The organism is Pseudomonas sp. 8 R 14, assembly GCF_900005955.1.
GTDB classification, from domain to species: domain Bacteria; phylum Pseudomonadota; class Gammaproteobacteria; order Pseudomonadales; family Pseudomonadaceae; genus Aquipseudomonas; species Aquipseudomonas marginalis.
The window spans coordinates 1-56,213 of sequence record NZ_CVTH01000058.1; the positions used below are offsets into that span (position 1 = coordinate 1).

52 protein-coding genes and 1 pseudogene (1 of these 53 running past the window's edge) are annotated in these 56,213 nt (G+C 62.4%); 30 read left to right on the top strand and 23 right to left on the bottom strand.

Going from position 1 to position 56,213, the window contains the following annotated elements; genetic code table 11:
* Positions 1-194: hypothetical protein (locus tag BFQ01_RS32705; RefSeq protein ID WP_218061334.1), on the top strand; the 194-nt coding region annotated here is incomplete at its 5' end.
* Here the strand turns inward: BFQ01_RS32705 and BFQ01_RS12505 are convergent.
* Positions 184-1,677, bottom strand: coding sequence for a CoA-acylating methylmalonate-semialdehyde dehydrogenase (locus BFQ01_RS12505; RefSeq protein WP_065925519.1), 1,494 nt, complete (start codon positions 1,675-1,677; stop codon positions 184-186). The two genes, BFQ01_RS32705 and BFQ01_RS12505, sit on opposite strands and share 11 nt — an antisense overlap.
* A 39-nt stretch (positions 1,678-1,716) precedes the next feature.
* The gene (locus BFQ01_RS12510) at positions 1,717-3,066 is read right to left on the bottom strand and encodes an aspartate aminotransferase family protein (protein ID WP_065925520.1); all 1,350 of its coding nucleotides are present in this window, start codon (positions 3,064-3,066) and stop codon (positions 1,717-1,719) included.
* 126 nt (positions 3,067-3,192) lie between these two features.
* Here BFQ01_RS12510 and BFQ01_RS12515 point away from each other — a divergent pair, with 126 nt between their 5' ends.
* The 6 genes from BFQ01_RS12515 (at position 3,193) to BFQ01_RS12540 (ending at position 9,184) form a co-directional block, all read left to right on the top strand.
* Complete coding sequence (locus tag BFQ01_RS12515; protein ID WP_027607943.1) at positions 3,193-4,113, top strand: LysR family transcriptional regulator; 921 nt, start codon at positions 3,193-3,195, stop codon at positions 4,111-4,113.
* An 88-nt stretch (positions 4,114-4,201) separates the two neighbouring features.
* Positions 4,202-5,596: a uracil-xanthine permease family protein gene (locus BFQ01_RS12520; protein ID WP_065925521.1), complete on the top strand. Its 1,395-nt coding sequence runs from the start codon at positions 4,202-4,204 to the stop codon at positions 5,594-5,596.
* Positions 5,597-5,683: 87 nt separating this feature from the next.
* A complete protein-coding gene (locus tag BFQ01_RS12525; protein ID WP_027607945.1) occupies positions 5,684-6,343 on the top strand; it encodes a TetR/AcrR family transcriptional regulator in 660 nt (219 codons plus the stop codon).
* Between the two features lie 12 nt (positions 6,344-6,355).
* Complete coding sequence (locus tag BFQ01_RS12530; RefSeq protein ID WP_065925522.1) at positions 6,356-6,937, top strand: IMPACT family protein; 582 nt, start codon at positions 6,356-6,358, stop codon at positions 6,935-6,937.
* A gap of 55 nt (positions 6,938-6,992) precedes the next feature.
* On the top strand, positions 6,993-7,679 hold the full coding sequence (locus tag BFQ01_RS12535; RefSeq protein WP_065925523.1) for an SDR family oxidoreductase: 687 nt from the start codon (positions 6,993-6,995) through the stop codon (positions 7,677-7,679).
* Between the two features lie 146 nt (positions 7,680-7,825).
* Complete coding sequence (locus tag BFQ01_RS12540) at positions 7,826-9,184, top strand: 8-oxoguanine deaminase (RefSeq protein ID WP_065925524.1); 1,359 nt, start codon at positions 7,826-7,828, stop codon at positions 9,182-9,184.
* 104 nt (positions 9,185-9,288) lie between these two features.
* Here BFQ01_RS12540 and BFQ01_RS12545 read toward each other — a convergent pair whose 3' ends face one another.
* Positions 9,289-10,380 carry a calcium:proton antiporter gene (locus tag BFQ01_RS12545; protein ID WP_065925525.1) on the bottom strand — a complete coding sequence of 364 codons (1,092 nt, stop codon included), beginning with the start codon at positions 10,378-10,380 and terminating at the stop codon, positions 9,289-9,291.
* A gap of 194 nt (positions 10,381-10,574) precedes the next feature.
* On the opposite strand from BFQ01_RS12545, the gene BFQ01_RS12550 reads away from it, so the two are divergent.
* Positions 10,575-11,528 carry an adenosine deaminase gene (locus BFQ01_RS12550; protein ID WP_065925526.1) on the top strand — a complete coding sequence of 318 codons (954 nt, stop codon included), beginning with the start codon at positions 10,575-10,577 and terminating at the stop codon, positions 11,526-11,528.
* A gap of 72 nt (positions 11,529-11,600) precedes the next feature.
* Here the strand turns inward: BFQ01_RS12550 and BFQ01_RS12555 are convergent, their stop codons facing one another.
* Complete coding sequence (locus BFQ01_RS12555; protein WP_065925527.1) at positions 11,601-12,296, bottom strand: ArsR/SmtB family transcription factor; 696 nt, start codon at positions 12,294-12,296, stop codon at positions 11,601-11,603.
* Positions 12,297-12,430: 134 nt separating this feature from the next.
* Positions 12,431-13,360: a LysR family transcriptional regulator gene (locus tag BFQ01_RS12560; protein WP_065925528.1), complete on the bottom strand. Its 930-nt coding sequence runs from the start codon at positions 13,358-13,360 to the stop codon at positions 12,431-12,433.
* A gap of 115 nt (positions 13,361-13,475) precedes the next feature.
* On the opposite strand from BFQ01_RS12560, the gene BFQ01_RS12565 reads away from it, so the two are divergent.
* From BFQ01_RS12565 to BFQ01_RS12575, 3 genes are all read left to right on the top strand, one after another.
* Positions 13,476-13,769, top strand: a complete 294-nt coding sequence (locus tag BFQ01_RS12565) for a putative quinol monooxygenase (RefSeq protein ID WP_065925529.1) — start codon at positions 13,476-13,478, stop codon at positions 13,767-13,769.
* A 24-nt stretch (positions 13,770-13,793) separates the two neighbouring features.
* A complete protein-coding gene (locus BFQ01_RS12570) occupies positions 13,794-14,807 on the top strand; it encodes a zinc-binding alcohol dehydrogenase family protein (protein ID WP_065925530.1) in 1,014 nt (337 codons plus the stop codon).
* A gap of 147 nt (positions 14,808-14,954) precedes the next feature.
* Positions 14,955-15,137 (top strand): hypothetical protein, encoded by a 183-nt coding sequence (locus tag BFQ01_RS12575; RefSeq protein ID WP_027607955.1) that lies wholly within the window; start codon positions 14,955-14,957, stop codon positions 15,135-15,137.
* Positions 15,138-15,145: 8 nt separating this feature from the next.
* On the opposite strand, the gene BFQ01_RS12580 is transcribed toward BFQ01_RS12575, so the two are convergent.
* Both BFQ01_RS12580 and BFQ01_RS12585 read right to left on the bottom strand, forming a co-directional pair.
* Positions 15,146-16,339, bottom strand: coding sequence for a multidrug effflux MFS transporter (locus BFQ01_RS12580; RefSeq protein WP_065925531.1), 1,194 nt, complete (start codon positions 16,337-16,339; stop codon positions 15,146-15,148).
* Positions 16,340-16,424: 85 nt separating this feature from the next.
* A complete protein-coding gene (locus tag BFQ01_RS12585) occupies positions 16,425-16,622 on the bottom strand; it encodes a heavy-metal-associated domain-containing protein (protein ID WP_027607957.1) in 198 nt (65 codons plus the stop codon).
* A 147-nt stretch (positions 16,623-16,769) separates the two neighbouring features.
* On the opposite strand from BFQ01_RS12585, the gene BFQ01_RS12590 reads away from it, so the two are divergent.
* The 3 genes from BFQ01_RS12590 to cueR all read left to right on the top strand — a co-directional run bounded on the left by BFQ01_RS12590 (position 16,770) and on the right by cueR (position 19,830).
* Positions 16,770-17,150 carry a hypothetical protein gene (locus BFQ01_RS12590; RefSeq protein WP_027607958.1) on the top strand — a complete coding sequence of 127 codons (381 nt, stop codon included), beginning with the start codon at positions 16,770-16,772 and terminating at the stop codon, positions 17,148-17,150.
* Between the two features lie 65 nt (positions 17,151-17,215).
* Positions 17,216-19,432, top strand: coding sequence for a heavy metal translocating P-type ATPase (locus tag BFQ01_RS12595; protein ID WP_065925532.1), 2,217 nt, complete (start codon positions 17,216-17,218; stop codon positions 19,430-19,432).
* Positions 19,429-19,830, top strand: coding sequence for a Cu(I)-responsive transcriptional regulator (cueR, locus tag BFQ01_RS12600; RefSeq protein ID WP_065925533.1), 402 nt, complete (start codon positions 19,429-19,431; stop codon positions 19,828-19,830). Before BFQ01_RS12595 ends, cueR begins: the two co-directional genes overlap by 4 nt.
* 97 nt (positions 19,831-19,927) lie before the next feature.
* Here cueR and BFQ01_RS12605 read toward each other — a convergent pair whose 3' ends face one another.
* The gene (locus BFQ01_RS12605; protein ID WP_027607961.1) at positions 19,928-20,827 is read right to left on the bottom strand and encodes a PA4780 family RIO1-like protein kinase; all 900 of its coding nucleotides are present in this window, start codon (positions 20,825-20,827) and stop codon (positions 19,928-19,930) included.
* A gap of 133 nt (positions 20,828-20,960) precedes the next feature.
* Complete coding sequence (locus BFQ01_RS12610) at positions 20,961-22,238, bottom strand: acetyl-CoA C-acetyltransferase (RefSeq protein ID WP_065925534.1); 1,278 nt, start codon at positions 22,236-22,238, stop codon at positions 20,961-20,963.
* 103 nt (positions 22,239-22,341) lie between these two features.
* Here BFQ01_RS12610 and BFQ01_RS12615 point away from each other — a divergent pair, with 103 nt between their 5' ends.
* Together BFQ01_RS12615 and BFQ01_RS12620 are read left to right on the top strand one after the other, a co-directional pair.
* Positions 22,342-23,685 (top strand): 3-oxoacyl-ACP reductase, encoded by a 1,344-nt coding sequence (locus BFQ01_RS12615; protein ID WP_065925535.1) that lies wholly within the window; start codon positions 22,342-22,344, stop codon positions 23,683-23,685.
* Between the two features lie 2 nt (positions 23,686-23,687).
* Positions 23,688-24,536 (top strand): MaoC family dehydratase, encoded by an 849-nt coding sequence (locus tag BFQ01_RS12620; RefSeq protein ID WP_065925536.1) that lies wholly within the window; start codon positions 23,688-23,690, stop codon positions 24,534-24,536.
* Between the two features lie 128 nt (positions 24,537-24,664).
* Here the strand turns inward: BFQ01_RS12620 and BFQ01_RS32560 are convergent, their stop codons facing one another.
* Positions 24,665-24,838, bottom strand: coding sequence for a hypothetical protein (locus tag BFQ01_RS32560; RefSeq protein WP_155954386.1), 174 nt, complete (start codon positions 24,836-24,838; stop codon positions 24,665-24,667).
* Between BFQ01_RS32560 and BFQ01_RS12625 the strand changes: the two genes are divergently transcribed.
* Positions 24,837-26,306: a collagen-like triple helix repeat-containing protein gene (locus BFQ01_RS12625; protein WP_065925537.1), complete on the top strand. Its 1,470-nt coding sequence runs from the start codon at positions 24,837-24,839 to the stop codon at positions 26,304-26,306. The two genes, BFQ01_RS32560 and BFQ01_RS12625, sit on opposite strands and share 2 nt — an antisense overlap.
* 185 nt (positions 26,307-26,491) lie before the next feature.
* Entirely contained in the window at positions 26,492-28,174 is a 1,683-nt protein-coding gene (locus BFQ01_RS12630; RefSeq protein WP_065925538.1) for a ShlB/FhaC/HecB family hemolysin secretion/activation protein, read from the top strand.
* Between the two features lie 8 nt (positions 28,175-28,182).
* Here BFQ01_RS12630 and BFQ01_RS12635 read toward each other — a convergent pair whose 3' ends face one another.
* A complete protein-coding gene (locus BFQ01_RS12635; protein WP_027607967.1) occupies positions 28,183-28,587 on the bottom strand; it encodes a response regulator in 405 nt (134 codons plus the stop codon).
* A 53-nt stretch (positions 28,588-28,640) separates the two neighbouring features.
* Positions 28,641-28,838: a Flp family type IVb pilin gene (locus tag BFQ01_RS12640; protein WP_027607968.1), complete on the bottom strand. Its 198-nt coding sequence runs from the start codon at positions 28,836-28,838 to the stop codon at positions 28,641-28,643.
* A 319-nt stretch (positions 28,839-29,157) separates the two neighbouring features.
* Here BFQ01_RS12640 and cpaB point away from each other — a divergent pair, with 319 nt between their 5' ends.
* Genes cpaB through BFQ01_RS12680 form a run of 8 tightly spaced genes read left to right on the top strand, consistent with a single transcriptional unit; the run spans position 29,158 to position 36,556 of the window.
* Positions 29,158-30,090 (top strand): Flp pilus assembly protein CpaB, encoded by a 933-nt coding sequence (cpaB, locus tag BFQ01_RS12645; protein WP_065925539.1) that lies wholly within the window; start codon positions 29,158-29,160, stop codon positions 30,088-30,090.
* Positions 30,091-30,109: 19 nt separating this feature from the next.
* Positions 30,110-31,327 carry a type II and III secretion system protein family protein gene (locus BFQ01_RS12650; RefSeq protein WP_065925540.1) on the top strand — a complete coding sequence of 406 codons (1,218 nt, stop codon included), beginning with the start codon at positions 30,110-30,112 and terminating at the stop codon, positions 31,325-31,327.
* A complete protein-coding gene (locus tag BFQ01_RS12655; protein ID WP_065925541.1) occupies positions 31,324-32,517 on the top strand; it encodes a pilus assembly protein in 1,194 nt (397 codons plus the stop codon). Before BFQ01_RS12650 ends, BFQ01_RS12655 begins: the two co-directional genes overlap by 4 nt.
* The gene (locus tag BFQ01_RS12660; RefSeq protein ID WP_065925542.1) at positions 32,514-33,782 is read left to right on the top strand and encodes a CpaF family protein; all 1,269 of its coding nucleotides are present in this window, start codon (positions 32,514-32,516) and stop codon (positions 33,780-33,782) included. Before BFQ01_RS12655 ends, BFQ01_RS12660 begins: the two co-directional genes overlap by 4 nt.
* Before the next feature lie 10 nt (positions 33,783-33,792).
* Positions 33,793-34,674 carry a type II secretion system F family protein gene (locus BFQ01_RS12665; RefSeq protein WP_065925543.1) on the top strand — a complete coding sequence of 294 codons (882 nt, stop codon included), beginning with the start codon at positions 33,793-33,795 and terminating at the stop codon, positions 34,672-34,674.
* Between the two features lies 1 nt (position 34,675).
* Positions 34,676-35,563 carry a type II secretion system F family protein gene (locus BFQ01_RS12670; RefSeq protein ID WP_065925544.1) on the top strand — a complete coding sequence of 296 codons (888 nt, stop codon included), beginning with the start codon at positions 34,676-34,678 and terminating at the stop codon, positions 35,561-35,563.
* An 11-nt stretch (positions 35,564-35,574) separates the two neighbouring features.
* Entirely contained in the window at positions 35,575-36,285 is a 711-nt protein-coding gene (locus tag BFQ01_RS12675; RefSeq protein WP_027607975.1) for a tetratricopeptide repeat protein, read from the top strand.
* 10 nt (positions 36,286-36,295) lie between these two features.
* Positions 36,296-36,556 (top strand): DUF3613 domain-containing protein, encoded by a 261-nt coding sequence (locus BFQ01_RS12680; RefSeq protein ID WP_027607976.1) that lies wholly within the window; start codon positions 36,296-36,298, stop codon positions 36,554-36,556.
* A gap of 10 nt (positions 36,557-36,566) precedes the next feature.
* Here BFQ01_RS12680 and BFQ01_RS12685 read toward each other — a convergent pair whose 3' ends face one another.
* Complete coding sequence (locus BFQ01_RS12685) at positions 36,567-37,346, bottom strand: response regulator transcription factor (RefSeq protein WP_065925545.1); 780 nt, start codon at positions 37,344-37,346, stop codon at positions 36,567-36,569.
* 126 nt (positions 37,347-37,472) lie between these two features.
* Positions 37,473-37,922 (bottom strand): prepilin peptidase, encoded by a 450-nt coding sequence (locus BFQ01_RS12690; RefSeq protein WP_065925546.1) that lies wholly within the window; start codon positions 37,920-37,922, stop codon positions 37,473-37,475.
* 72 nt (positions 37,923-37,994) lie between these two features.
* Between BFQ01_RS12690 and BFQ01_RS12695 the strand changes: the two genes are divergently transcribed.
* The gene (locus BFQ01_RS12695) at positions 37,995-38,438 is read left to right on the top strand and encodes a TadE/TadG family type IV pilus assembly protein (protein ID WP_065925547.1); all 444 of its coding nucleotides are present in this window, start codon (positions 37,995-37,997) and stop codon (positions 38,436-38,438) included.
* Positions 38,435-41,173, top strand: coding sequence for a PAS domain-containing sensor histidine kinase (locus BFQ01_RS12700; RefSeq protein ID WP_065925548.1), 2,739 nt, complete (start codon positions 38,435-38,437; stop codon positions 41,171-41,173). Before BFQ01_RS12695 ends, BFQ01_RS12700 begins: the two co-directional genes overlap by 4 nt.
* Here the strand turns inward: BFQ01_RS12700 and BFQ01_RS12705 are convergent.
* The 6 genes from BFQ01_RS12705 to pbpC form a co-directional block, all read right to left on the bottom strand.
* Positions 41,158-43,107 (bottom strand): pilus assembly protein TadG-related protein, encoded by a 1,950-nt coding sequence (locus BFQ01_RS12705; RefSeq protein WP_065925549.1) that lies wholly within the window; start codon positions 43,105-43,107, stop codon positions 41,158-41,160. The two genes, BFQ01_RS12700 and BFQ01_RS12705, sit on opposite strands and share 16 nt — an antisense overlap.
* Before the next feature lie 85 nt (positions 43,108-43,192).
* A complete protein-coding gene (locus BFQ01_RS12710) occupies positions 43,193-43,750 on the bottom strand; it encodes a DUF4136 domain-containing protein (RefSeq protein WP_065925550.1) in 558 nt (185 codons plus the stop codon).
* Between the two features lie 44 nt (positions 43,751-43,794).
* Positions 43,795-44,397 carry a DUF4136 domain-containing protein gene (locus BFQ01_RS12715; RefSeq protein WP_065925551.1) on the bottom strand — a complete coding sequence of 201 codons (603 nt, stop codon included), beginning with the start codon at positions 44,395-44,397 and terminating at the stop codon, positions 43,795-43,797.
* Positions 44,398-44,421: 24 nt separating this feature from the next.
* Positions 44,422-45,171 (bottom strand): methyltransferase domain-containing protein, encoded by a 750-nt coding sequence (locus BFQ01_RS12720; RefSeq protein WP_065925552.1) that lies wholly within the window; start codon positions 45,169-45,171, stop codon positions 44,422-44,424.
* On the bottom strand, positions 45,164-45,472 hold the full coding sequence (locus BFQ01_RS12725; RefSeq protein WP_058423592.1) for a MazG-like family protein: 309 nt from the start codon (positions 45,470-45,472) through the stop codon (positions 45,164-45,166). Before BFQ01_RS12725 ends, BFQ01_RS12720 begins: the two co-directional genes overlap by 8 nt.
* 95 nt (positions 45,473-45,567) lie before the next feature.
* Positions 45,568-47,898 (bottom strand): peptidoglycan glycosyltransferase PbpC, encoded by a 2,331-nt coding sequence (pbpC, locus tag BFQ01_RS12730; RefSeq protein WP_083244880.1) that lies wholly within the window; start codon positions 47,896-47,898, stop codon positions 45,568-45,570.
* Positions 47,899-47,988: 90 nt separating this feature from the next.
* On the opposite strand from pbpC, the gene BFQ01_RS12735 reads away from it, so the two are divergent.
* Positions 47,989-48,282, top strand: a complete 294-nt coding sequence (locus tag BFQ01_RS12735; RefSeq protein ID WP_027607987.1) for a hypothetical protein — start codon at positions 47,989-47,991, stop codon at positions 48,280-48,282.
* A 138-nt stretch (positions 48,283-48,420) separates the two neighbouring features.
* Here BFQ01_RS12735 and BFQ01_RS12740 read toward each other — a convergent pair whose 3' ends face one another.
* Positions 48,421-53,316, bottom strand: a complete 4,896-nt coding sequence (locus tag BFQ01_RS12740; RefSeq protein ID WP_065925553.1) for an alpha-2-macroglobulin — start codon at positions 53,314-53,316, stop codon at positions 48,421-48,423.
* Positions 53,317-53,529: 213 nt separating this feature from the next.
* Between BFQ01_RS12740 and BFQ01_RS12745 the strand changes: the two genes are divergently transcribed.
* Positions 53,530-54,867, top strand: a complete 1,338-nt coding sequence (locus BFQ01_RS12745; RefSeq protein ID WP_065925554.1) for an MATE family efflux transporter — start codon at positions 53,530-53,532, stop codon at positions 54,865-54,867.
* Positions 54,868-55,291: 424 nt separating this feature from the next.
* On the opposite strand, the pseudogene BFQ01_RS12755 reads toward BFQ01_RS12745, so the two are convergent.
* Both BFQ01_RS12755 and speA read right to left on the bottom strand, forming a co-directional pair.
* Positions 55,292-55,881 (bottom strand): annotated as a pseudogene (locus BFQ01_RS12755) (alpha/beta hydrolase); the annotation flags it as partial.
* A 298-nt stretch (positions 55,882-56,179) separates the two neighbouring features.
* Positions 56,180-56,213: the 3' portion of an arginine decarboxylase gene (speA, locus tag BFQ01_RS12760; protein WP_065925556.1), read on the bottom strand. 1,880 nt of this gene lie beyond the right edge of the window; the window shows 34 of its 1,914 coding nt (coding positions 1,881-1,914); the start codon falls outside the window, past its right edge — the gene reads right to left on this strand; it ends in the stop codon at positions 56,180-56,182.

The following is a 56,213-nucleotide window of genomic DNA, read 5'->3' on the forward strand; positions in this document are numbered from 1 at the left end:
TTATTCTGCATAACTCTTTGTTTACCAAGGAGTTTTGCGTTTCGACTGCGCCGGAAGTGGGGCGAATTATAGACTTCCAGGATCTGCCGTCAACCTTCTTTTTCATCTTTCTGTCATATAAGTCAAAAACGCCCAAAAACGCAAAAGCCGGCCCCAAGGGGCCGGCTTTCTGCTTGCTGAGCCTTATAGGCTAGGGAACGCGAATTGCGACGCTTCATGGCTGGCCCGCTGCGGCCAACGCTGGGTGATCGCCTTGCGGCGGGTGTAGAAACGCACCCCATCCGGCCCATAGGCGTGCAAGTCGCCAAACAACGAACGCTTCCAGCCACCAAAGCTGTGATACGCCACCGGTACTGGCAATGGAACATTCACACCGACCATACCCACTTCAATTTCGTCACAGAACAGACGCGCCGCTTCCCCGTCACGGGTGAAGATGCACGTACCGTTGCCATACTCGTGATCGTTGATCAGTTGCATCGCCGCTTCCAGGCTGCTCACCCGGACCACGCACAATACCGGCCCGAAGATCTCTTCCTTATAGATGCGCATCTCAGGCGTCACACGGTCAAACAGACTGCCCCCCAGGAAGAAGCCGTCTTCATTCCCGGCAATACTCAGTCCACGACCATCAACCACCAACTCCGCACCAGACGCAACACCGTCCTCTATATAGCCGCTGACCTTATCCCGCGCCTGGCCCGTCACCAGTGGCCCCATATCCAGCCCACAGGTAGTGCCCGCACCGATCTTCAGCGCCTTGATCTGCGGCACCAGCTTGGCGATCAACGCATCCGCCACCTGGTCACCGACACACACCGCCACCGAGATCGCCATGCAGCGTTCGCCGCAGGAACCATAGGCCGCGCCCATCAAAGCACTGACCGCGTTATCCAGGTCAGCATCCGGCATCAGCACCGCATGGTTCTTCGCCCCACCGAGCGCCTGTACGCGCTTACCGCGCTTGGTCGCTTCGGAATAGATGTACTCGGCAATCGGCGTCGACCCCACAAAACTCAACGCCTTGACTTCCGGCGCCTCGATCAACGCATCCACCGCGCCCTTGTCGCCATGTACAACACTGAGCACACCTTTGGGAAGACCGGCTTCCTGCAGCAGTTGCGCGATCAACAACGTCGAACTCGGATCACGCTCCGAAGGCTTGAGGATGAAGCAGTTACCGCAAACAATCGCCAGCGGATACATCCACAGCGGCACCATCGCCGGGAAGTTGAACGGGGTAATACCCGCCACCACACCCAACGGCTGGAAATCAGACCAGGCATCGATATTCGGCCCAACATTACGGCTGTACTCGCCCTTGAGAATCTCCGGCGCCGAACACGCGTACTCCACGTTCTCGATCCCGCGCTTGAGTTCGCCTGCGGCATCTTCCAGCGTCTTGCCATGCTCCTCACTGATCAGCTGCGAGATGCGCGCTTCGTTCTGCTCCAGCAATTGCTTGAACCGGAACATGACCTGGGCGCGCTTGGCTGCCGGTGTGTTACGCCAAGCCGGAAAGGCCGCCTTGGCCGAGTCGATAGCACGTTGAATGGTTTCGCGGCTGGCCAGTGGCACCTGGTGAATCACCAGGCCGGTGGACGGGTTATACACATCGGCAGTACGGCCGGATTCACTGACCAACTCCCCGTTGATCAAATGCTGGATAAGGCTCATGCAGGGCTCCTGAAAAGTTGTTCTATATAGAAGGAGAAATCAGTCGATCTTGCTCAGCACTTCGCCGACCGCATCGAACAGACGATCCAGGTCCTGCGGTTTGCTGTTGAAGGTTGGCCCGAACTGCAGAGTGTCACCACCAAAGCGCACATAGAAGCCGGCTTTCCACAGAGCCATGCCGGCCTCGAATGGACGCACGATGGCATCACCGTCACGCGGCGCAATCTGAATCGCACCGGCCAGGCCGTAGTTACGGATGTCGATCACGTTCTTGCTGCCCTTCAGGCCGTGCAGCGCATTCTCAAAGTGCGGGGCGACTTCGGCCACGCTCTGCACCAGGTTTTCCTTCTGCAGCAGGTCCAACGCCGCCAGGCCGGCCGCGCAGGCAACCGGGTGCGCCGAGTAGGTGTAGCCGTGGGGGAATTCCACAGCGTACTCAGGCGTCGCCTGGTTCATGAAGGTCTGATAGATCTCGCTGCTGGCAATCACCGCGCCCATGGGGATCGCGCCGTTGGTGACTTGCTTGGCGATGCACATCAGGTCCGGGGTCACGCCAAAGCTGTCAGCGCCAAACATCGAACCGGTACGACCAAAGCCCGTGATCACTTCGTCGAATACCAACAGAATGTTGTGCTGGTCGCAGATCTCACGCAGGCGCTTGAGGTAACCCTGTGGCGGCACCAGCACGCCAGCGGAGCCGGCCATTGGCTCGACAAACACCGCGGCAATGTTCGACGCGTCGTGCAGTTCGATCAGTTTGAGCAACTCATCGGCCAAGGCGATACCGCCCTGCTCCGGCATGCCCCGGGAGAACGCATTGCTCGCCAGCAGGGTATGCGGAAGATGATCAACATCCATCATCGCCTGACCAAACATCTTGCGGTTGCCGTTGACGCCGCCCAGGCTGGTACCGGCGATGTTCACACCGTGATAACCACGGGCGCGACCGATCATCTTGGTCTTGGTGGCCTGGCCCTTCAGACGCCAGTAGGCACGCACCATCTTCACCGCGGTATCGGCGCACTCGGAACCGGAGTCGGTGAAGAACACGTGATTCAGGTTGCCTGGGGTCAAATCGGTAATTTTTTCCGCCAGCTGGAAGGACAGTGGATGGCCGTACTGGAAGCCTGGGGAGTAGTCCAGCGTGCCCAGTTGCTTGGCGACCGCCTCCTGGATTTCCTTGCGCGTATGCCCGGCGCCACAGGTCCACAGGCCCGACAACGAGTCGTACACCTTGCGCCCCTTGTCATCGGTCAACCAGCTGCCTTCGGCGGCCACGATCAGGCGCGGGTCACGCTGAAAGTTACGGTTGGCGGTGTAAGGCATCCAGTGAGCGTCCAACTTCAATTGGCTGGCCAGGGACGATGGGGCGTTTTCGGGCATGTTCATCAGCAAAACCTCGCAGGGCAAAAGGCAGCGTCGGGATTGAAAAAGCGTTGTTGCAGCTAAATTGCCACGGGGATAAAGTCGGTGAAATCCAACTCTTCTAACCTTCAGTCAGGCCTTCACTAAACTATGAGCAGCCGTCGACCCGACCCCCTGGCCCAAGTCAGCGACTTCGATATTCGTCTGTTGCGCATCTTTCGCAGCGTCGTGGAGTGCGGCGGCTTCTCGGCAGCGGAAACCGTGCTCGGCATCGGCCGTTCCGCCATCAGCCAGCAAATGAGTGATCTTGAGCAGCGGCTCGGATTAAGGCTTTGCCAACGCGGCCGTGCCGGTTTCTCGCTGACCGAAGAAGGCCGCGAGGTCTACCAATCGGCCCTGCAACTATTAAGCGCCCTGGAAAGTTTCCGCACAGAGGTGAACGGCCTGCACCAGCATTTGCGCGGCGAGTTGATCATCGGCCTCACCGACAACCTGGTGACCCTGCCCCACATGCGCATCACCCACGCCCTGGCACAGTTGAAGGAACGTGGACCGGACGTACAGATCCAGATCCGCATGATCGCCCCCAACGAAGTCGAACAAGGCGTACTCGACGGCCGCCTGCATGTCGGTGTGGTGCCCCAGGCCAGCGCCCTGTCCGGCCTGGAGTACCAGGCGCTGTACAGCGAACGCTCACTGCTTTACTGCGCGGTTGGCCACCCCCTGTTTTATGCCGACGACAAGCAACTGGGCGACGAGCGCATCGACGCCCAGGACGCCATCGCCCCCACCTTCCGCCTGCCCGCCGAGATCCAGGCCCACTACCAGGCGCTCAACTGCACCGCCAGCGCCTCGGACCGCGAAGGCATGGCATTCCTGATTCTCACCGGTCGCTACATCGGTTACCTGCCCGACCACTACGCCAGCCTATGGGTACAACAAGGCCGACTGCGCGCGCTGAAACCGGCTACGCGCTTTTACGATTTAAGCCTCGCATCGGTCACGCGCAAAGGCCGTCGCCCTCATTTGGTGCTGGAAAGCTTCCTGGAAAGCCTGGCAGCAACGCGCTAACTGGGGCTTCGCGCAAAAAGCTGAGCACCTGGACAGCTTTTTGCAAGGACACAGGGACCTAGAACCGTCCGCCTCGAGTTTGCTTGCCATGCCACCAGAATCCTCCAGCCCCAGCGACCTGATCTACGGTCTCAATGACCGCCCCAAACCCGCCCCTGCATTGCTGGCCGCACTGCAACATGTGCTGGCCGCCTTTGTCGGCATCATCACGCCACCGCTGATCATCGGCTCCACATTGGGCCTGACCGCACACTTGCCCTACCTGATCAGCATGGCGTTGATGGTGTCCGGTGTCGGCACATTTATTCAAGCGCGCAGGCCATTCGGGATCGGCGCCGGAATGATCTGCCTGCAAGGCACCAGCTTTGCGTTTCTCGGCGCGGTGCTGTCGGCCGGGTTTCTGGTCAAGCAACGCGGCGGCAGCCCGGAAGACATCATGGCAATGATCTTCGGCGTGTGCTTTTTCGGCGCTGCCGTGCAGATCATTCTCAGCCGCTTTATTGGTCAACTGCGCCGAGTGATCACCCCGCTGGTGACCGGGATTGTCATTACCCTGATCGGCATCAGCCTGATCAAGGTCGGTATCACCGACCTGGGCGGCGGTTTCAACGCACCGGACTTCGGCGCACCGGCCAATCTTGCGTTGGGCCTGTTCGTGGTGCTGACCATCATCTTGCTCAACCGCTCCAACACACCCTGGGTGCGCCTCTCGGCGATCATCATCGGCCTGGCCCTCGGCAGCCTCGCCGCCTGGTTCAGCGGCAAGCTGGTGCCCCAGGCCCTGGGCGACTTGCCTTTGGTCAGCCTGCCGATCCCGTTTCGATTCGGCTTCAACTTCGACTGGAGCGCCTTCCTGCCGATCGCGCTGATTTATCTGATCAGCAGCATCGAAACCGTCGGCGACCTCACCGCCAACTGCATGATCGCGCGCCAGCCCATCAGCGGCCCTTCTTATATAAGCCGGCTCAAAGGCGGCGTCCTCGGCGATGGCGTCAGTTGCATGATCGCCGCCACGTTCAGCGCCTTCCCCAACACCACTTTTGCCCAGAACAACGGCGTGATCCAACTGACCGGCGTGGCCAGCCGCTACGTCGGCCTGTACATCGGCGTGGTGCTGTTCTGCCTGGGTTTGTTCCCGCTGATCGGTGCCGTGCTGCAACAAATCCCCAAGCCCGTATTGGGCGGCGCAACCCTGGTGATGTTCGGCAGTGTGGCTGCCGCCGGCGTACGCATCCTCGCCCAGGCACCACTGGACCGTCGCAGCATGCTGATCATCGCCACCTCGTTCGGCGTCGGCCTGGGCATCGCCGCCCAACCGAACCTGCTGCACCTGATGCCAACCCTGGTGCAGAACCTGTTCGACTCAGCCATCACCAGCGGCGGCCTGACCGCCATCGTGTTGTGCCTGTTACTGCCGGAATCCAAGGTGCCCGCTCCTGACGCAAACCACGCGCAGGAAAGCGACACCCTGGAACCGCTTTGACGGTTTTATTGCATCGGGACTTGTCTGAGGCTTGAGGGTGGGTTATCTGTGCACACGTCGTCTCTATCGATCAGCACGGAAACCTCCATGAGCCTCGAAGTTCCTGCCCACAGCAACCACGCCGGTAAGCCCGCCAGCCGCATTCGGCAAAAGAACGAACAAGCGATTCTCCAGGCTGCTGAAGATGAGTTCGCGCGCCATGGCTACAAGGGCACCAGCATGAACACCATTGCTGCCAGCGCCGGGCTGCCCAAGGCCAACTTGCACTACTACTTCACTAACAAGCTGGGCCTGTATATCGCAGTGCTCAGCAATATCCTCGAACTGTGGGACAGCACCTTCAACACGCTGACCGCCGAGGACGACCCGGCCGTGGCCCTCTCCCGCTATATCCGCACCAAGATGGAGTTTTCGCGGCGCCAGCCCCAGGCCTCGCGGATCTTCGCCATGGAAATCATCAGCGGCGGCGAATGCCTGACCGAATACTTCAGCCAGGACTATCGCGCCTGGTTCAGTGGTCGGGCGGCGGTGTTCCAGGCCTGGATCGACGCCGGCAAGATGGACCCCATCGACCCCGTGCACCTGATCTTCCTGTTGTGGGGCAGCACTCAGCACTATGCCGACTTCGCCACCCAGATCTGCCGCGTCACCGGTCGCACCAAGCTGACCAAGCAGGATATGGAAGACGCCGGCACCAACCTGATCCACATCATTCTCAAGGGCTGCGGCATCAAGCCGGCCCTCTAGACGAAGCCACTTATGTCTTTCACGCTCACCGGCCTTTGCGAGTTCCGCGAAGAAATTCGCAAAAGCCGCTTCATCACCCTGGCCGCACCGATCACCAGCCCGCAAGAAGCCCAGGCATTTTTCGAGCAGCACAGCGACCTTAACGCCACGCACAACTGCTGGGCCTGGAAGCTGGCCGCTCAATACCGCAGCAGTGACGACGGCGAACCCGGCGGCACCGCAGGACGGCCCATCCTGGCGGCCATCGAGGCCCAAGGCTTCGATCAGGTCGCGGTGCTGGTGATTCGCTGGTATGGCGGCATACAACTCGGTACCGGCGGCCTGGCCCGCGCCTATGGCGGCGGTGCGAACAAGTGCCTGCAAAATGCCGAGCGCATCGAACTGATCAGCCGCGTGCCGCTGAGTTGCGCCTGCGGATTCTCCGAGCTGAACCTGGTCAAATTGCGCGTCGCCGAGTTGGGCGGGCTGGTGCTGGAGGAAACCTTCACCGCCAATGGCGTGGAGTTACAACTGGCCCTGGGCGATGCCCACATCGACACCCTGCAAACCCAGCTCGCCGACCTGAGCCGTGGGCGCATCCTGCTGCAACGCTGAAACTGCTAATGTTGTCCGCTGAACACCCTGAACCGCGACTCTAAAGGAAGCCTTCATGCCTACGCCAAAAACCGCACTGATCATCGGCGCCTCACGCGGGCTGGGCCTCGGCCTGGTCAAGCAATTGCTCCAGGACGGCTGGGACGTGACCGCCACCGTGCGTGACCCGAACAAGGCCGATGCCCTGAAAGCCGTGGGCCCGGTGCAGATCGAGAAACTCGACATGGACGATCAGCAAGCCGTGATCGCCCTGAACCAACGCCTCAAGGACCGCACCTTCGACCTGTTGTTCGTCAACGCAGGCGTCAAGGGCCCCGCCAATCAAGAACCTGGCCATGCCACCCTGGCGGAAGTCGGCCAGCTGTTCTTCACCAACGCCGTGGCGCCGATCAACCTGGCCCAGCGCTTCGTCGGGCAGATCCGCAAGGACAGCGGCGTGCTGGCGTTCATGAGTTCAGTGCTGGGCAGCGTGACCATCCCCGACGGCTCGGACCTGGCGCTGTACAAGGCCAGCAAGGCCGCACTCAACTCCATGACCAACAGCTTCATTACCCAACTGGGCGGTCACAAACTCACCGTGCTGTCGCTGCACCCTGGCTGGGTGAAGACCGACATGGGCGGCGAAAACGCGCACATCGATGTCGACACCAGCGTGCGCGGCCTGGTAGACCAAGTGAACGCCTACACCGGCAAGGGCGGCCATCACTTCGTGGACTACAAAGGCGACACCATCGCCTGGTAAGCCGCACAGGGTCGTTATCGAGCGATTGCCGTCGATAACGATCCGCGCGTAGACTGCCCACCTCGCCCTCACCGGCGACCCTGGATCAGCAGACAGGGCATCACTGAGCTGGCAAACCTGAACCCATCATTCAGAGGAGCCGGCCAATGCCTGCGACCCGTATCTGGTTAAAAACCCCCCTCGCGATTTTCACCGCCAACGGCCTCGACGCCCGTGGCGGCCTGGTGCTGCAAGACGGTGTGATCGCCGAAGTGCTGGCACAGGGTCAGGAACCCGCACAGCCCTGCGCCCAAGTGTTCGATGCGCGTGAGCATGTGGTCCTGCCCGGGCTGATCAACACCCACCATCACTTCTATCAAACCCTGACCCGCGCCTGGGCGCCGGTGGTCAATCAGCCCTTGTTTCCCTGGTTGAAAACCCTGTACCCGGTCTGGGCACGACTGACTCCGGAAAAACTCGCCCTGGCATCGAAGGTGGCGCTCGCGGAGTTGCTGCTCTCGGGCTGCACCACGGCGGCAGACCACCACTATCTGTTCCCCGACGGCCTGGAAAACGCCATCGATGTGCAAGTCGACAGCGTGCGCGAATTGGGCATGCGCGCCATGCTCACCCGCGGTTCCATGAGCCTGGGTGAAGCCGACGGCGGCCTGCCACCGCAACAGACTGTGCAACAGGGCCAGGTCATCCTTGACGACAGCCAGCGCCTGATCCGCGAATATCATCAGCGCGGCGACGGCGCGTACATCCAGATTGCCCTGGCGCCCTGCTCACCGTTTTCCGTCACCCCGCAAATCATGCAAGCCAGCGCCGAACTGGCCAACAGCCTGGATGTGCGCCTGCACACCCACCTGGCCGAAACCCTCGACGAAGAAGATTTCTGCCTGCAGCGCTTCGGACTGCGCACGGTGGATTACCTGGACAGCGTCGGCTGGCTCGGCCCGCGTACCTGGCTGGCCCATGGCATTCACTTCAACCCGGATGAAATTGCGCGCCTGGGCGCCGCCGGTACGGGCATCTGTCATTGCCCAAGCTCAAATATGCGCCTGGCCTCCGGCATCTGCCCGACCCTGGACCTGATGGCTGCCGGCGCGCCCATCGGCCTGGGTGTGGACGGTTCTGCCTCCAACGATGCGTCGAACATGATCCTCGAAACCCGTCAGGCCCTGTACATCCAGCGCCTGCGTTACGGTGCCGAAAAGATCACCCCTGAAGGCGTGCTGGGTTGGGCGACCAAGGGGTCGGCGCAGCTACTGGGGCGTACGGACATTGGTGAATTGGCCGTAGGCAAACAGGCCGACCTGGCGCTGTTCAAACTGGATGAACTGCGTTTCTCCGGCAGCCATGATCCGATCTCCGCACTGCTGCTGTGCGGCGCGGATCGGGCGGACCGGGTGATGATCGGCGGCAAATGGCGGGTTATCGACGGACAGGTGGAAGGCCTGGACCTGAAAGGCTTGATCGCCGATCACAGCCAGGCGGCACGTAACCTGATCCATCCCCTGTAGGAGCGAGGGGGACGCCTAGTTCTTGCTCGTGAAAAACGTCAACGATAACGCGGGTTTTCTGGTTTAACGCGGCGCTCTCAGGTTCTTCGCGAGCAAGCTCGCTCCTACAGGCCCAACAGCGACAACATGATAAAGGTCGCAAACAACACAAAATGGGTCATCCCTTCGATGGCATTGGTTTCGCCATCGTTGAGGTTGATCGCACTGACGATCAGCGTGATCAACACCATCACCGTTTGCACCGGCGTCATCGCCATCTGGAACGGCTGGCCGGTATAGAGCGCCATGGCTTCCATCACCGGCACCGTCAGGATCACCGTCGACAACGACGCACCCAGCGCGATGTTCACCACCGACTGCATGCGGTTGGCCAGCGCAGCGCGCAAGGCCGTCAGAATCTCCGGTGCCGCCGAAATAGCCGCCACCACAATCGCCGTGATCACCGGCGGTGCACCCGTACCTTCCAGGCCCAGGTCGAGGGTCTTGGACATCACCTCGGCCAGCGCGCCAATCACAATTACGCCAAACACCAGGGTACCGATGGAGAACGCCAGGTTCACCGGCGGCGACTCTTGTTCCTCCGGCAGCTTCTTGCGACGCTTTTCCGGGTAGCTGTAGCTGAAGAAATAACTGTGGGGCCCTACCTGCATGCGCAGGAACAAGGTGTAGAGCACCACCATCGCGCCGATGGTGAAGGCCGAGTAAATTTTCCAGTCGGCTTCTGGGATAAATTCCGGCACCACCATCGACACGCCCATGGCGGTCAGGATCATTACGCTGTAGGTCCGCGCCGAATCATCATTGTAGGACTGTTCGCCATGCTTGATGCCGCCCATCAACGCTGCCAAACCGAGGATGCCGTTGATATCGAGCATCACCGCCGAATAGATGGTGTCGCGCACCAGAGTGGGTGACGGCTCATTGCTCATCATGATCGCCAGGATCACCACCTCCACCAGCACTGCGGCAAGGGTCAGGATCATGGTGCCGTAGGGATCGCCGACTTTTTCTGCCAGTTGCTCGGCGTGGTGGGCCACGCGCATCGACGCCACGACGATAAAACCGATCAACACCACGCCGGCCAACAGTGCCACCATTTGCCCGCTGTGCAGCATCCAGTGCTCCAGCGGGTAGGCGGCGATGGCGGCAATCAGCGCCAGCAGCATGAATTTTTCTTGCTTGAGGGATGTGAGCATTCCGGGCCTTTTAGTACGGCAAATCAGTCATTGATGGGGTACAGACTGCGCCAAGCCGCTAACGTTTCGTTACACCTTAGTTCACACAGCCCTTGCGTGAATAAATCGAATACTCTCCTGCTGGTCAGGTTTTGCCGATTATTTAAGCCACGGCCTGTAGAATGCCGCCATTGCACCTGATGAGAATTTAGAAAATGTACGATTGGCTCAACGCCCTGCCCAAGGCTGAATTGCACCTGCACCTGGAGGGCTCGCTGGAGCCTGAGCTGCTGTTCGCCCTGGCCGAGCGCAACAAGATCGCGCTGCCGTGGAACGACGTCGAAACCCTGCGCAAGGCCTATGCCTTCAACAACCTGCAAGAGTTTCTCGACCTGTATTACAAGGGCGCCGATGTGCTGCGCACCTCCCAGGATTTCTACGACCTCACCTGGGCTTACCTGCTGCGCTGCAAAGCCCAGAACGTGATCCACACCGAGCCCTTCTTCGACCCCCAAACCCACACCGACCGTGGCGTACCGTTCGAAGTGGTGCTCAACGGCATCGCCGCTGCGCTCAAAGATGGCGAACAGCAACTGGGCATCACCAGCGGTTTGATCCTCAGTTTCCTGCGCCACCTGAGCGAAGCCGAAGCCGAGAAAACCCTCGACCAGGCACTGCCGTTCCGTGACGCGTTCGTGGCCGTGGGCCTGGACAGTTCAGAAATGGGTCACCCGCCGAGCAAGTTCCAGCGTGTGTTCGACCGTGCCCGTCAAGAAGGCTTCCTCACCGTCGCCCACGCCGGCGAAGAAGGCCCGCCCGAGTACATCTGGGAAGCCATCGACCTGCTGAAAATCCAGCGTATCGACCATGGCGTACGTGCCATCGAAGACGAGCGCCTGATGCAGCGCATCATCGATGAGCAGATCCCGTTGACCGTCTGCCCGCTGTCCAACACCAAGCTCTGTGTGTTCGACGACATGGCCCAGCACAACATCCTCGACATGCTCGAGCGTGGCGTGAAGGTCACGGTGAACTCCGATGACCCGGCGTACTTCGGCGGCTATGTCACCGAGAACTTCCACGCGCTGTACACCTCGCTGGGCATGACCCAGGACCAGGCCAAACGCCTGGCGCAGAACAGCCTGGATGCGCGCCTGGTAAAACCCTGACCGGACGCAAAGCCATCATCGCCAGGTCCATGGAATCAAAAAGGCCAGGGCGATGATGGCAAACCCTCAAGGCTAAGATTGTTCGGACATGGCCAATCGGGCGATTTCTGCCAGCCCGTTGTCGTTGAGCTGCACCGCCTGGGACTCATTGACCAGGCTGATCCAGTTCGATTGCAGGAACAACTGCAACAGCCCCGCACCCAGCGCGCCGCCCAGGTGCGGTTGCCGCTGGCTCCAATCGAAGCAGTCGCACACCAGTGGCGACGCCAGCGCCTGGGTGTAAATACCCAGGCCCGCCAGGTGCTGTGCGCCCTTGATCGTCACCTCAATGCGTTGCTCATGACGCTCGATCCACCCCGCCACCAACATCCGCTCACGCAGCTGCGCCGCCACTTCGCCGCCGAGGTGGCCCTGGCACAGCCGTGCATGTCGCAACAATGGCGGCGCCACCAACACCGGCGGTGAAGCATGCGGCGCACTACGTGCAGCGCTGGCCAGGGTCGTACTGGCCAAGGCATCGATGGCGACGCTGACATCGGCCGCCGCCACGCGGAACAGTCGCTTGCCACGCCGGCCCTCGGTACGCAGCAAGCCACTCCCCGTCAGCCGTGCCAGATGCGCATTCGCCGAGGCCGGTGACAGCCCGGCAAGCAGCGCCAATTCCTCCGAGGACTTGGCCGAGCCGTCCATCAGGGACCAGAGCATGGCGGTGCGTTTGGGTTCGGCGAGCAAGCTGGCGATCTGACTGATGCATGGTGCCTGTTCCATCGATTCACTCCCTGTCGAATTATTTTTCTGCTGTGGTGGGCGCCAAAGTATAGGTGCGTAAACCAGCGGTTCCGCGGCGTCTGACAGCATGAATAGGGACATGAGCTGAGTGAAATTTCCTTGTGTGATGGAGGCTAATACGTCGTACCCAATCGCTCCGGCAATTGAGCGGTCAATGTCGCACAGCGCGACACGAGCATTTCCCGCAGCAGGTTGATGGGTTTGCTCAACTGGGCCCGATGGGCGCACAACAAATTGAGCGGTGTGCGCTCGCCACGCAATTCAGGCAAGACCAGGCGCAAGCGCCCGGCCAGTACATCGGTGCTCACATCCAGCCAGGATTTGTAGGCAATGCCCACGCCCGCCACCGCCCAGCGGCGCACCACATCGGCATCGTCGCTGAAGCGATCACCACCGACCGTGAGGCTGACTTCGCGTTTGCCATCGTGGAAGCTCCAGTGGTCATGCACTCGGCTGCCAAGCATGTAAAGCAAGCAATTGTGCTGGGCCAATTGCTCCAGCTGTCGCGGCTCGCCATAACGCGCGAGATAGCTGGGGGCTGCGCACAACACGCGAACGTTGTGCGGCGCGACGGGCAGGGCAACCAGGCTGGAGTCTTCGGGCTCGCCATAGCGCAGGGCAATGTCCACCGGCTGGCGGAACAGGTCGGCAATCCGATCGCCCAGCAGCAGGCGCACGGTGAGTTGCGGGTACTCGTGCTGAAATTCGTCCAGCCAGGGCAGTAGTTGGTTGCGGCCGAAATCCGAGGGGGCCGAGAGTTGCAACACCCCACTGACATGGTCCTGGCCACTGGCCAACAATCGCCGTCCTTCGTCCAGGGCGCTCAACGCAGTCCGGGCATATTCCAGGAAGCCTTCACCTTCGGCGGTCAGGCGCAGGCTGCGGGTGGAGCGCGCCAGCAAACGCGTGCCCAGTTGCTGTTCGATACGCTTGAGCGCCGCGCTGGCCACGGCGGGCGAAAGGTCCATCACCCGCGCCGCCGCCGACAAACTGCCCAGGTCCGCGGCGCGTACAAACAACTGCAAATCATCAAAACGCAGCATTCAACCACCCATTATCAAAATATTATTGAAACAGAGTGCTGTTTTAGCCGCTTTTATCTTGCAGGGAAATGGCCAATCATCTGCCCATCCCGTTATCACGTGTATGGAGTTGAATATGTCCACAGCCTTTAACGTCATCGCCACGCTGATCGCCAAACCTGGCCAACAGGCCACCCTGGAGCCGCTGCTGCGCGACCTGCTGGAACCCACCCGTCTTGAAGCCGGCTGCGAGCAATACGACCTGCACCAGGACCTGCAACACCCTGAGACCTTCTACATGCTCGAACGCTGGAGCGATGACGCCGCACTGGCCGACCACGACCAGAGTGCGCATATCCAACATTTTCGCGCCAAAGCCGCTGATGTCATCGAACACTTCGAACTCAAGCGCCTGAAGTTTCTCGCCTGATCACCGCCTTTTTCCGGAGCCCCCATGAAAGCCATTGCCTACTACGCATCACTGCCGATCAACGATGAAAAATCCCTGCAAGACATCCAGCTGCCGGAGCCCGTCGCCGGCCCCCGTGACCTGCTGGTAGAAGTCAAAGCCATCTCGGTCAACCCGGTGGACACCAAGGTGCGCCAGAACGTCGCCCCTGAGAACGGCGCGGCCAAAGTGCTGGGCTGGGACGTGGCCGGTGTGGTCAAGGCCGTCGGCAGTGAAGTGAGCCTGTTCAAAGTCGGCGACAAGGTGTTCTACGCCGGTTCCCTGGTCCGCCCGGGCGCTAACAGCGAACTGCACACCGTCGATGAGCGCATCGTCGGCCATATGCCCAAGAGCCTGGGCTTTGCCGAAGCCGCCGCGCTGCCGCTGACCGCCATCACCGCCTGGGAGCTGCTATTCGAACGCCTGCAAGTGCGTGAAGGTAAAGAGGCGCAAGGCCAGAGCCTGCTCATCGTCGGTGCCGCCGGTGGTGTGGGTTCGATCCTGACCCAACTGGCCAGCCAGCTCACCGCCTTGACGGTGATCGGCACCGCGTCGCGCCCGGAAACCCAGGAATGGACCAAGGCACTCGGCGCCGACCTGGTGATCGACCACAGCCAACCGCTGAGCGAAGCGCTGAAACAAGCCGGCCACCCGCAGGTGACCCACGTCGCCAGCCTGACCCAGACCGAGCATCACCTGGACCAACTGGTCGAAGCGCTGCAACCCCAAGGCAAGCTGGCGCTGATCGACGACCCCAAGGCGCTGGACGTGAGCAGACTCAAGCGCAAGAGCCTGTCGCTGCATTGGGAGTTCATGTACACGCGCTCGATGTTCGAGACCCCGGACATGATCGAGCAGCACAACCTGCTTAATCGCGTGGCCGAACTGATCGACGCCGGCACCTTGAAAACGACGGTGGGCGAGCACTTCGGCGTGATCAATGCGGCGAACCTGCGCCGTGCCCATGCCCTGCTGGAAAGCGGCAAGGCCAAGGGCAAGATCGTGCTGGAAGGGTTCTGAAGATAACGTCTGTCAGTGTCGTCCGTTATTCGTGTAAGTGAGGGACGACACCGCTAGTCAGAGAGTTGATCTTTGTCATATTTGTGAGCGTATTCGGGTTTATATTGGCCGCCTTTGCCACGATTCTTTTACGTGAGGAAGTCAGCAATGAAAATCCTGATAAAAGCGTTAGCAAAATCCCCAGGCAATAAATGGCAGGTTCGTCTCGACGGCGACGCGTTCACCTTCCGCAGCGAGGCCGAGGCCCGCGCCTTCGCCGATACCCTGCAAGCCCGCATCCAGGCTCCCCACCGCTTCCCGCTCAGCCAGCAACGCTCCGCCGCTGGCTGACCTGCATTTCAGCCCTGCGCCTGCGCGGCCCTTGCCCGTTGCAGGCGCTGGGTCGACATCGCAATCGTCACCGCCAACACCCCGCACAAGCTGATGACCATCGCCATCGGCATCGCCGTGCCGTCGTGCAGCACGCCCACCAACGAAGCAGCCCCTGCCGCCACACCAAACTGAATGCAACCGAGCAAGGCCGACGCGCTGCCGGCCCGGGCGCCCTGCCCGCTCATGGCACAGGCCGAGGTGTTGGGCAAGATGCAGCCCAGGCTGGCGATACAGATGAACAGCGGTACCAGCAACGGCCATAACGCTTCGGTGCGCAAGGCCGCGATGCCCAACAGTGACAGCGCCGCCAGCAGATAGACCCACACCGTGCGCGACAGCAGAAACGCCGGGCCACGCTTGGCCAGCAGCCGCGCGTTAACCTGTGCAACCAGGATGAACCCCGCGGCGTTGGAACCGAACAGCCAGCCGTAATGCTCGGCGGGCACGCCATAGAGTTTGATAAATACGAACGGGGAGCCGGCGATGTAGGCAAACATCCCGGCAATCGAAATGCCCCCGGTCAGGGCGTAACCGAGGTAGACCCGGTCTGACAACAGCGCGCCATAGCGGCGCAGCGATCCGGACAAGGGTTGACGCGGCTGATGGGCCGGAAAGGTTTCCGGCAAACCGACCGCCACGGCGATCGCCGCCATCACGCTGAAGATCGACAGTGCGAGGAAAATCGACTGCCAGCCCCACAACCCGACCATCACACCACCCGCCAATGGCGCAAGGATCGGCGCCAGGCCGGTCACCAGCATCAGTTGCGAATACACCTTGGCCGAGCCCACCGCATCACATTTGTCACTGACCACGGCGCGGGAAATCACCATGCCCGCGCAACCGCCGAGGGCCTGCACGAAACGTGCGCCAATCAGCCATTCCAGGGACGGCGCGTACGCGCAGGCAAAGGACGCCAGGGTAAACAGGGTTACGCCGCTGAGCAGCGGGCCGCGTCGACCAAAGCGGTCTGCCAGTGGGCCGTAGATCAGTTGGCCGATGGCCAGGCCGGCGAAATACACCGCCAGGGTCAACTGGATATGTTTTTCGTCGGTCCCGAAGGCCGTCGCCATGGCAGGAAAGCCAGGCAGGTAGAAATCGATCGCCAGCGGCGCGAAGGCGCTCAAGGCGCCCAGAATCAGGATTATGCGGAGGTTCATCAGGCACCCAAGTGTGTCGGCAGCCCGACAGTTTAGCCGCGCTTGGGTGCATTGAATACGATAGCTCGCTAACTATTTGAATGGGTCAGGCGAGCTTGGCGCTGTAGCCCTCTTCGCTGATCAGGCTGATCACTTCCTCGGCAGACAGGCGGCTTTCGACGCCCACCTCTTTCGCCGCCAGGTCGACCTTCACGCTGGCCGCCGGATCCTGGCTCTGCACCGCCTGGGTCACGGCCCGAACGCAGTGGCCGCAGGTCATTCCTTCAACGCTGAATATTTGCATGACATGACTCCTTTGATGAGGTTGAACCCAGTCTTGACCTTGCCACGATGGCAAGGTCAAGTTCTGAAACTTTCGGCCGGGCTGGTATTACACCGCGGCGTCGGCCAAGCTTCACCCATCTTCGATTCAAACCACGGAGCATTCGCTATGCGCTGGTCGTTTTTTGGCCTTGTCGGCCTGATGAGCTTGTCTGCCGCTGCGCCCCAGGCCCTCGCCGCAGAAGACTATGCGGTGCTGATCATTTCCCGCGAACGCCTGGAAGTACCGACCAATTGCGAGATCGGCCTGTACATCCAGGACCAGTTGGCCGGGCGCCTGTTCCAGGAACAGTCCACCTCGTTCAACCTGCCCGCCGGCAATGTGTCGCTGCGCCTGAAACTGCTGCCGGGCCAGTCACCGGGTTGCTTGCCGGGCCTGCTCGCGCCGCCGGCGCAGAACATCACGCTCAAGGCCGGTGACGTACGCAAGTTGCGCATTGCCCAGGGCCCGGAAGGCATGTACCTCAAGCCTGCCGCACTGGAATACTGAAGACGCTTGACCTTCCCCACAGGTCAAGGTTGATCCTAGGGGCAACTTCTCTGGAGGACTGCCCCATGAATGGATCCACCACCTTTGACCTGCCCATCGGCGGCATGACCTGCGCCAGTTGCGCCGGGCGTGTCGAGCGCGCGCTGGGCAAAGTCCCGGGGGTGCAAAGCGTCAGCGTCAACCTGGCCAACGAGCGCGCCCACGTCGAAGTGCTGGGCCAGATCGACCCGGCCGTGCTGATCGCCGCCGTCGACAAAGCCGGCTACACCGCCAGCCTGCCGCAAAGCGAAACCAGGACCGAGGCCGATCAGGCCCAACGCCTGCACCGCGAGCGCTGGTCGCTGCTGCTGGCGATTGTGCTGGCATTGCCCCTGGTGCTGCCGATGCTGGTGCAACCCTTCGGCCTGCACTGGATGCTGCCGGCCTGGGTGCAGTTCCTCCTGGCGACCCCGGTGCAATTCATCTTCGGTGCACGCTTCTATATCGCAGCCTGGAAGGCCGTGCGGGCCGGCGCCGGCAATATGGACCTGCTGGTGGCCATCGGCACCAGCGCCGGTTACGGCCTGAGCCTCTATGAATGGCTGACCGCCCCCTCGGGCACCATGCCCCATCTGTACTTCGAAGCGTCGGCCGTGGTGATCGCCCTGGTGCTGCTCGGTAAATACCTGGAGAGCCGCGCCAAACGCCAGACCGCCAGCGCCATCCGCGCCCTGGAAGCCCTGCGCCCTGAACGCGCCATGCGTATACAGGCTGGCCGCGAGGAGGATGTGGCCATCAGCGCGCTCAAGCTTAATGACCTGGTGCTGGTCAAACCCGGCGAGCGCTTCCCGGTGGACGGTGAAGTGGTAGAAGGCCAGAGCCATGCCGATGAGGCACTGATCAGCGGCGAAAGCCTGCCGGTGCCGAAACAGCCCGGCGACGCCGTCACCGGCGGTGCCATCAATGGCGAAGGTCGCCTGCTGGTGCGCACCACCGCGCTCGGTGCCGAAAGCGTACTGGCGCGCATCATCCGCCTGGTGGAAGACGCCCAGGCCGCCAAGGCACCGATCCAGAAGCTGGTGGATAAGGTCAGCCAGGTATTCGTGCCGACCGTGCTGGTGCTGGCGTTGATCACACTGGTGGGGTGGTGGCTGTACGGTGCGCCGCTGGAGACCGCGATCATCAACGCCGTGGCGGTGCTGGTGATCGCCTGCCCGTGCGCACTCGGGCTGGCTACACCGACCGCCATCATGGCCGGCACCGGCGTCGCCGCACGCTATGGCATCCTGATCAAGGACGCCGAAGCGCTGGAGCGCGCCCATGAAGTGAGCACCGTGGTGTTCGACAAAACCGGCACTTTAACTTCCGGCACCCCAAAAATTGCCCATTTGGCGGCAGTGGATGGCGATGAAGCCACATTGCTGCAACAGGCCGGTGCGCTGCAACGCGGCAGCGAACACCCGTTGGCAAAGGCCGTGCTGGATGCGTGCAGCGAGCAAGGCCTGACGGTGGCGGACGTAAGCACCAGCCAATCCCTGACCGGACGTGGCATTGCCGGCACCCTCGGCGGGCGCCAACTGGCCCTGGGAAATCGGCGCCTGCTGGAAGAAAGCGGCCTGGACGCGGGTGGGCTGGCCGACTCTGCCACGGCCTGGGAGGCCGAGGGCCGTACCTTGTCCTGGCTGATCGAGCAAGGCGCACAACCCCGTGTACTCGGGCTGTTTGCCTTTGGTGACACGCTCAAGCCTGGCGCGCTGGAAGCGGTGGCACAACTCAAGGCCCGGCACATCAGCAGCCACTTGCTCACCGGCGACAATCGCGGCAGCGCCCGTGTCGTTGCCCAAGCGCTGGGCATCGATGACGTACACGCCGAAGTCCTGCCCGCCGATAAAGCCGCCACCGTCGCCGAACTGAAAAAAACCGGCGTAGTGGCCATGGTCGGCGACGGCATCAACGACGCCCCGGCCCTGGCCGCCGCCGACATCGGCATCGCCATGGGCGGCGGCACCGACGTGGCCATGCATGCCGCCGGCATCACCTTGATGCGCGGCGACCCACGCCTGGTCCCGGCCGCCCTGGAGATCAGCCGCAAGACCTACGCCAAGATCCGCCAGAACCTGTTCTGGGCCTTTGTGTATAACTTGATCGGCATTCCCCTGGCCGCATTCGGCCTGCTCAACCCGGTGCTCGCGGGCGCGGCCATGGCCTTGTCCAGCGTCAGTGTCGTGAGCAACGCCTTGCTGTTGAAAACTTGGAAACCAAGCACTTGGAAACAGTCGCACTTGGAGGATCAACGCCCATGAACATCGGCCAAGCCGCCCGGCAAAGCGGGCTGAGCGCGAAGATGATTCGCTACTACGAATCCATCGGCCTGCTCAAGGCGGCCCATCGCACCGACAGCGGCTACCGCATCTACGGCACCGACGACCTGCACACCCTGGCGTTTATCAAACGCTCGCGGGACCTGGGGTTTTCATTGGAAGAGGTGGGCAAACTGCTGACCCTGTGGCAGGACCGGCAACGGGCCAGCGCCGATGTGAAAGCCCTGGCGCGCCAACATATCGATGAATTGAACCAGAAGATCCTGGAGTTGGGGCAATTGCGCGATACGTTGCAGGACCTGGTGGAGCACTGCCAGGGCGATCACCGGCCGGATTGTCCGATTCTCAAGGAACTGGCATCGGGAAGCTGCTGCGCGTGACGGAATCTATCTGAATGCATGCAAAACCAAATGTGGGAGGGGCGGTGCGACGATTCGACTTGCCCCTCCCACATTTTGATCCTCATCCAGCCAGGGATCACTGCATCCAGGGCGGCGGCGGTGGCTCTTCCGACGCTTTGCTCGGCGGCGCATCATCCGCCGCCCGAATGGCCTGGCGCCGTTCTTCGTCCAGCCTTGCCGCTTCGATCTCGCGGATCACACCGCCTACGTCTGCCAGTTCTTCCGGCTCGTCGAACTCGCCGGTCAAGACACTGGCCGGGTGCAAGGTGCCGGCTTCGTAGAGTGCCCACATTTCCTTGGCGTACTTGGTCTTCTTCAACTCCGGGGCAAAACGCCCGAAATAGGAAGCCATGTTGCCCACATCCCGCTCCAGCATGTTGAACGCGTGGTTGTTGCCCGCCGCATCCACCGCCTGGGGCAGGTCGATGATGACCGGACCGGTCGGCGTGAGCAGCACGTTGAACTCGGACAGGTCACCGTGCACCAGGCCGGTACACAGCATCAGCACGATCTGGGAAATCAGGAAGGCGTGGTATTCACGCGCCTGATCCGGCTCCAACGTCACGTCATTCAGACGTGGCGCGGCATCACCGTACTCGTCGGCCACCAGCTCCATCAACAACACGCCTTCGAGGAAGTCGTACGGCTTGGGCACGCGAACGCCCGCACCGGCCAGGCGGAACAACGCCGCTACTTCGGCGTTCTGCCAGGCATCTTCGGTTTCTTTCTTGCCGAATTTCGAGCCCTTGGCCATGGCCCGGGCCTGCCGGCTGTTACGGACCTTACGGCCTTCCTGGTATTCGGACGCTTGACGAAAACTTCGTTTGTTCGCCTCCTTGTAAACCTTGGCGCAACGCAATTCGTTGCCGCAGCGCACCACATAAACAGCTGCTTCTTTACCACTCATGAGTGGGCGCAGCACTTCGTCGACCAGACCGTCTTCGATCAGGGGTTCAATGCGTTTAGGAGTCTTCATCAGCTTTTATTGTGGGTCCTTTATTACCAAATACGCGTATGGCACTCGTTATACGGCAATCGGCTCGCCGGTGGGAGGGGCTACCGACCTCTGACCACTCAAGAATGCATCCAATATGCCAATTTCGACGAATTCAACGTTCGATGATCGCCGTCACGCCCTGGCCGCCGGCGGCGCAGATCGAAATCAGCCCGCGCCCCTTGCCCGCCGCGTCGAGCAACTTGGCCAGGTTGGCGACGATGCGCCCACCGGTGGCGGCAAACGGATGACCGGCCGCCAGCGAGCTGCCCTTCACATTGAGCCGGCTGCGATCAATGGCCCCCAATGGCGCGTCCAGCCCGAGGCGCGTCTGGCAGTAATCCGCATCCTCCCACGCCTTGAGCGTGCACAACACCTGGGCCGCGAAGGCTTCGTGGATCTCGTAGTAATCAAAGTCCTGCAGCGTCAGGCCATTCCTCGCCAGCAAACGTGGCACCGCATACACCGGCGCCATCAGCAGGCCTTCGGCGCCGTTGACGAAATCCACCGCCGCCGCTTCGCCATCTCGCAGGTAGGCCAGGATCGGCAAACCACGCGCCTGGGCCCACGCCTCGCTGCCCAACAACACCAGGGATGCGCCATCGGTGAGCGGTGTGGAATTGCCGGCCGTCAGCGTGCCTTTTTCGCTGCGCTCAAACGCAGGCTTGAGCGCGGCAAGTTTCTCCAGGCTCAGGTCGGGGCGCAGGTTGTTGTCGCGGGTCAGGCCCAAAAACGGCGTGAGCAGATCGTTATGCCAGCCTTCGGCATAGGCAGCGGCCATTTTCTGATGGCTCTCGAGGGCGAGTTGATCCTGCTCGGCACGGGGAATCTGCCAGGTCTGTGCCATCAATTCGCAATGCTGGCCCATGGACAAACCGGTGCGCGGCTCGCCGTTACGCGGCAGCTCAGGCTTGAGGTGCTGGGGACGAAGTTGTAACAGGACTTTTAATTTATCCGCCATGGACTTGCTGCGATTGGCTTGCAGCAGGATCTTTCGCAGCCCTTCATTCACGCCGATAGGTGCGTCGGAGGTGGTATCCACCCCACCGGCAATCCCGCATTCAATCTGGCCCAGGGCGATCTTGTTGGCCACCAGCAACGCCGCCTCGAGCCCCGTGCCGCACGCCTGCTGAATGTCATAGGCCGGGGTTTGCGGCGACAGGCGTGAACCCAGCACGCATTCACGGGTGAGGTTGAAGTCGCGGGAATGCTTGAGCACCGCGCCGGCGGCCACCTCGCCCATGCGCAGACCGTGCAGGTTGTAGCGTTCGATCAGGCCCTCCAGGGCCGCGGTCAGCATCGCCTGGTTGCTCGCCGTGGCGTAGGGGCCATTGGAGCGGGCGAAAGGAATGCGGTTACCGCCAATGATCGCTACACGGCGCAATTGAGTCATGGAAAGCTCCCTGTCGGTTGTGGTCTGGATAACTGAGCCTAGTCGAACGACTGCTACCCTGGGATGGTCAACCCTTTGAACCCCAGCCTTCGGAGAGCGTTCCATGTCTGACCGTTATATCGACTTCGCCAACTCAAGCCTCGGCCATCGCCTGGTCGCCGCCCTTGGCCTGCCGTCACCGGTACGCCTGGAACGCTGGCAAGCCGGGCGCCTGCGCCCGGTGGAAGGTGCGCTGTTACTGGGTGGTGGCGCGCTGGCAACGAACGTGAAAGCGTTTGCCAACCGGCTCACCGACGCCATTTACACCTACGGCGCCGACACTTCGACCTGGATTCCCGGCCATGGCCCCAAGCTCAAGGCCGTGGTATTCGATGCCAGCGACCTGCTACACACCGACCAGCTCAAGCAACTGCGTGAGTTTTTCCAACCGTTGCTGAAAAACCTGGATCACAGTGCACACCTGGTGATCCTCGGCCGCGCGCCGGAAAGCCTCAGCGACCCGTTCGCCGCCAGCGCCCAGCGCGCCCTCGAAGGTTTCAGCCGGTCACTGGCCAAGGAACTGCGCAACGGCGGCGTGCTGCAATTGCTCTACGTCAGCGACGGTGCCGAAGACCAACTGGAAGGCGCGCTGCGCTTCTTCCTCTCACCGAAAAGCGCCTATATCTCCGGCCAGGTGATTCGCCTCAAGGCCTGTGCCACGCCCGTCGAAGACTGGACTCGCCCCCTCGCCGGGCGCAAGGCATTGGTCACCGGCGCAGCCCGTGGCATTGGCGCGTCCATCGCTGAAACCCTGGCCCGCGACGGCGCCGAAGTGATCCTGCTCGACGTGCCCCAGGCCAAGGCCGACCTCGAGGCCCTGGCCGCACGCCTGGGTGCGCGCACCGTGGTGCTGGATATCTGCGCCGAAGACGCCGCCGGCCAGTTGATCGAACACCTGCCCGACGGCCTCGACATCCTGGTGCACAACGCCGGGATCACCCGTGACAAGACCCTGGCCAACATGACCCCGGAATACTGGGACGCGGTGCTGGCGGTCAACCTCAATGCCCCGCAAGTGCTGACCAAGGCACTGCTGGACAGCGGCACCCTGCACGACAACGCCCGCGTGGTGGTGCTGGCCTCCATCAGCGGCATCGCCGGCAACCGTGGGCAGACCAACTATGCCGCGAGCAAGGCCGGCTTGATCGGCCTGGTACAGGCATGGGCGCCGTTATTGGAAGAACGCGGGATCAGTATCAACGCCGTAGCCCCAGGCTTTATCGAAACCCAGATGACCGCGCATATTCCCTTTGCCCTGCGTGAAGCCGGGCGGCGCATGAGCTCGCTGGGCCAGGGCGGCTTGCCGCAGGACGTCGCCGAAGCAGTGGCCTGGCTGGGCCAGCCGGGTTCCGGTGCGGTCAGCGGGCAAGCGCTGCGGGTGTGTGGGCAAAGTCTATTGGGAGCGTAAGCATGGATTGGCAAACCTTAGGCAGTACGCCGTTTCTGCCACCGTTGTATTGGCGGGCAGCGCTCAAGCGCAAGATCACCGGCAACACGCTGCCCGAGCAAGGCTTGCGCTGTCGGGTAAGCGTCGACCCCAAGCAGGTGGCGGCGTACCGCCAGGTCTGCGGGTTTACCGAGAGCCCCATGCTGCCGGCGACCTATCCGCACATCCTGGCATTCGGTCTTCAGATGCAGTTGCTCACCGATAAGAAGTTTCCCTTCCCTCTGCTGGGATTGATTCACCTGAGTAACCGTATCCGCATCCATCGCCCACTGGGCGGAGTCAGCGAATTGTCCATCGGCGTGCACACGCAGAACCTCAGGCCCCACCCCAAGGGCGCGACCTTTGAAGTGGTCACCACAGTTGAAGACTCTCTCGGCCTGCTGTGGGAAGCCGAGAGCCGAATGCTGTGCCGGGGTGTAAAGCTCGAAGGCGAAGCGACCGATGATGCCCGTCCCAGCCCTGCCGAGATCAGCGAATTGACTCGCTGGAAGGCCCCAGCCGATATCGGCCGCCGCTACGCGAGAGTGTCCGGCGACTACAACCCGATCCACCTCAGCGCGCCGACCGCCAGACTGTTCGGTTTCCCCCAAGCCATCGCCCACGGGCTGTGGAACAAGGCGCACACCCTCGCCGCCCTGGGTGAACACCTGCCTGCGGCCAATATCGAGATAGACGTGGAGTTCAGGAAGCCCGTGCGCCTGCCCAGTGAAGTCAGGTTACTGGCCAGCGCCGCCGGTTCCAGCGGCGAATTCTTATTGAAAGGCGCGGGTGACATCGAGCATATGCTGGGTAAATGGCAGCCCATTGCATAAAAGCGACTGATAAATTGTATATATACACCCTAAGTGATAGCGGGCCTTTTCAGGCTCGCTTTTTATATGCAGGTTTTTGATTTTAAACATATATACATCCAGAAACATCATGCCCTATACCTTTGGCATTAGTCGCTTAAACGGTACAACCCAGCCGTATATAAATCATTAATACCAAGTTGAGCATTGAGAGAAAGAGCGCCCGGGCCTGTTATAGCCACACGGACAAACGCATCGCTATCCGCAGAAATAGCCAGCGTTTGAGACAACTCAGGTTGTACAGGTGCAAGGAACTCAATCATGAAGACTCAAGTCATGTTCTGGAAAGCAAGTACCACGCTGGCACTGGCAATCGCACTCACACTCGGCGGTTGCAGCAGCGGTGGCGGCGGACATCACAGTGGGGGCTCTACTTCCTCGGATACTGCTGCTGGCGGTGGCGGCAGCGGTGGTGGCGGTACAGACGGTGGCGGTACCGGCACAACCAGCACCCTGGTAACGGCCAGCGTGGCCGACACCCTCGGCGATACCGTGACCGACCTCGGCGGCACCGTCAGCAGCCTGGGCACTACCCTTGGCAGCCTGCCTATCGTGGGTGCAACTACGCGCAGCCTGGTGCGTGCTACCGGCAACGCCGTCAGCAGCATCGGCGAAGGCCTGTCGGATGGCCTCGGTTCACTGGGTACCGACAGCAATGCACTGGGCAACACCGTCGCGGGTGTGGCCGACGGTGTCTCCGACCTCGGTGCAGGCGTGACCGCCACCGGCCAGAACGTCGCCACCTTGCTGGGGCACGTGCCGGTGGTCAGCAGCGCGGCACCGGTGGCAGGCAACGTCGTCGGCAAGCTCGGCAATGCCGTGACCATGCTCGGCGACACCCTCAGCACCGCCAGTACCACCGGCCCGCTGGGCTCGGCCACCCATACGCTTGGCGCAAAGGTATTGGTCCCGGTGGTGTCGCTGGTGGAAAGCACCACCGCTAAAGTCGGCAGCACGACCGGCCTGGACAGCCCCGTGGGCGGCCTGCTGCAAAAGCTCGGCGATACCGTCGATAGCCTGGGCAATCAAGTCGCCGACACCGGTGGCAGCGGCAACCCGGCGACCGGCGCCGTGGGCGGCGTGCTCAATGGCGTGGGTACCGTGGTCGGCAAGGCCAGCGGCTATGTCGACGCCACGGGTAACAGTGGCGGCAGCAACCGCAGACCGGGCCTGGCGGAACTCATCGGCGGCGTGATAGCGGGCGCCGGCAGCGGCCTCAATGCCGGCAGTAGCAACGGTCTGGTCAGCGCCACCGGCGTCACCGGTGTGAAGGCGGGCACTACCGTGGCATCCCTGGGCACCCTTCTGGGCGGCAGTGGCGTCCCCAACACCGCCGCAGGCACCCCCATTGCCACGTTGACCAGCCAGGTCGGCGGCGCGTTGAACCCCGTCACCAGTGGCGTCACCCGCCTCACTCAAAACGTCGGCAATGCCACCGGCCTGGGCACTCCAATCAACGGCCTGGCCACCAACGCCGGCGGCGCCGTCAGCAGGCTGGGCAGCCAAATCACCAGCACCAACGCCAACCCGGTCATCAACGCCTTGGGGGGTACCGTCAACGCAGTGGGTGGCACCGTGGCCTCGGTCGGAGGATTGGTCAGCGGCGGCCCCAACACCGGTGGTGGTTTGCTCGGCGGCGGCCTGGCCGTGACGACCTCCGCGGGTGCCAGCACCAGTACGAATGGCGGTGCCCTGGGCGGGCTGCTGGGTGGCCTGACCGGCAGGAAATGATTGCACCTGGCCGATTAGACGGCCTCACCTGCAGCGCCTACGCTTGGTTGAGACGAGAGACCAGCTAAGTCTCTCGTCTTTTTTTCATGGGTCAATGATCGACCCCTGAAAACACCCAGACCGCGCTCCCCGAGCCCGACGGGAACCTGCAAAACGCTGCAGCAGTTCTGACCATGGAGTGTCCTATGCGCGCTTTGACACCGTTGTTACTGCTCACCCTCAGTGCTTCCGTCCACGCCGACCCCCTGCCCAGTTTCCTGAATAGCAACGACACCGTCCGCAACCTGCCCGTGCCTAACCTGCCCGCCGACGCGTATCGACCGGCGCCCCCGCAGACCCGACTGCCCGCCCCTGCTGCCAGCGCGGAGCAGCCGTTGCTGATGGACACCAAGGTGACCATTCGAAAGCTGCAGATCGACGGCGGCACGGTCTACCCGCTCAAGGACGTCGCCCAGGCATTCGAACCGCTGATCGGCCATGAAACCAACCTGGCGCAATTGATCGAAGCCACCCGCAGCATCACCCGCCGCTACCAGGAAGATGGCTACCTGCTGTCCTACGCCTTCCTGCCGGAACAGCGCTTCGACGGCGGCCTGGTGCATGTGGTGCTGGTCGAAGGCTATATCCGCGATTACCAGTTGCAAGGCGACATCGGCCCGGTTTCGTCATACGTCGACAAACTCGCCGAAAAACTCAAGGCCGAACGTCCACTCACCCGTAAGACGTTCGAGCGTTACACGACACTGATGAGCGCCATCCCGGGCGTAACCTTGCAGGCCCAGGTACCGCCGCCCGCCACCACCGACGGCGGCACGCCGATGCACATCACCGCCAGCCGCAAACCCTTCACCACCAGCATGAGCCTCAACGAGGCCAGCCGAGGCGGCACGCAGGCGCTGCTCACCGGCACCGGCAACTCCTGGACCTCCATGGGCGAACAACTGAGCCTCAGCGGCCTGTTCCCGCCCGGCGACGACAAAGAACATTACTACCGCGCAGCCTACAGCCAATTCATCAATGCCGAGGGCACCCAGCTCACGCTGTCGGGTGAACGCTACCGCGCCGATCCACGCACCAGCCTGCAACTGGGCGAAGGCCTGGAGCTCAAGCCACACCAGGAAATCGACCGCTACGCCATCGGCTTCAGCCACCCGCTGATCGCGTCGCCCAACGAGTCATTGAACCTCGGCGCCCGCTACTATGCCGTCGACCAGACTACGCGCTACAAGCTCGAAGGTTTCCCGCAACGCCTGGCGCTGCAAACAGACCTGCGCGCACTGGCGTTCGAAGGCGATTGGCGCAAGGCCGACACGACCCAGTTGCGCATCCTCAGCGCCGGTGTGTACCAAGGCATCAACGGCATGGGCGCCAAGACCCGCACAGACTTCGGCGGGCTCAAGCCGGACCTCGACTTCTTCCGTCTGCGCCTCTCCGGCGTGCAGAGCAACAGGCTCTTCGATAACTGGCAAGGTGTGCTCTCCGGCGCACTCTACTGGAGCCACGACGACCTGCCCGACAGCGAGCGCGCCACCTTCGGCGGGCAGAATTTCGGCCGTGGCTACCCCGATGACCAGGGCTCCGGCGACAAAGGCTGGGGCGTGGCGTATGAGATCAACTACAGCTACAACCGTACCAGCGAGTGGGTGCGCATCCTGCAGCCCTATATGGTGTTCGACCGCGCCAGGGCCTGGTTCAACGACCTGCCGGTCAAGGGCAGCGATATGTCATCGGCGGCCCTGGGCCTGCGTTTTGGCGACGCCAGGTACTACAACATTTCCGTGGAAGCGGCCAAGCCGATGGCAGATGTGGCGCGGGATAACTTCGACCGGCGGCCGCGGTATACGCTGAGCTTCACTTATCAGCTGTGAATGAGCGCTTAATACCTGGAGTGAGAGAGAGGAAACAGGTTGTTGAGCGTATCGATCAGGCGCACCAGATAGATCGGCTTGCGGAACAGGTCCAGCACCTGCAGGCGCAGCATGTCGCTGACGTCATCCATCTCGGCATGGCCGGACATCACGATCACCGGCAGGTGCGAGCGCGAGGTGTGTTCGCGCAGGCGCTTGATCAAGGAAATGCCGCTTTCCTCAGGCATGCGCAGGTCGGTAATGACCAGGGCGATATCCGGATGCAGTGTCAATTCTTGCAAGGCGAAGGTCACGGAGGTGGCGGTAAAACAGACAAAGCCCTCGTGTTCGAGGGATTCGGCCAGCTCAACCAGAGCATCCTCTTCGTCGTCCACCAATAGTATTTGTTGGCGAGACAAAGAAGATGTGCTCATGGCCGTACCTGGAAGAATGGGGTAATTGAAGAATAGCTGCTGCAACTTGGCAGTCAGGTCGCCGTTGGCAGCTTGGTAGCGATCGACGTGAAAATTCCACTTATCTTGGTGCCCAGGCCGGTTCCGGCACCCACAATGACAAGGGCCACCAGCGCCACGATAATGGCGTATTCAATACCTGAAGCAGCCTCTTTGCGTTTGAAGAACAGTTGTGTTTGAACATATAACTTCAACATCAGGTCAAGGAACATACGACTTCTCCCTAATACGCCACTAAAAGCCAGTACGGCTCTAGCACGATGTTTGCGACGTGCAATTAGAGCATTGCCAACAAACCTCAGCCTCACAACTGTAAGAACTCATTAATCACAAAGTATTAGTCGTCGGCCCATGCCTGACTACCCGGCTGCAAATAGCGTTCAAATAAAATTTTATCCGTGACAAATGGCGTTTCGTCCTGGCTGAGCTACCTTCAAATAGCCAAATCGTTAGATGTTCATCACAGCCAGGTTGCGAATTAGTTCGTTTGGATTGACGAACAGGTAGTGCAACGGGAAAGGGAGAGCCGTCATGAACAGTCGCATCAGCATGGCCCTGGCCGCTGTGCTGCTAATCGGGGCATTGATTGCAGGGTACTGGGGGCTGGTGTTGAGCCGCCAACCGGAGCCCGTCGCAACACCTGTCATTTCTGCCGAAAAGCCCACTGCTGTCGTCGAAGACCAGACCCGCCAACCAGTGGTCGTACTGGCGCATGACGTCCCTGCCTTCGTTGCACTTACCGCTGCCGACCTGGTCGTGGAAAAACTCCGCACGGTGCCGGCCGGCAGCCTGACGCGGCTGGACCAGGCCATCGGCCGCCAACCACTGCGCGCACTGGGAGCAGGTACCTGGCTCAGCGAAGAAAGCTTCAGCGCCGGCGGCCCGCTTGCCCGCATGATTCATCCCGATGAGCGCGCATTGGCCGTGGCCGTCGACGAGGTGATCGGCGCGGCAGGCCAACTGAGCCCCGGCGACTATGTGGATGTGCTGCTGTTCCTGCGCCAGGATGCTGGCAACGCGGAGCAGTCGGCACAAATCGTCCTTCCAGCCCTGCGCCTGCTCAGCGTCGGTGACCAATTGGGCCTGGCCAACGATGGCTTGCCGGCCGTGCCGCCCGCCGCCACGCCCGAGGAGCGCGCCCAGGCTGCCCAGCGTCGCGCTGCTGCACGCACCGTGGTGTTGGCCGTGCCGGAGCCTCTATTGAGCCGCCTGATGCTGGCGTCGCAAGCCGGTACCTTGCGCCTGGCCGTGCGCAGTGCCGAGGAGCAACTGCTCAGCCAGTACTGGGCCGGGGAAAACGACGCTTCGGACAAACTGGCCAATGCCAATCGTGACCTCTACCAATTCACCCAGCTTGCCCTTGTGGGACCGCCCAAAAGCGTCGCGCAAATCAGCGGCGCACCCGCTGTACGCCGGGGCGTCGAGGTGATTCGCGGCGCGCAGGCCACTGAACAAACCCCGTGATTGAGCAAGGATGCCTTGAATGAGCCATCGCTACGCCCTCATGTTCACGCCAATTGCCTGGGCCTTGATGCTGACAGGCCTGCCAGCCGCCATGACCCTGGCGGCACCCGGCAATTGCAGCGCCCTGGGCCAGTTGCCTGCCGTGGTCGAGGTGGGCGAAGGCTTGCAACAGGAGCTGCAATCGCCGGTGCCAATCACCCGCCTGGCGATTGGCGACCCGAAGATCGCGGATGTGCGCGTCAATGGTGACCGTCATTTCCTGCTGACCGGCGTCGCCAGCGGCGCTACCAGCCTGATGGTGTGGACTGCCTGTACCAAGGCGCCGCGCCAGAGCATGGTGTTCGTCAAGGGCAAGGCCACGTCGGCACTGACCAGTTTGTCGCGGCCACCCTCCGAAGACCCATTGCTGCCCAGCCAGGTGCAGACGGATATACGCTTTGTAGAAGTCAGCCGCACCAAGCTCAAGGAAGCCAGCACCCAGTTCCTGGGGCTGGGCAACAATTTTTTCCTCGGTAGCCCCAACCTTCTCTCCCCGGCAGAAGGCGTGTTCAAACTGCCGGTGAGTGCCGAGTCTTTCAATGTCGGCTTTGGCGGCGGTCGTGTCAAAGCGATGATCAACGCCCTCGAGAGCAGCGGTTTTGCCTACACCCTGGCGCGTCCCAGCCTGGTAGCGCTGAGCGGCCAGAGCGCGACCTTCCTGGCCGGCGGTGAAGTACCTATACCCGTACCCAGCGCCGGCAGTGACACCATCTCCATCGAATACAAGGAATTCGGCATTCGCCTGACCCTCACGCCGACGGTGATTGATCGCAACCGCATCACCCTCAAGGTAGCGCCGGAGGTCAGCGAGCTGGACTACAGCAACGCCGTACAGATCCAGGGCATCCAGGTGCCGGCCCTGACCGTACGCCGCACCGACACCAGCGTGTCCCTGGCCGATGGCGAAAGCTTTGTGATCAGCGGCCTGATCAGCACCAACAACCGCTCCAGCATCAGCAAGTTTCCGGGGTTGGGGGATATCCCGGTCCTGGGTGCGTTTTTCCGCGACACCAATATCCGCCGCGAAGAAAAGGAGCTGCTGATGATCGTCACGCCGCACCTGGTGCAACCGCTGGCGGCCAACGCTCAGTTGCCTTCCTTGCCCGGCGAAAAACTGCGCAACTATGACCCCAACTGGTACCGCCTGTTTTTCCTCGAAAACGGTAATTTCGACCGCCGCAGTGGACTTTCCCAATGAGCGATAGCTTGAGCCAGACGTTCCTCGCCATCACTCGCAACACCATCGACCTGGAGTGGCTGCAGGGTGCCCTGGCGCCCCTTGGCCAAGTCGTGAGCGCTGGCACCGGCAGCCTGGACGAGCTGCTGGCGCTGGTCGACGTGACCTTTGCCAACCTGGTCTTCATCGGCCTGGACCGTGAAAACCTGGTGGCCCAGAGTGCGCTGATCGAAGGCGCCCTGGAGGCCAAGCCGATGCTCGCCGTGGTCGCCCTGGGCGACGGCATGGACAACCAGTTGGTACTCAACGCCATGCGGGCGGGCGCCCGGGATTTCGTCGCCTACGGCTCACGCTCCAGCGAAGTGGCCGGCCTGGTGCGCCGCTTGAGCAAGCGCCTGCCGACCATCACCCCCAGTGCACACTTGGGCGGCCTGACCGTTCTGTTTGGCACCCAAAGCAACGCCGACGGCGCGATGCTGGCGACCCACCTGGCCCTGGTGGTGCAAAAAAGCGGCCAGCAGACCCTGCTGCTGGATCTGGGCCTGCCACGCAGCGACAGCCTGGCGCTGCTGGGGCTGGAGAGCACTTTCAACTTCGGTGACGCGTTGCGGCATTTGCGCCGCCTCGATACCACGCTGATCAACAGCGCCTTTACCACAACCGTGGATGGCCTGCGCATCCTGGCGTATGCCACCGGCGACGAACCGCTGAAACTGACCAGCGCCGCCGAGCTGTACATGCTGCTCAGTGCATTGCGCCAGCACTTCCAGCACATCGTCGTGAACCTTACCGGTCAACCGGATAGCGACGCACTGCGCACCTTTGTCGGCCACTGCGACAAACTGCTGTGGTGCACCGACCAGAACGTACTGGACTGTCGCCGCAACCTCGCGGTGCTCAACCGCTGGCGCGACAAAGGCATGAAACTCGACCACGCCAGGCTGGTGGTCGACCGTTATATCAAGTCCTGCGTACCAGACACCGACACCCTGGAAAAAAGCTACGGCCTTGAGTGCATCGCCGTGCTGCCGCTGAGCGCCGAACTGCGCCTGAACGTAAAGAACCAGGGCCAGACCCTGTTTGCCCTGGCCCCACGTGAAGCGTTGAGCCTGGCCGTGCGCACCTTGGGCGAACGCCTGGCGAAACGCTCCGAGGGCTTGGAAAAACCATCAATGCGTTGGTTCGAACGCATCCTGGGGACAGTGCGATGAACGGCGAGAAACTCTTCGGCGGCCCGGCCCGCAGCGGCGGCAACACGGATCACGATGGCTTGAAGCTGGTGTTGCATCGCTACATCATCGACGCTATCGAGGAGTCGGGTAAGAACCTGCTTGAAGACACGCGCCAATCCCTGGCGCAATTTGTCGTCGACAAGGTGTCCGAGTACATCACGCGCATGCGCCTGGCGATCTCGCGCTATGAGATGGAACGCCTGGCCGAAGAGATCGTCGATGAACTTACCGGTTTCGGCCCGCTGGAGGTGCTGCTGCGCGACCCATCGGTCACCGAAATCCTGGTCAATGGGCCGCACCGGGTGTTTATCGAACGTGAGGGCCTGCTGCATCAGAGTGACCTGCGTTTTATCGACGACCACCACGTGGAGCGCGTGATGCAACGCATCCTCGCGCCGTTGGGCCGGCGCCTGGACGAATCCTCGCCGATGGTCGATGCACGCCTGCCTGACGGTAGCCGGGTCAACGCGATCATCCCGCCGATTGCCCTGGATGGGCCATGCCTGTCAATCCGCAAGTTCCGCAAGGACATGCTCAAGAGCAGCGACCTGGTTGCCATGCAGACCATCGACCAGAGCATCTTCGAGTTTTTCCAGGAAGCCGTCGGCAGGCGCTGCAATATCCTCATCAGCGGCGGCACCGGCACCGGCAAGACCACGTTGCTCAATATCCTCAGCCAGTTGATCAATCCCCACGAGCGTCTGGTGACCATCGAAGACGTTGCCGAATTGCAACTGGGGCATCCCCATGTGGTGCGCCTGGAAACCCGTCCGCCCAATGCCGAGGGCCACGGTGAGGTCAGGTCCAGCGACCTGATTCGCAACGCCCTGCGGATGCGCCCGGACCGTATCATCCTGGGGGAAATCCGTGGCGTGGAAGTGCTCGACGTAATGACGGCCATGAACACCGGCCACGACGGTTCCATGAGCACCGTGCACGCCAACAATGCCCAGGATGCGTTGCTGCGCCTGGAAACCCTGGTGGGCCTGACCGGCCGCGTGATCGCGGAAAAAACCCTGCGCCAGATGATCTGCGCCGCGCTGGATGTGGTGATCCAGCTGACGCGCATGCCCGATGGCCGTCGTTGCGTGAGCGAGGTGGTGGAAGTGGTCGGTGTGCGCGATGACGTGTATGTCACCAATACCCTGTTCCGGCTGGACCGGCGCACCGGCGTCGGTTTCCTGCGCGAAGCCATCAACCCGGCCGGCGATAAGTTGCGCCGCGCCACAGCCATGCCGCTGTAGGGAGCGCCTGATGACCGGACCTGTATTGCTGCTGGTTTGCCTATTGCTGATCGGTCTGTCGTTCTGGCTGTTTCAGCATGGCCTGCGCAAGGCCCGGACCAGTCGCGTGCTGGAGCGCCTCGGCGACGGCCAACCCGAGGCACAGGAGCAGCCCGGCACCTGGACCGGCCTTGAGCGCATGTTTCTGCGCGCCGGGCTGGGCAAACCCAAGGAACGCCTCGGCCTGTGGCTGAGCGCGTGGGTGGTCGGCGCCCTGCTGGGCTACTTGGTCGCCGACGGGCTGGGCCTGGTGTTGATGGCCCTGGGCCCGCCCCTGGCATTGCGTGCCTATATCGCCTGGCGTTACCAGCAGCGGGTGCAACGTATGGTCGAGCAACTACCGCAGTTGTTGGACCATAGCGTACGCAGCCTCAAATCCGGCCGCACCCTGGCCGACGCGGTATTGGGCGGTATCGAGAGCGTGGAAAACCCGCTCAAGCACGCCATGGGCCGCATGCAGCGCAACGTGCGCCTGGGGGTGAGCCTGCCGGATTCGGCCAGCGACTTCGCTGAATTCTACGAACAGGACGAGTTCCGCCTGTTCGCCCTTGGCCTGAAGGTCAACCACCGCTACGGCGGCAACGCCAGCGAACTGCTGGAAAACCTGATCAAGATGATCCGCGAGCGGGACCAGGGCGCCCGGCAACTCAAGGCGATGACGGGCGAGACCCGCATGACGGCCTACGTGCTGGGCGGTTTGCCGATCCTGATCGTGGGCTACTTCATCCTGGTCAACCCTGGCTACTTGATGACCATGTGGAACGACGACACGGGGCGCTCCCTGCTGTTCGGCGCACTGGCGATGGACCTGGCGGGCACCTTTGCCATGTGGCGCATGCTGAGGAGTGTGTGAGATGGCCCTGATGGTCAGCCTGTTGCTGGCGCTCGCCGCCATGGTACTGGCGGGCGGGCAATGGCTCGAAAATCGCCGTCGTGATCGCCGGGTCGTTGAGCGCTTGCAAGGGCGCAGCGCCAGCGATGACAAACTTGGCACGTTCATGCGCCAACTGGGCGCAAGCACGCTGGCCCAGCGCTCAGTCAGCCTGGATAACGAGACCCAGGTCCTGCTCAACCGGGTCGGTTGGCGCAAGGCCAGCCAGCGCTCGCTGTTTGCCGCCTTCCAGATCGGCGTGCCTGTCGCGGCGATGGGCCTGACCCTGCTCGGCCAGCAACTACTTTTCCCTCACGCCAGTCCCGCCTGGATTGCCCCGGCGGTCGCCCTGGGCATCGGCTACCTGTTGCCAAAACGCGTGCTCGCCGCTGCCGCCAAATTCCGCCAGCAGCGCATCGCCAAGGAAATCTCAACCTTCATTCCGCTGCTGCGCATCCTGTTCGAGTCGGGCATGGCGATTGAACAATCCTTGCGCGTGATGGCCAACGAAGCCCAGCGCTTGCTTCCAGACCTGACCCACGAATTGCGCCTGATCCTGGCGCGAGTCGACTCCGGCCTGGAACTGAGCGAAGAACTGGGCAAGACCGCGCGCATATTGGAGGTGGATGAGTTCACCGACACCTGCATCATCCTCCAGCAATTGATCCAGCAGGGGGGTGGCGCGATGAAATCCCTGCTGACGCTCAAGCAATTGCTCGACGACCGGCGCCTGACCCGCATGCAGGAATACATCTCGAAAATGTCGGCCAAAATGTCGGTGGTGATGATGGTGTTCCTGTTTCCCGCCTTGCTGATCGTGCTCGGCGGCCCCGCCTTTATCGGCATCGCCCGCGCCTTGAGCCAATTCTGAGGACCACCTTGATGAAACCACTGATTGCCGGCCTGACCCTGCTGATGCTCGGCGGATGCGCCACCGACGGCCACACCCCATGGGCCGCTCTGACCTCGCCGGGCAGTTGCGCCAAACCCAGTGCGGAGCAGGAACTGACGCTGAACCTGTCCGATGACCTGGCCAACGAGGGCAAGCTGCACGCCAGCCTGGCCAACCTGCAGAACCTGCCCGACAGCTTGCCTCAGGTGCGCCAGCGCCAGGCCCGTAACTTTCGCTTGCTGGGCCGCAGTGAGGCCGAACCCTTGTATCGCAGCCTGCTGGGTACTTGCATGACCGCCGAAGGCGAACATGGGCTGGGGCAACTGGCAGCGGCCAAGGGCGACCACCCACAGGCGATGGCTCACCTGCAAAGGGCCGCGCGCCTGGCGCCCACCGATGAAAAAATCCGCAATGACCTGGGCGTGGTGTACCTCAACCAATTGCGCCTGGAAGACGCGCGCTTTGAGTTCATGACGGCTATCGAGCTCAAACAGGGCGACACGCTGGCTGCGGTCAACCTGGTGACCTTGCTGATTTATCAGGATGACTGGGGGCAAGCGGCCAGAGTGGTCAGCCAGCTGGGCTTGAACCCCGGCCAGGTCACCGAGGCACAGGCCCGCGCGGCCCGGCTCAAGCACTCAGCCAGGACCGCGCGCAACGTCGCGACGGCCGCCGATGCCCTGCCGGTGAGTATCAAGTAAGGAGTCGATGATGAAAGCCCATTACGTTGTGTGTCTGGCGCTGCTGCCATTGAGCGCCTCGGCTATTCCACCGGGGCCTTCGTCCCCGCAGCAGGCCGAAACGGAAAACTGGATGGCGTTGCAGGTCGATGGGCGGGCAGCCTCGCCGACACCGCAGAGCACCACCCCGGCAGAAAAGGAGCAGGCATTGCAGCGTTGGCTGGACAGTCACAAGCACCCGATTCCGGAGTTCTTTGAAACCAAGTCGGAGGCGGGCGGCAAGAGCCAGTGAACCCCGTGCGTCAGTGCGCACTCACCTGCTGGCGCATCGGCGAGTGGCTTGGCGACAACGCCAGCGCCAACTGGGTGCGGTTGTGCATATGGGTCAGGCGCAACACCTGGGACACATACAGTTTGACGGTGTTTTCGGTGATGCCCAATTCGCAGGCGATCTGGTAATTGGTCTGGCCCTTGCCTACCAGCCACGCCACCTCCATCTGACGGGGTGACAGCTGGTTGAAGATGGATGGAACCTGCGCCGCTCCGGCGTCTTGCCGCCCCTCGCCGTCAGCCTCCTGCAGCGGGCCGCGCCGTACCTTGTCGAGGTCCTGGTACAAGTCATTGATGGATTCGGAAAGGTACTGCAGTTTCTGGTTCAAGTGCCCCAGTTGCAGCTCCTTTTGCCGCTCTTCCAGCGCCGCTTCCTGGCGCTGCAGGCCCTCGAGCAACTCATCGAGGTTGATCGGCTTCTGGTAGTAATCCGAAATGCCCGCGCGCAGGGCCTTGATCACGTCCTGTTTGTCAGCACGCCCGGTGAGCATGATGGCCTCGAACGCACGCTGCTTGCCGGCGATCTTCTGCATCGACTGCACCAGCTCGATCCCATCCATGTCCGGCATGTGCAGGTCACACAGCACCAGGCCGACCTCGGCGTCCTCGCTGAAACGCTGCAAGGCCTGGCGGCTGGATTCGCACGGGACGCAGTGGTAGCCACTGCTTTCGAGGAACTCGCAAAGCTCCTCAACGATAATCGGTTGGTCGTCGACCACCAGCACTTTTACAGCCGATTTCAGCTTGTTCACACGCGACTCCATGCCTGGCAAGCCAAAAGACTGACCTATCCGTTTGGACGAAGAATCCTATACATCCGTTCCATAAACGTAGACCTACTTTCCGACTCTGTACATAGCAATAGAGGCATTGTGCGACTAAAGGGTCCATACCCCATACAGCACAAAACCCGCGAATAAAAACGCGGCGAAAGGCTGCTTGGCAGGCGGGCCTTGCACCGGATCAGCAGCGCGCGGACCGAGCTGTTGACGAACGACCAACCAGCCGACCAGGGTGATGGCGGCACCGATCAGCGACCACAACACATGATCCACCGTGGTGGCCAGGCCCAGCGCCGCGAGCAGCTTCACGTCGCCCGCACCGAAGCGGTCCAGCGCATAGCCCGGCAGGGTCAACAGCAGCGCCAGGGCAAACGCCAAGAGACCGGCGCTCGCCGGCGCGCCCAGCCAGGTGGCACCTGTGCACAACAGGTATAACAGCGCCAGCAACGCCACGCCCAGGGTCAAGCCATTGGCGATCTGTCGCCGGCGAATATCCTGCACCGCACAGACTCCCAGCCAGATCACTATCACTACGCCATGAATCACGTAAAAAACGTTCCTTTTCGCTGAATGATTCTATGCTGATATCGAGTCGTAGACGTCAGGGTAGACGCAGTCATGAAAACAGGCCTGCCGGCAAAGCAAAAAGGGGCTGCGGCGATCGAGTTCGCCTTGGTCTTCGGGATCTTTTTTGCGGTGTTCTATGGCTTGATCAGCTTCAGCCTGCCGCTGCTGTTGATGCAGTCGTTCAACCAGGCGGCGGCCGAGGCCGTGCGCCAGGCCATGGCGGTAGACCCGGTAGCGGCAGGATCGGCCTACCCTACCCTTGTCACCCAGCGGGCGAAAGATGCGGTAGCGGCGCAATTGAGCTGGATCCCCGCCAACTTCCAGTTCCAGCCGTCCTTCATCAGCGCCACCTACACCGGCACCACGCTGACTGTCACGATCAAATACCCCTCCTCCAACCTCTACTCCGTATTCCCGGCGCTGGTGGTGCCAGGCATTGGCACTGTACCGAACCTGCCGACCAACCTTTCGGCCAGCTCGAGTCTTCAGTTTTGACTGCGGGGAATAATTTCTTCGAGCGCCTGCGGGGCCGTGTCGGCACCCAGGCCTTCGAGGCGCCCACTGTCCCTGCGGCAGGGCTGCGCGTGTTATTGGATCATCAAGGTCATGTGGTGGACATCAGCGGCACACTGCGTTCGCAACTCGCCATGCCCGTCGCGGGTGAAGCACGGCCGCTGCTGCGGGAGTTGCTGTGCGCCAGCAGCGCCTTGAGTATCGAAGGCAGCCCTGCCGACTGGCAACGCCATACCCTGGACCTGGACTTCCAGGGCTCTGCCGGCCAGGTCCTGCCCACCCGTGGCTGGGTCGAGCCGGAGGGCGACCGCTGGGTGCTGCACCTGCTGGACATCGGCGACTTGCTCGCCGGCCGCCACCTGGCTGAACAGCGCGAGCAGAACCACCAACTCGCCTGCAGGATGAGCGAACAGTTGCGAGTGTGCAGCCTGAGTCGCCTGCCCGAGACGTTCAACGAGCAACTGCGCAGCCTGGCCCAACGCTGGCGTATCCCCTGTGTGGCCCTGGCATTGCTCGATGAAGCCAACCAGGGTTGGCGGATCTACAGCCAATACACCGCTCACGACGCCCCGGGCTTGTGGCAAACCGGCCAACATCTGGGGGCCAGCCTGGACAGTGTCAACGGCAACGCGCTCCTGAGCCTGGCCCACGGGCGCATTGACAACCCCCGCCTGCAGAGCATTTTCGGCGATATCGACGGTTTGCTGGTGCCCTACCGTGACAGCCAGGGCGTGGCAGCCTGGTTGCTCTGCGGTTTCTACGGCGGCGAACCGCACACCCGCGAACGTGACTGGCTGGACCTCACCGCCGCACTCGCCGCCCCGCTGCTGAACCGCCTGCGCGAACAACGCAGCCATCAGCAACTGGAGCGCATGGAGGCCCTGCAAGAACTGCTCGGCACCGGCTGGTGGGAACTGCTGCCCGCCACCCAGGAGATCCAGCTCGCCCCCCAGTTGCTGCATAGCCTGGGCCAGGAACACGGCGCCACGCGCCAGGCACTGGCCCTCTGGCTGGAGCTGATCCACCCCGCTGATCGCCAGGAACTGCTCAGCCACCTGCAAGACCTGCAGGCACTGGACAAACCCCTGCTGACCAGCGTGCGCCTGCCAGGCAGTGACGCGGACCACACGCCCATCTGGTATCGCGTGCAGGGCCAGGTACTGGGCGTGGGCGACAACCGGCGCTGGGTCGGTTTCATGCTCAACATCAGCGACATCAAGAACCAGCAACTGCAAGCCGCCGCCGCCCATGCACGCCTGGATAACCTGATCGCCAGTTCACCGGCGGTGATCTACGTGCAGCGCTATGTCGGCGGCGCGCTGCACCCGGCGTTTTTCAGCGACAGCCTGTTGCCGCTGCTGGGCTGGAGCCTGGCCGATTGCAGCCATGACGGCCTGGCCTCGTTGATCCATCCCGAAGACCGTGAGTTGTACTTCCAACGCACCCGTCAATTACTACGCGAAGGGAATGTACGCAGCCGCTACCGGGTGCGCGACACCCGCGGCGACTACCATTGGCTGCTCGACGAGGCCAAGCTGCTGCGCGATGACTTGGGCCTGCCGGTGGAGGCCGTGGGGCTATGGCTCGATGTGACCGACGCGACCCTGGCCGCCGAACAGGTCAGGCAGAGCGAAGAGCGCTACCGCATCCTGGTGGAAGACTCGCCGGCAATGATCTGCCGTTATCGCCCGGACCTGACCCTGACGTTTGGCAACACGCCGCTGGCCAACTACCTGGAGTGCTTGCCCGCGCAACTGCCGGGGCGGCAATTGGACGCGTGGCTGTCGGATGAACAGCGCCAGGCATTTATCCAACGCATCCGCCGACTGACCCCCGAGTTTCCGGTGAGCACCGCCGAAATCAGCCTGCAGCTGCCCGGGCGCGAACATGCCTGGTGGGTATGGTCCGACCGTGGTGTGTTTGATGAACAAAGTCAACTGGTGGAGGTGCAGGCCGTGGGCCGCGACAACACCGAAGTGCGTCGCTCCCAGCAGCAACTGACCCAGAGCGCCAAGATGGCGACCCTCGGCGAAATGGCCACGGGCCTGGCCCATGAGATCAACCAGCCGCTGAACGTGATGCGCATGGCGATCGTCAATGTGCTCAAGCGCCTGGCCAACGGCGACGCGCAGATCGACTACCTCACCGAAAAACTCAAGCGCATCGACACCCAAGTGCAACGCGCGGCGAGGGTGGTGGACCATATGCGCGTGTTTGGCCGCCGTTCGGAAATCGAACAGCAACCGTTCGACCCAGCGCAAGCCGTGGAAGGGACCATATCGCTGCTGAGTGAGGGCCTGCGCGGCAAAGGCGTGGACCTGCGCATCACACCTGCAGACTTCAGGGTGCAGGTCAAAGGTCATGTCGACCAGCTTGAGCAGGTGTTGATCAACCTGATGGTCAACGCCCGCGATGCGCTATTGAGCCAGCGCGAAACAGCCGCGCAATTGCGCCCCTGGATTGCACTGCACTGCGAGCACGACAGCCGGCATGTGCGCATCTGGGTCGAGGACAACGGTGGCGGCATCGACCCACGATTATTGGAGAGGATTTTCGAGCCGTTTTTTACCACCAAGCCGATTGGGGTGGGGACCGGCCTGGGGCTGTCGGTAAGCTACGGGATCGTGGAAAACATGGGTGGGCGCTTGAGCGTGATCAATGGCGAGGAAGGCGCACGGTTTTGTGTGGAACTGCCGGTGGTTCAGATCACCAGGTAGGCGCGGCCCATCTGACACGTCAGGTTGGCGCCGACTTCGGCGTTGCCCAGGTTGATGCCCAGGGCCGGGAGCAGCGTGTTGACAATGGGGTCGAGCAGCGGTGACAGGACGTCCTGGACAAGGGTGACCACCGCGCTGGTGATGGTAGCCAGGGCCGTCGTAACAGTGCCGTTCGCCGGACCGGGTGTGCTGCCGCTGGGCGGTACGTAGGTAACCTGCAGGCCGCTCAGGGTTGCTCCCAGGCTATTGACGATATTGGCGGTGCCGGTTGGACTTTTGTAGGTCGGCGCGGCATTCATATCGGCGACCGGTAAAAACAGCAACGAGCTGGTCTGCGCTGCCACGGTAGACAACGCCTTCACATTCAAACCACCGCCTACACCCGCTGTACGCGTGCCGCATATCAGCGACAGCACAATGCAGTAGCGCTGGCCAAAATCGATCAGCCTGACCGGCTGCACGGTGACTGGCGCCGATAACGAAAACGCGGTGGCAGGGTCGACATAGCCCACGCCCAAGGTAGCCATGGCGGTGGTGGCCTGCACCGTTAGCGACTTTGTGGCCGGCGTGGCACAGCTGTAGTCCGTCACTTGGCTCTGCGCACTGGCCGCTTCGATGTAGATGGACAGTGATTGCGTGATATCCACGTCGGTGACGTTACACGCCACCAGGCACAACACGCCGCCCACCACTGCCGGGATGTTCAGGTTCAACAGGCCGCCGACCACCTTCGACACCGGTGTCGCCAACCCGGTCAGGATTGATGAAACCCCCGACACCAGCTTGATGATCGGCGCATCCACCGTAACCAATGTGCGCACTTGCGCGGTTCGGACAACAATCTGATCCGTCTGCGGGTTATTCAGAAGCCCCGCCTTGGCCTTCGCCGGATTACCGATCGCCGACAATTGCGGCGGCTCGATGACTTTGGTCTGGATCGAGACATTGCCCACCAGGGGAATATTCACCTGAGCGGCCGCACTCACCGCACTCTTGCTATTGGACAGCTGCGCAACGGCCTCCAGCAATTGAAACAACTGCACATTGGTATTCAACGCCGCGGCCGGTGTTCCGCTGGCAACCTTCAGCAGGTCTGCGACTTTCAGCAGCTGGGTATTGGGCGCGATGGCTTTCAATGAAATCACATCGTTGATGACCGCCGTCGCCACCGCGCCGTTTTTTTGCAGCACCTTTACCGCGGCATCGATCAACTGGTTGGCGGATACGGCGGCGTTGAGCAGCGCATCGTAGTCACCCGCCGTCACGTTCAGCTCAATCGCCAACTGATCCAGGTAGCCGAGCAGGTTGACGTTCGTCGCCAGCAAGCCATTCCAGCCCGCCGCCGTCAGCGACAGGCTGCCGCCCAACAGGTTGCCAATGACCATGTTCAATAGCGGGGACTTCGCCGAATCCACCGTCGCCAGGTTGCTGCGAATCGTCAGTTGCGCCACTGGCGGCGCGTACGCGGCCACGGCGGTGGCACCCAGGGTCATCTGGGTGGACGCCGGCGTACCGCTGAACATATTCCAGATACCGGTGGCGACGCTGGTTACTACGCTGCGCGTCGCCACTACCCGAATGGCCTCGTTTTTGCTGGCGTCGGCGCTGAATACGCGGATGTTGCCGGCATTGGTCGTCAATGTGCCGCAGGTCACGGCCAGGCCACGACTGCTGTCGCCGGCAACCACGGTGAAGCCATTGCGCGCAGCGTTCTGCACGGCATAGTCGTTGGCGCTGGTGGTCGGGCTGCACAGGCCACCACGCCCGGCGGCCTCCAGGGCGGCGGTGTCGGCAATGGACTGCAGCTTGCGCTTTTCCAGGTAGAGGCGGCCGCTGTCCACCGCCAGCAGCAGGAACACCAGCGCTAACGCCAGGGTGCCCGCTGCCATCAAGCCAATCGCACCACGCTGCCTGCAACCGAGTCGGGGAGACATCAGGCACTCCTTAGCGCTTACTCTCCGTGTTGCCGTGGAGTGTAGACAAGGCTTGGCAGGTGCGCCGGCCGGTCGCTGCAAACGGTCAGTGCGGTGGGTAGCTGGAGAGGATGCGGGTCACCGTCGTGCGAATCGCGTTATTACGATCCTGGGGGTTGGGCGTGCTGCTCATCATCTGTTCATCACTGCCGCGCCACACCAGCTTGCCGTCCTTGCCGTCGAGCAGGTCGATCTGGATGGTCGCCACCTTGTAGGTGATGTTGCGTGTTTCGTTGTACATCGGCGCGCCCCAATAGCCGTTCCACGGGCCACCCCAGGCGCCGCCATAGTTGGTGGTGACTTGTTGCTGGCGGTCTTCGACGATCAGGTAGGCCTGCACGTTCAGGTCAGCCCGGGTGCCTGCGGCTGCCGGGCGCAGGCCGCGCTGGTCAAGCTGTTCACCCACGGCCTGGCGGATGCGTTGTTCGGTGAGGTCGCTCTTGATCCGCGGATCATCGGGGCGGTATTGCAGCGCCGGGTCTTTCCAGGCCCAGTTGCGGTAGGCGCCGAAGTCGCGGCTGGCATCAAAATCGTGGTTGACCTGGCTGGTCTGGCAACCGCCCAGCAGCACAACAAAAGCTAGCGTAGCGATACGACGAAACATGGTTGATCTCCAACAAGGGACCGGGCTTTAGATGAGAATAGCTGTTAACTCGGAGGATAGGCGGTCATCGCCTTCTGCACGGCCTGGCGCAACGCATCCGCACGCTCGCTGAGGCTGCCCTGGCTGCCGGTTTCCGCACTGGCACTCCACACCGGCTGACCGCTGCGGGCGTCGAACAGGTTGACGCGCACCACCACCACTTGAACCTCATAGGTGCGCACAATCGGCACCGAGTTGTACATGCCGTAGCCCGGGCCGTAGCGGTTATAGCCGCCGTATCCGTAGCCGTAATCGTCCCGGACCTGCTTGAGACGCTTCTCCAGGCGCAGATCGGCGCTCACCAGCAGGTCCGCCGGGCGGTTGTCGTGCAAGGGCCGCAGGCCGCGCTGGTCGAGGGCACCGCTGACCGCTTCGGCGACCTGCGCCGAGTCCGCCCAGGCCGTGCCGGCCGGGAGCTGGCCGTTGCGCCAGGCCCAATTGCGGTAGGCGCCATAGTCGCGCACCGGTGCCGGGTAAGCGCTGGCGTCGAAGGTAGTGGCCGCCTGCGCGGGCGCCGGTGGCATGGGCGCAGAAGCCGCCACATAAGGGTTAGGGCTGGAGCAGGCGCCCAGCCCGAGGGATAACAGGATCAAACAGAGACGACGCATTTCGACCTCCGCAGACTGGGCCGCTTATACCGGACGGCAGATCCAGTGCAAATAACGCCCAAGTCCGGCAAAGCTTGGGTGACGACGGTGAGCGAGCTCCATCTCTACAAGGTCCTTCAAGTCGGCGCGGGCCTGGAATTCCACCGGCATATAGTCGTGGAATACCCGCACGCCACTTTGGCTTTCGACCTGCCAAAGCCCTTCGAGTTGCGCCGCCAATTCCCGCGGGTCGAGGGGCTGTTGTGGGGTCAGGCTCTGCTTTTCGCCGGCCATGTCGTTCTTGCGCATCTTGCGGAAATGGCCTTTGAGCAGGTTGCGATAAATCAGTGCATCGCGGTTGTAGAAAGCCAGCGACAACCAGCCACCGGGCAGCGTCAGCTGGTGCAGCATCGGCAGGATACCGTGGGGTTCGGCCAGCCATTCCAGCACGGCATGGCACAGCACCAGGTCGTAGGGCTCGGTGAGCTGGCCGAGCAGATCTTGCCAGGGCGCATGAATGAAGGTGGCGCTCTGTCCGGCTTCGGCGAAGCGCTGGCGCGCGCCTTCGAGCATCGGCTCGGCGGGTTCGGCCAGGGTCACCTGATGGCCGCGCTCGGCCAGCCACAGCGACATATGCCCCAGGCCCGCGCCAATATCCAGCACGCGCAACGGACGCTCCGGCAGGGCCTCAGCCAGGTCGGCCTGGAGCACAGCCAGGCGAATCGCGCCTTTTGCGCCACCGTAGATTTTCTCGGCGAAGCGCGTGGCCAATTGGTCGAAATGCCGGTCACTCATGGGCAAACCGCCGCTCGCTGTCGGCCAGTTTGGCGCGCACCACCTCGTTCATGTCCAGGCCCAGCTCGCTGCACAGCAACAGCAGGTACAGCACGATATCGCCCACTTCCTGGCCGGCGTGGGCAAGTTTGTCGGCGGGTAACTGGCGGGACTGGTCTTCGGTGAGCCACTGGAAGATTTCCACCAGTTCGGCCATTTCCACGCTGGCGGCCATGGCCAGGTTCTTCGGGCTGTGGAATGGCTTCCAGTCGTTGGTATCGCGGATGCGGTGCAGACGTTCGGTGAGGTGTTCGAGGTTCATGGGGGGCTCCTGAATGGGTATAGCTTCAGGGGGATGGAGAGTGAAGGCAAGTGAATAGCGGCGGTGCGACGATTCGACTTGCCCCTGATGAGGCCCTAATCCACCACGCTGAATTCGAGCCGGGCGGTCTGGCCGGCTTCGTCGAGGACGCTGAGTTGGTAGCGGCCCAAGCGCTCGAAACTGGCATTGATGCTGTCCTGGTTGGCGCTGTCGCCCAGGGGGGCGCCGTTGAGGAACCACCAGCGCCGGCCGCTGCCGCCCAGGGCGGAAAGCTTGAGGCGCAGGGTTTGCTGACTGGCGGCGGGCAGGCGCAGTTGGTCGCCTTCGCGCACGCCGACAATCGACAGCGGCGAAGACGCCGCCAGCGCCGGTGGTGGGCAGTCGGGGTCGGCGGCGGGAATCCGCGCTTCACGGCGCTCGATTCTGGGCAACCATGGCTCCAGGGGTGCGGGCCACAAGGCGATATTTTTAGACACAGCGCCAGGGCAATGGGCATCCACCCTCAAGCCCTTGGCGTTGACCCAGACGCTTTCCATCAAGCCGACGCTCAACGGCTGATCCAGCGCCTGCAAGGTCGGCGGCGTGGTGTTGTCCAGGGTCCAGGCAAAGCGCTGGCGGCGGCAATTCGGATCGCTGCGGTTCATGGGCTGGCCCAGCGGCCAACAGATCGCCGCCACGCCGACATTGGTCGGCACCGCCACCACCTGCGCGCTGATGCCGCGCTGGCTGTCGCGATTGGTCAGCACGTCATGCACCTGCAACATCAGCGGCGCCGCCGAGGCCAAACCGAACTGCCCCGGCACCGGCGTGCCGTCCGGGCGACCGATCCACACACCGATCAAATAGCGCGGCCCCACGCCAATCGCCCAGGCATCGCGAAAACCGTAGCTGGTCCCGGTTTTCCAGGCCAGGACCGGGCGCTGCACCAGCTCGGCACGCGGGTCGCGATCAGGCCGCGCCTGGCCACTGAGGATGCGCCGAATAATCCAGGCGGACCCTGGCGACAGCAAGGGCCGCTCTCTCAGCGTATCGTCCGGCTGTAATCGAAGGGTGGCGCTCCTGCCGTCGCGGGCAAAGGCGCTGTAGCCGCTGACCAGATCCTCCAGGCGGCTGCCCGCGCCGCCGAGGATCAGCGCCAGGTTGGGCTCGGCCAACGCCGGCAGGGCCAATGGCACGCCGCCGATGCGCATCTGCGCGGCAAACCGCTTGGGCCCGTAGGCTTCCAGCAACTGCACCGCCGGCAGGTTCAGCGAACTGGACAGCGCCGTGCTCGCCGGCACTGCGCCGGTAAAGCCCATGGAAAAGTTGCCCGGCCGATAATCGCCATAACGCCGGGGCACGTCCTGCAACAGCGATTCGGAGTGAATCAGGCCCTCGTCCAGGGCCATGCCATACAGGAACGGCTTCAAGGTAGAGCCCGGCGAACGCAGCGCGCTGATCATGTCCACGTGGCCAAAGCGCTTCGCGTCGTTGATGTCCACTGACCCCAGGTAAGCGCGCACGGCCATGTTTTCTTCTTCCACCACCAGGATCGCGGCCGAGGTGTATTCCGGCAACCGCGCACGCCAGCCCAGCAACAGGTCTTCAAGACGGCGTTGCAGGGTGGCATCCAGCGTGGTGCGAATCAGCGGCGGGCTGTCCGGACGGTTAAGGCGGCGGGCAAGCAGCGGCGCCAGGCTCGGCTCCAGGCGCGGGGCGAGCAGCAACGGCTCCTCCAGCGCTTCGTCGACGGCCGCTTGTGGCCACACCTGGAACTCGGCGAGGCGGCGCAGTACTTTGTCGCGGGCCTCCTGGGCGCGCTGCGGGTGGCGATCCGGGCGCAGGCGGCTCGGCGCCTGGGGCAATACCGCGAGCAAAGCGGCTTCGGCGTGGGTCAGTTGCGCCGGGGACTTGCCCAGGTACGCCCAGCTGGCGGCCGCCACGCCCTGCAACGTGCCGCCGAACGGTGCGCGGTTCAGGTACAGGTTGAGAATCTGTTCCTTGGACAGGTGCCACTCCAACTGCGCCGTGCGCCACAGTTGGCGCAACTTGCCGTGGAAGGTCCGCGAGTGAGGATCCAGCAGGCGCGCCACCTGCATCGACAACGTACTGCCACCCGACACCACCCGCGCGCCCGTCAGGTTCTGCCACGTCGCCCGCACCAGCGCCAACGGGTTAACACCGGGATGCTGATAGAACCAGCGGTCTTCGTAGGTGAGCAGTGCATCGAGGTAATACGGCGACACTTCGCTGGTTTGCACCGGGTAACGCCACACACCGTTGGCATCGGCAAACCGCCACAACGGCGTGCCATCCTCGGCCAGCACTACCCGCGCCAGGTCGTCCCTGGGCAACGGCAACGGCCAGATACGATCGGCCAGCCACAGCAGGGCAATCATCAAGACCAGGCTCGCCAGGGTCCAGCGGACAAGTAAACGCAAATTCAAGCGGGCAAACCTCTATGCTTGTAGGGAACTAGCCTGTTGCAATAACAACCAAAGGCACAGATACGCCCACCTTCTTATCAGGACACACATATGCAGGTAGAAAGCTTTTTCGAATGGTTGGGCCAGGCGCTCGGTTCCGTCATCCGCTTTATCGTCGACGGGCTCAGCGGATTGTTCGGAGCCTTGACCCACGCCGGCGGCAACTTTGTCGAAGGCCTGTCACGCACATTGGGCATGGACACCTCGATCATCAGCATCCTCACCCTGATCGTCGGCCTGCTGTTTCTGTACTCAGCCGTACGCGCCTTCATGCGCGCTTCGATCATCTTCGGGGTGATCTGGCTGATACTTGGCCTGTGGCTGCTCAGTTGGGTCGTCCACTGAACCCAAAAACACCCAGCCACTGTAGGAGCGAGCTTGCTCGCGAAGGACGTCAACGATAACGCTGACATCCGGAATAAACGCGGTGCCCTTGCGTTCTTCGCGGGCAAGCCCGCTCCTACAGTGATCAACCGTCAAATTTCAGCGTCCCTTGATCACCAGATCCGCCGGCGTCTCCCCCACCGCCTGCCAGTTCGGCCGATACATCGACTCCACCTGCGGCGGTGGCACGCGGTAAGTACCCGGTGTCACGGCACGGGCCAGGTACAGCAAGTGCGTGGTGCCATCGCCGTCAAGGTTGATGGCCGCCACGTAACGGTCATCACGAAACTCCTGATGCTTGAGCGCCGCGTTCTGCATCGACTCACGCCACTCCTTCACCTGGCTGCTGGCGTTTTCCAGGCTGGCGGCACTTTGTGCCAGGTTCTGGTTTTCCAGCTCCAAGCCAGCAGGCAACAGATCGACCACCAAGGCATCCGGCACGCGCTGCCTGGCGCTCACGGCCAGGTGCACCAGCACCAGGTCGCCGCTATTGAGGTTGCGCAGGTTCAGCGGTTGGCCATTCATGCCCAGGTATTCCCGGCGGATGCTCAGGTTGTCGCCACCCGGTGCCGGTGGCACCTGGGGATAACCCGAGATCGTCAGTTGCTGGTAGACCGGCACATCGCCCTGATTGGTCAGGTTCAGATCGCCAGAAAGCAGCTTGCCTTCCAGGTCCAGCGTCGACTGTTGATTGTTCAGCTCATGTTCCCCACCGCTGCCATTGAGCAGGACCTTCCAGGCAGACTCGGGCTGGGCGAACCCCAGGCGCCCGGCCAGGAACAGCGAATTGCGCTCCTGGGTCGACAGGTACGGGCTGGCCGCCAACTGATCGGACAGGCTAAACAAGCGCTCCTCACGCTTGCCCTTGGCCAAGTCGTTTTCTTCCAGCAATGCCAGGATCATCGCCTGATCGCGCAGCGGGCTGCCGTAGTCGGCCAGCCATTCCTTGGCGCTGCGTTGCGCCGCCAGGCCGGCCAGCAAGGCTTGATCCGCACGGGGCTGGTCACCCATCTTCTGTAATGCGATGGACAACTGCACCAACGGCAACCCGGAACGCGCGTCGCTGCGCCGCTCGAAAATACTGCGCAGCGCCCCCAACGGCGCCTGCTGACTGCGCGCCAGTACCATGCCGGCGTAGGCCTGCACGGCAAAGCGCGTGTGGTCAGCGTTGTCGCTGTAGTCGACTTCGATCAGGTTGCGCTCCTGCACATAGCGCAGCAGGCGCTCGCTGGCTTTTTTCAGCGCTTCGGGTGGTACAGCGAAGCCCTGGTCACGGGCACGCAACAGGAAGTCGGTGACATAAGCCGTCAGCCAATATTCCTCTTCGCCATCGGCGCCCCACAAACCGAAGCTGCCGTTGTAGCGCTGCATGCCCAGCAGGCGTTCGATGCCCAGCTCGATCTTGCGTTTGCGCTCGGCATCCGGCTCGCCCTTGATGCTCAAACGCTTGAGCAGCGCGTCGTCGGCGTACAGCGACGGGTACAGACCACTGGCGGTCTGCTCCAGGCACCCATACGGGTAGGCCTTGAGCGCCGAGATCTGCGCACCCAGGTTCAGCGGCGGCCGGCTCGACAGGCTCAGCAGCGCCTCACGCCCAGAGGCATCGAATTGATCCAATGCGCCGGCGGGCAAGCTCCACGGCTCGCCCTTGAGCACCGCGCGGTAATGCTTGAGCAACGCCGGGTAGGCCGGGCGCACGCCCAGGGTCCATTCGCGGCTGAACGGCGGCAGGTTCTCACCGGGCAGGTCCAGGCCATTGACCGTGACCTTCACCTTGCCTTGACCCAAGCCACCCCAGGCTTTCACCGGGATACGCAGGGTGGTGCGCTGGCCTTGCTTGAGCTCGACGCTTTGCGCGCCGCTGTTGACCAGCTCCAATTGCCCTTCGGCACTCAGTTGCAGATCGAGTTTCTGCGCCTTGCCCGACAGGTTGGACAGGTCCAGGGCCAACGTCGTCTGGTCACCGCCGGCGAGGAAGCGCGGTGCCGACAGCTCGGCCACCAGCGGCGCGGCGATCAAGGTCTTGCCTTCGGCCATGCCGTAGCGGTCATCGCTCCAGGCCTGGGCCATCAGGCGCAATTCGCCGTTGAAGTCGGGGATGTTGACGCTGACTTCACCCTCGCCCTGCTCATTCAAGGTCACCGGTGCGCTTTGCAGGGCGACGATGGTCACACTGGTGTCCGGACGCTTGCCGCCCTTGGCCAGCGCGGCGTCGCCCCCAAAGGCCAGGCTGGCCAGGCGGCCCTGCCCGGCTTCGATCAACTGGCCGTAGATATCGAACTGGTCCACGCCATAGGCCTTGCGGCCGAACAGGCTGGAGTACGGGTCCGGCGTCGGATATTCGGTGATATTGAGGATGCCCACGTCCACCGCCGCCACCAGCACGTGCACCTGTTTCGGCACGCTGCCATCGGCGTTTTTGGCGGCGACCTTCACCGTCAGCGGTTGTTTGGGGCGCATTTTTTCCGGCGCGGCCAGGGTCACGCCAAGCTTGCGCTGGGTGCGATCCAGCGGCAGATGCAGCAGGCCTACCGCGCGCTTGGGGGTGATATTGGCTTTGCGCTCGCCGGGACGAACCACCAGGGCGCTGACGTACAGGTCATGGCGCGACCATTTCGGATCAAGCTTCACGGCAAAGCTTTTACCTTCGGCCGGCACGTCGATTTCCTGCCACCACAGCGGCCCTTCGGCGGATTCCACCAGCAGGTAGCCTTTACCGGCAGCCGGCGGCGTGACCGTGACGTTGGCGGTGTCGCCGTCGCCATAGGCGGGTTTATCCAGCGCCAGCTTGACCTGATCGGGCCGCACGGCGCCGCCTTCGGTGTTGTCCTGGGCCTGGTAGCCGGCCCAGAAGCGCAGGCTGCTGACCAGGCCGGTCTGCGGGTCTTCGACCTCGACGCGGTACGGGCCCCACTCCACCTGGAAGCTGACCTTGGCAGTATCGCCGGCCTTGATGCTCAGGGTCTGTTCATCGAGGTTTAGGAATTTCTCGTTGTAGTGATAGCTCCAACCATCGCTGTCGGAGTAGTTCCAGTAGTAGTCACGGCGCTCGCGTACCAGGCGGACCTTGAGGTTTTGCGCGGCGAGTTTCTGCCCGTCCTGGTTGGCCAGCAGCACTTCGAATTCCGCCGGGCCGTCGCCATTGGTTTCCTTGCCGTCAAACAGGCCACGCAGGCCCGGCAGTTGCTCGGCCGGCCAGATCGGCTGCACCAGGCGCCGGGTGATCGGCCGTCCGCCCGACTCGTGCAGGCTGGCTTGCACGATCAGTTGCAGGGGAGATTTGGCCTCCGCCCATTTGCTTTCCAGGGTCAGTTCTTCCTGGCCCTTGGCGTCGAGCACGCTTTCGTCCAGCTCGAAGTCCTGGCTCAGTTCCTCTTCGGTGACGGAGCCGAATTGATAGCCCGGCAGCGACTTGACCGCTTCGCGCAGGGGGCGCACATAGACTTGCCCGCTGACGCGGTTGCCCGACGCCGGCGCACCGTAGAGGTAGCGACCGTTGACCTTGATCACCGGGTTATCCGCCGGGCTCAATGCCGTGTCGCTGCCCCTGAGTTCCAGCGCCAGGCGCTCGGGCAGGAAGTCTTCGACGAGGAACTCATACAGCTGCGGCTTGCCATCGCCCAGGTCGAACACCAACTGCCAGCGGCCGGTCGGTGCTTCGCCGGCCAGTTGCAGTTGATATTGGTAGAGGCCCGAGGCATCGGCATCCCAGACAAACTTGCGGCTCACCTGTTCGTCCGGGCGACGCACTTCGACGCTCACCGGTTGCGGCTTGACCGCGTTGCCGTCCTTGTCCCGCAGCAGGGCGTTGAGCAGCACGGTTTCGCCGGGGCGATACAGGTCGCGCGGGCCGAACACAAAGAATTGCAACGGATGGGAAGGTTGGCCGCCGATATCGAACTCGGCCAGATCCAGCGCGGCACTGTCCAGGCGCAGCAGACTGGTCTGCTCACCCTGTTTGGCCAGCAGCACCTGGGCCTTTTTCGGCAACGGCAACTCAGCGTGGCCGCCCTTCTCGGTCTTGCCCTGGCCCAGCACACGGCCGTCGGCATCGAGCACTTCAAGGTCGACGCCATCCAACGCCTTGCCACCTTCCAGCGCCTGGGTAAACACATCCAGGCGATTGGCGTAGCGGTGCACCGACAGGCCGATATCGCTCAAGGTAAACAGCGTGGCCGGTTGCGAATAGTTGTAGGTGCCCGAAGCGCGCATCACCGCCAGGTACACGCCCGGTTGCTGCAATTGCTTGAGGCCGGCGATCGGCAGCAGCAGGGTTTCACGGGTATTGCGCGCCGGGTTCAGGTCGAAACGGCCGCCGTAGACCAGGTCGGCCAGCGGCAGCAGTTCGCGGGATTCATAACTTTGCAGGCTGGTATTGCGCCCCCACTGTGCCAGGAACGACGGCAGGGATTCGGGCTTGATCCGGAAGAATTCAACGTCGATCTTGTCGACGTTCAGCGCGATCACCGGCAGGCCTTCGGCCAGGCGCGTCGGCAACAATGTGCCACGGCTGGCGAAGCCGACGGTGGCTTGCAGGTCACGGGTTTCCAGGCGCGCGATGTACTCGGCGGCGAGCGTGTTGGCGTTGACCGCCTTCACCCCGGCATCCACCGTCAGCACCAGTTTGCGCTGGGGCTCCAGGTGGCGCAGGCGCAGTTCCATCAGGTTATCGGACAGCTCCCAGGCGCCATCGACCTTGCCGGACTTGCTGTCGACCAGATGGAGTTTGTCGGCAAACTTCTGCTCCGGATCCAACGGAATGGAAAAACTCACCGACAAGGTGCTGGCCCCGTCCAACTGCACCTCGGACACGTCCACCACACTCAACTCACGCCCGGCATAGCGCTGCTTCAGCGCCGCCACATCCACCGCCGCCTTGGCCGGTTTCGGCGCTGCCGCCACGGTGGGCGCAGGCGGTGCTGCCGGTTTATCGGAAGAATCGCAGGCGCTCAGCAGGGCCAGCGCGCAGGCCAGGAACAATCCTTTGTTAAGCATGGGGCACTCGTAGTCAGAGGGAACCGAGGGGTGAACTATATATCAGCGCCGGCCAAGCCGATGTGGCGCTGGTCACATTGACCGACGGAGGGTGAGTTGGTTCTCAACGGCCTCAAGTCCCAGCCAAATCCCACGGACATTGGGCCCCATGCCACATTGACCCTGTTGCGTTGCCAATGGCCGGTTACAATGCCGCTCCCCCAAGGAGCCTGCATGTCCACCTTACTCACCGACTGGCGCGACCGCCCTACCCATCGCCGCGTATGGGCTTTGGCTGCGCCGATGATCCTGTCGAACATTTCGGTGCCGCTGGTGGCGTTGGTCGACAGCATGGTCATCGGCCACCTGCCCCACGCCCACCAACTGGGCGCCGTGGCCGTCGGTGCCAGCTTGTATACCTTCCTCGCCTGGGCCATGGGTTTTCTGCGCATGGGTTCCACCGGTTTCGCCGCCCAGGCCGCCGGGCGCAAGGACGGTGCGGCACTGCGGCAAATCCTGCTGCAAGGCTTGCTGCTGGCGCTGGGGTTGGCGATGGTGCTGGGGACCGTCGGCATTCCGCTGAGCCATCTGGCCCTGGAATGGATGCAGCCTTCCCCCGAACTCAATCAACTGACCCGCGAGTTCTTCCATACCCGTCTGTTCGGCCTCCCCGCCGCCCTGGCCAGCTACGCGCTGGTGGGCTGGTTCCTCGGCACGCAAAACGCCCGGGCGCCATTGGCAATCCTGTTGACCACCAACCTGGTCAACATCGCCCTGAACCTGTGGTTTGTACTGGGCCTGGACTGGGGCGTGGTCGGCTCGGCCCGCGCATCGGTGATCGCCGAATGGACCGGCGCCCTCCTCGGCCTTGCCCTCACGCAAAAAGCCCTGCGCGCCTACCCCGGGCATATCGCCTGGGCCGCGTTGAAACGGTGGCAAAGCTGGCGCCCGTTGCTGGCGGTGAACCGCGACATCTTTATCCGCAGCCTGGCGCTGCAGTCGGTGTTTTTCATGATCACCGTGCAAGGCGCGCGATTGGGGGATGCGACCGTGGCCGCCAACGCCCTGCTGCTCAACGGCCTGCTGCTGACGGCCCATGCACTGGACGGTCTGGCCCACGCAGTCGAGGCCCTGTGCGGCCACGCCATCGGCGCCCGCGACCGCCACTCACTGCGCCGTTCATTGGTAGTTGCAGGTGGGTGGTCGCTGATCGCAAGCGTCGGTTTCGCGCTGTTATTCACGGTTGCCGGGCACCTGTTTATCGCCATGCAGACCGACATCCCCAGCGTGCGCGACACCGCCGATATCTACCTGCCGTATCTGGCGCTGCTGCCGTTGATTGCGGTGGGGAGTTACCTGCTGGACGGCCTGTTTATCGGTGCCACCCGTGCGCGTGAAATGCGCAATGGGATGCTGCTGACGTTATTGCTAACACTGCCGTTTGCCTGGGCGTTGCAAGGCTTGGGCAATCACGGACTGTGGATCACTTTCCTGCTGTTCATGACGTTGCGCAGCCTGACCTTGGGCGTCATCGCCTGGCGGCTCAAACGCCAGGACCAATGGTTCAACTGACCCTACCTGTTAGTTCTGACAGGTTACAAACCGACATTCCAAGCGTTGAATGGTCAGGGATCTACCCTTTCATATATGCATGGAGAGTCGGATATGAACATCACAAAAACCCTGTGGGTTGCTGCGATCTGCACATTGGCAACCCTAGCCGGATGCACCAATGGGCAAGGGCCCAACAACATCGCCGGGATACAACGGATCGAAAACAAAACAGCGTTCGCACTCGTGGTAGCGCAAGGGACTGAGATGCATCAGCTTGCCCCCGCAACGTCGATTGACCTGGAAATAAACAGCGCAAATATCACAATAATGCGTGTCAACAGCGTGGGAACTATTGACCGAATAGTCATGAGATACAACCCAGGCCGGTGCGCAGTCGCACATTGCCTCGAACTCAATTGACCTGAGCCAACGCCTTGTCAGCTCACTGCCCGGCGGTGGACTCGATAAACCCCGTCACCCGATCCAGCACCGGCGCCAGCCAGCACAACGGCTTGGCGATGGACGCGACCAATGTCGCGTGGCGGGTTCGGGTGAAATAAAACACCTCGACCGGCCCCCCCCCGCTTCCCGCAGTTTTTTCGCCAACCCACCCGTGTTGCGGGTGGGGTTGACGAGCGTGTCATCGGTCGAGGCAATCAACAGGCTTGGCGGTGCATCATGGCTGACATGGTTGATCGGCTGCGACTCCGGCGGTGAGTCGGGGAAGAAGAACACCGGGCGCACGTCCTGGTTTTCAATCGGCAAGAAGTCATAAGGCCCGGCCAGGCCGATCCAGCCTTTGAAGATCGACGGCGCCAAGCCCACTGCCTTGAGCCAACGCCCATCCAGCGCGAGCATCGCGGCGTTATAGGCGCCAGAGCTATGGCCCATCACGTAAAGCTGCTTGGGATCTGCACCGTATTCAGCGCTGTGGTTGACCGCCCACGCAACGGCCTGGGCGCCATCCTGGAGAAACGCGGGGTAACGCACCTGCGGGTACAGCCGGTAATCGGCGATCACCGCCACAAAACCTCAGCAATAGCAGTGTTCCAAATGTGGGGTGGGCTTGCCCCCGATGGCCATAGGTATCTACACAACTCTTAAAGGCTGACACATAACTCTGTGGTGAGCGGGCTTGTCGAATCGTCGCACCGCCCGCTCACCACAGAAGCCTAATTGCCATAGATTCCGTATTCACTGGAAGTTGTGTAGATATCCATGCCCCGATGGCAGTGTGTCAGGCAACTTACCTGCTGCTGATGTACCGCTATCGGGGGCACGTCGAATCGTCGCACCGCCCCTTCCACAGTTGGATGTGTGTCAGCTCAGCTTACGAGGACAAGTACGACGACCGCGTCAACCCA

What these genes read in the sequence shown, in the direction of transcription:
- BFQ01_RS12655 (WP_065925541.1), top strand. Translation starts at nt 31,324, where the DNA reads ATGAGCGATAGCTTGAGCCAGACGTTCCTCGCCATCACTCGCAACACC.
- BFQ01_RS12580 (WP_065925531.1), bottom strand. Translation starts at nt 16,339, where the DNA reads ATGAACCTCCGCATAATCCTGATTCTGGGCGCCTTGAGCGCCTTCGCG.
- BFQ01_RS12640 (WP_027607968.1), bottom strand. Translation starts at nt 28,838, where the DNA reads ATGTTCCTTGACCTGATGTTGAAGTTATATGTTCAAACACAACTGTTC.
- BFQ01_RS12575 (WP_027607955.1), top strand. Translation starts at nt 14,955, where the DNA reads ATGAAAATCCTGATAAAAGCGTTAGCAAAATCCCCAGGCAATAAATGG.
- BFQ01_RS12530 (WP_065925522.1), top strand. Translation starts at nt 6,356, where the DNA reads ATGTCTTTCACGCTCACCGGCCTTTGCGAGTTCCGCGAAGAAATTCGC.
- BFQ01_RS12535 (WP_065925523.1), top strand. Translation starts at nt 6,993, where the DNA reads ATGCCTACGCCAAAAACCGCACTGATCATCGGCGCCTCACGCGGGCTG.
- BFQ01_RS12550 (WP_065925526.1), top strand. Translation starts at nt 10,575, where the DNA reads ATGTACGATTGGCTCAACGCCCTGCCCAAGGCTGAATTGCACCTGCAC.
- BFQ01_RS12740 (WP_065925553.1), bottom strand. Translation starts at nt 53,316, where the DNA reads ATGCTTAACAAAGGATTGTTCCTGGCCTGCGCGCTGGCCCTGCTGAGC.
- BFQ01_RS12560 (WP_065925528.1), bottom strand. Translation starts at nt 13,360, where the DNA reads ATGCTGCGTTTTGATGATTTGCAGTTGTTTGTACGCGCCGCGGACCTG.
- BFQ01_RS12665 (WP_065925543.1), top strand. Translation starts at nt 33,793, where the DNA reads ATGACCGGACCTGTATTGCTGCTGGTTTGCCTATTGCTGATCGGTCTG.
- BFQ01_RS12610 (WP_065925534.1), bottom strand. Translation starts at nt 22,238, where the DNA reads ATGACTCAATTGCGCCGTGTAGCGATCATTGGCGGTAACCGCATTCCT.
- BFQ01_RS12520 (WP_065925521.1), top strand. Translation starts at nt 4,202, where the DNA reads ATGCCACCAGAATCCTCCAGCCCCAGCGACCTGATCTACGGTCTCAAT.
- BFQ01_RS12715 (WP_065925551.1), bottom strand. Translation starts at nt 44,397, where the DNA reads ATGCGTCGTCTCTGTTTGATCCTGTTATCCCTCGGGCTGGGCGCCTGC.
- BFQ01_RS12650 (WP_065925540.1), top strand. Translation starts at nt 30,110, where the DNA reads ATGAGCCATCGCTACGCCCTCATGTTCACGCCAATTGCCTGGGCCTTG.
- BFQ01_RS32560 (WP_155954386.1), bottom strand. Translation starts at nt 24,838, where the DNA reads ATGATTGAGTTCCTTGCACCTGTACAACCTGAGTTGTCTCAAACGCTG.
- BFQ01_RS12525 (WP_027607945.1), top strand. Translation starts at nt 5,684, where the DNA reads ATGAGCCTCGAAGTTCCTGCCCACAGCAACCACGCCGGTAAGCCCGCC.
- BFQ01_RS12590 (WP_027607958.1), top strand. Translation starts at nt 16,770, where the DNA reads ATGCGCTGGTCGTTTTTTGGCCTTGTCGGCCTGATGAGCTTGTCTGCC.
- BFQ01_RS12710 (WP_065925550.1), bottom strand. Translation starts at nt 43,750, where the DNA reads ATGTTTCGTCGTATCGCTACGCTAGCTTTTGTTGTGCTGCTGGGCGGT.
- BFQ01_RS12745 (WP_065925554.1), top strand. Translation starts at nt 53,530, where the DNA reads ATGTCCACCTTACTCACCGACTGGCGCGACCGCCCTACCCATCGCCGC.
- BFQ01_RS12695 (WP_065925547.1), top strand. Translation starts at nt 37,995, where the DNA reads ATGAAAACAGGCCTGCCGGCAAAGCAAAAAGGGGCTGCGGCGATCGAG.
- BFQ01_RS12515 (WP_027607943.1), top strand. Translation starts at nt 3,193, where the DNA reads ATGAGCAGCCGTCGACCCGACCCCCTGGCCCAAGTCAGCGACTTCGAT.
- BFQ01_RS12585 (WP_027607957.1), bottom strand. Translation starts at nt 16,622, where the DNA reads ATGCAAATATTCAGCGTTGAAGGAATGACCTGCGGCCACTGCGTTCGG.
- BFQ01_RS12670 (WP_065925544.1), top strand. Translation starts at nt 34,676, where the DNA reads ATGGCCCTGATGGTCAGCCTGTTGCTGGCGCTCGCCGCCATGGTACTG.
- BFQ01_RS12725 (WP_058423592.1), bottom strand. Translation starts at nt 45,472, where the DNA reads ATGAACCTCGAACACCTCACCGAACGTCTGCACCGCATCCGCGATACC.
- BFQ01_RS12545 (WP_065925525.1), bottom strand. Translation starts at nt 10,380, where the DNA reads ATGCTCACATCCCTCAAGCAAGAAAAATTCATGCTGCTGGCGCTGATT.
- BFQ01_RS12505 (WP_065925519.1), bottom strand. Translation starts at nt 1,677, where the DNA reads ATGAGCCTTATCCAGCATTTGATCAACGGGGAGTTGGTCAGTGAATCC.
- BFQ01_RS12625 (WP_065925537.1), top strand. Translation starts at nt 24,837, where the DNA reads ATGAAGACTCAAGTCATGTTCTGGAAAGCAAGTACCACGCTGGCACTG.
- BFQ01_RS12565 (WP_065925529.1), top strand. Translation starts at nt 13,476, where the DNA reads ATGTCCACAGCCTTTAACGTCATCGCCACGCTGATCGCCAAACCTGGC.
- BFQ01_RS12630 (WP_065925538.1), top strand. Translation starts at nt 26,492, where the DNA reads ATGCGCGCTTTGACACCGTTGTTACTGCTCACCCTCAGTGCTTCCGTC.
- BFQ01_RS12555 (WP_065925527.1), bottom strand. Translation starts at nt 12,296, where the DNA reads ATGGAACAGGCACCATGCATCAGTCAGATCGCCAGCTTGCTCGCCGAA.
- cueR (WP_065925533.1), top strand. Translation starts at nt 19,429, where the DNA reads ATGAACATCGGCCAAGCCGCCCGGCAAAGCGGGCTGAGCGCGAAGATG.
- BFQ01_RS12620 (WP_065925536.1), top strand. Translation starts at nt 23,688, where the DNA reads ATGGATTGGCAAACCTTAGGCAGTACGCCGTTTCTGCCACCGTTGTAT.
- BFQ01_RS12675 (WP_027607975.1), top strand. Translation starts at nt 35,575, where the DNA reads ATGAAACCACTGATTGCCGGCCTGACCCTGCTGATGCTCGGCGGATGC.
- BFQ01_RS12605 (WP_027607961.1), bottom strand. Translation starts at nt 20,827, where the DNA reads ATGAAGACTCCTAAACGCATTGAACCCCTGATCGAAGACGGTCTGGTC.
- BFQ01_RS12705 (WP_065925549.1), bottom strand. Translation starts at nt 43,107, where the DNA reads ATGTCTCCCCGACTCGGTTGCAGGCAGCGTGGTGCGATTGGCTTGATG.
- BFQ01_RS12570 (WP_065925530.1), top strand. Translation starts at nt 13,794, where the DNA reads ATGAAAGCCATTGCCTACTACGCATCACTGCCGATCAACGATGAAAAA.
- cpaB (WP_065925539.1), top strand. Translation starts at nt 29,158, where the DNA reads ATGAACAGTCGCATCAGCATGGCCCTGGCCGCTGTGCTGCTAATCGGG.
- BFQ01_RS12510 (WP_065925520.1), bottom strand. Translation starts at nt 3,066, where the DNA reads ATGAACATGCCCGAAAACGCCCCATCGTCCCTGGCCAGCCAATTGAAG.
- BFQ01_RS12540 (WP_065925524.1), top strand. Translation starts at nt 7,826, where the DNA reads ATGCCTGCGACCCGTATCTGGTTAAAAACCCCCCTCGCGATTTTCACC.
- BFQ01_RS12615 (WP_065925535.1), top strand. Translation starts at nt 22,342, where the DNA reads ATGTCTGACCGTTATATCGACTTCGCCAACTCAAGCCTCGGCCATCGC.
- BFQ01_RS12720 (WP_065925552.1), bottom strand. Translation starts at nt 45,171, where the DNA reads ATGAGTGACCGGCATTTCGACCAATTGGCCACGCGCTTCGCCGAGAAA.
- BFQ01_RS12735 (WP_027607987.1), top strand. Translation starts at nt 47,989, where the DNA reads ATGCAGGTAGAAAGCTTTTTCGAATGGTTGGGCCAGGCGCTCGGTTCC.
- BFQ01_RS12680 (WP_027607976.1), top strand. Translation starts at nt 36,296, where the DNA reads ATGAAAGCCCATTACGTTGTGTGTCTGGCGCTGCTGCCATTGAGCGCC.
- BFQ01_RS12595 (WP_065925532.1), top strand. Translation starts at nt 17,216, where the DNA reads ATGAATGGATCCACCACCTTTGACCTGCCCATCGGCGGCATGACCTGC.
- BFQ01_RS12660 (WP_065925542.1), top strand. Translation starts at nt 32,514, where the DNA reads ATGAACGGCGAGAAACTCTTCGGCGGCCCGGCCCGCAGCGGCGGCAAC.
- BFQ01_RS12635 (WP_027607967.1), bottom strand. Translation starts at nt 28,587, where the DNA reads ATGAGCACATCTTCTTTGTCTCGCCAACAAATACTATTGGTGGACGAC.